This is a genomic window from Vagococcus sp. JNUCC 83 (assembly GCF_053667615.1).
The window spans coordinates 1,787,110-1,844,780 of the sequence record NZ_CM132204.1; the positions used below are offsets into that span (position 1 = coordinate 1,787,110).

A 57,671-nucleotide genomic window follows, 5' to 3' on the forward strand; every position below is an offset into this window, starting at 1 on the left:
ATCATCTTTTAATAAGTCTAAAGATGACGCAATCCCTTCATGAGACATTCGCCACGTTGCTATGCTACCAAATGTCATTTAATCACCTCTTTATTAAAATTTTAACGCTTTCATTATACAATAGTATATACTATTATGTCTATACTGTTTTGTAGTTATTTTAATCTAAAATCAATGACTCTATGGCAGACATATAAATTTCCATATTTAATAATAAATCTTTTTCATCCATATACTCATCACTATTGTGTGCTATTCCTTTTTGGCCAGGAAATGATGGCCCAAAAGCGACAGTATTAGGGAAAAATCGCGCATAAGTAGCACCTGTTGTTGTCACAGGCGTTCCATCTAACCCAGTTATTTTTTCGTAAACGTCACTTAATTTTTTTACATTTTCATTATCTTTTGGAAAAATAGTGCTTTTTAATTGGCGAATAATTTTAATCTCACTTTGACTAGGAATGACTTTTTTTAATTGCTCTGTTACCTCATCTTCTTTTACGGAAACTGGGTAACGAATGGCTATGCTTAACTCAAATGTATTATTCGTCGTTTTCAATTCATAAGGAGTAATCATCAATTTACCACTATCTTTATCTTCAAAATCTAATCCTAATCCCTCACCATAATGCTTTTCAGATAGACTTTCTTTTATCCATGAAAAATAATGGTAGAGTTCATCATCTAAGTTCTTATCACTGGCGATTTTTTCGGCCATCATTGTTATAGCATTTTTACCAAGTTCCGGTGCATTTGATGGTGCTCGTTTCCCTGAAACCTCATACTTTTTCCCATGTATAGTCATACTCAAATAATCTGGAACATGAGCACTTGATTGGTCACCAGTCACACAAATATCTGCTAAGTCAGACTGTGTGAACTTTGTTGTGATAGTATAATTCACAATACCTCTTTCTCCGTATACAACTGGGTATTTACAATCCGGTGTAAAGGCAAACAATGGCGATTTTTCTTTATTTAAATATAATGGCAAATCTGCACTACCACTTTCTTCATCTGTTCCAAAAATAATTCTGATTGGTTTATTCGGCTTAATTGATAACTCTTTCATCAATTTTAAACCAAACAAACAAGCCATAATTGGCCCCTTGTTATCAAGTATTCCTCGTCCATAAAATTTACCATCTTTTTTACTCAAGCTAAAAGGAGGGAATGACCAGCCATCTCCTGCTGGAACGACATCTAAATGCCCGACAATCGCAACATAGTCCTCTCCCTCCCCAAATTGAGCATAGCCAACAGCATCGTTTACGATTTTTGTGTCAAAACCATAGCTTGAAGCAATAGTCATGACTTTTTCTAATGCTTTTTTGGGTCCTATGCCAAAAGGAGCGTTAGCCAAAGGTGCCCCTTTTATACTCTCAATTCTCATCACTTTATCTAGGTCTTGATAGAACTCTTCCTTATGCTGTTCAATTAATTGTTTATAATCCATTGTCATGTTCATCCTCCTTAATTATTACCTCTAATAAGAGTATTTTTAAATGTATATCGATCTGCTCTGTAATATGAAATATCATATAGTATTGGCGTTGCATTAATAGAAAAAGTTATTGAATTAACAAGAAGAAGCGGATTGCCTACTGGTATATCCAATAATGTTGACATTTCTTCATCAACTAAAATCGCTTCTACTTCTTGGTGAGAATAGGCAATCTCAACCTTTTGTTCGATTAATTTAAATAATGATTCTTTAAAGTCTTCTTTTGCCAGTCCATCGACATACTTCTCACTAATATAAATTTTTTCTACCGTCATCGGTTCATTGTCTAAACTCCGACATCTTACTAATTCATAAACAGTATCAGTTTGTTCTAACTCCAACTTTTCACGTATTTTTTTATCTAGTTCATTGACTTTTTCAAAGGATATAACACATGTATCACTTGTTTTTCCGTAAGATTTTGCAGCCTCGGTAAAGCCTTGAAGCCCATCACGACCACTTTGAATTTTTTGCCGAGACATAACATAGCTTCCCTTACCACGTTTTTTTACAATGATATTTTTTTGGATTAGCACATCTATTGCCTTACGGATAGTCAAACGACTGCAAGCAAATTCATCTGATAAATCATACTCTGATGGTAATTTTTGAGAGCTTACATAAACACCTTCTCTAATTCGTCTTTCGATTTCCTCTGCGATACTGATATAAACAGTTTCAGTATTCTTTTTTTCTTTCACAACAATCAAACTCCTATTTTATATTTTTTTCCCACTCTAGTTTTAACGCTTCAGATAAACGAATAATTCTTTTACCAACTTCTTCATATTCCTCTGTCTCCAAATTAGCTAATGAAATTCTGATAGACCACTCATCACTTCCAAAATCATCTGTTTTAAGTAGCAATAATTTTTCGGTTTCAGCTAACTTTGTCAAAATTTTTGTCATTGTCCAATTGGATGACAGATATTTAGAAAATTCTTTACCAAAACGTTTTTCTAACCAATTCTTATAATTAAACTCAAAATAATAAGCCGTATTTAATGACTCCACACTTTCTTTAATTCCTAACGAGTGAAATAGTCTTTTTTCTCGTTCGTGACATAATTTTATAACCGATTTTTTATACGTTTCTTGCGTATCAAGTAAGGCATACAAACTAAACAAGGTCATCATAACTTGTTGAATTGATGACAAACCTGCCGCATGATTTAATGCGATATCTCGACTATCAGCTACCATTCTATCTATAAATCGGATGGTTTCATTTGTTTGATTAATCGATTGATACCTTACGCTTAGTTCTTGTTTTTTTTCAAGTGACAATTGATTGATTAATGTATCAAATATATTATCACGAGCCACAGCAACCGTCCCCACACGCCAACCAGTTGCACCAAAATATTTTGAATAAGAATAAATACACGCACAATTATATGGCATCTCTGAAAATAACGAATGAAAATCTGCGACAAAGGTACCATAAACATCATCTGTTAAAATCATAAGGTTTGGATTATCGTTTAATATAATTTTTTTTATTTGCTGAATGGTCGAATCATTCATTGCATTAGCTGTTGGATTACTTGGGTTTACAACAAATACTGCTTTAATATGATTATCTTTTAATTTATCAATTTCTTCCATAGGATACTGGTAAACTAGCTCATCTTCTACAATTGACTGTTTCGCACAAACTTTTACAACATCAAACTCATACTGTGGCATTTCTGGTATTTCCAAGTAAGGGGCAAAACTAGGGACAAGCAATGCAATTTTATCTCCCTTATTTAAAATGAAATTATTTATTAAAGTATCAAATAAATAACAAATACCAGCTGTTCCACCTTCTACAGGAAATATGTCAAATGACTCACTTTTACTAGAAAATAGTTCTTTATCTAAATAATGTTTAATCGGTGATTCACAAGCTTCTAAACAGCGAACAGGATTAGGATAGTTATCCCCTAGAGAGTAATCTAGCATTTTATCCAACCATTCGTATTGGTGGATTCCAAAAAAATTGGTGCCATTAGTTAAGACATTATGTAAAAAAAGCGCTCCTTCTCCAGATTTTTGTTCTAAAAAAAGTTGAAACCTTTTATAACGAGTATTATCTGACTTTATTCCTCCACGTATCAGAGAATTTTTCATATCCATCGTTTCCATTAGCGCAAATTGACTGAGTAATAAAAAAGCTTCCCTAGGTACAGGTGCGTGCCAATTAGGATTTCCTCTTCCTGCATTCAATACGTATTTTTCTTTAAGTGTATTTTTTTCTAATAATAAATTTAATTCAAACGAACTTAATTGCTCTATCATTTATCTATCCCCTTTTTGGTATATACTAATTAGAATATACTCTTATCAATAGCGTTTTACAATATTTTTTACAAAAAAAAGTATCAATACTGTGTCAAAAAAAAGACACTTACTGATAACTTTTTAATTTGATTTATTCATTTGTAATGGCACTTACATTATGCCTTAATATCTACTGATTTAAACTTGACACTAGCAATAAAATTACCAGAAACGGTTGTATTTATTTCAACCTCCCAGGCATTTTTATCTACTATTTGTTTTACAATATATAAACCTAATCCTGAACCTCCACTGTTTTTATCTCTGCTATAATCTGAACGATAAAATGGTTCATAAAGTTGGTCAATGGATTCATTTTTTAAAGGCTGACAGTTATTTTCTATGGTTAGGACATTCCCTTGAAGTTCTATATATACCCTTTTTCCATGAGGTGTATATCTAAAAGCATTGCTCAATAAATTTGATACCACACGTTCTACCATGAGCGGATTAGACATAATGACGGTATCTTCTTTTAACTGCTTTGAAATAGTGTATTCACCAAAATCTCCTAATAATAAATACGTTTCTAGTTGGTCTTCAACAATTGATTTTATCGAGACTTCTTCAGACACATTTTGTAAATTACTTAATGAATCTAAAGAGGTAACTGATAAAATATTTTGAATCAAATCAGATTGTTCCTTTAATAACGTTTGACAAACTTTCAAATACTTATCACGGTCTTTAAATTTTCCAACATTGTACAACATACCATCGACAATGCCTGTCATCCCTGCTAGTGGTGTTTTAAGTTCATGGGACGCCATCCGCATAAAATTTGATTTGGATTGCTCTGTTTCTTCCACTTTTTTGACTTCTTTTTTTAACATAGAAATTGTTTGCAAATGCGTATCATATAGCCGATTTATATTATTTGACAATTGAGAAATTTCGTCATTTCCTGTTATATCACAGCGTATAGTGGGGTTTAACGATCTCATATTCGTTGTTGTATCCATCAGTGATAACACTCGCTTCGTAGAATATTTACTGTAAAAGAACGCAGCAATCCCCCCTAAAATAAGTGCAACGACCAATAACAAAGGATACAACTTTATCAAAATGGCGCTAGCATCACTAATATGCTGCAGTGAGTACTGTGCCGTAAGAAGTAACTGCTCGCCCTTTTTATTGGTTATATTCCTAGTAAAAACATCACTAACTTCATTTATAAATAGACTATCGATTTCTAAATACATTACATTTTCATCACCTCTATTGGTAAAATAGTTAGGGTAAATCACTTCTCCAGTGCTTTTATTAGTAACATTTAGCATCAAGTTAGTGTTTTCTGATTGAGACTTTAATAATGCTTTCTCTATATCTTCTGATGTTTGACCATTTAAAATTGAGACTATTTTGTCTATTTTTTCCTGCGCATCTATTTCTTGTGAATAAAGATAATATTTTGGCATTAGAAAATACAGTATCAGTAAAATCAACGTAGTGACTGTAAAAATAATTGTCATGGTATAAAGAAAGTTTTTTGTAAATAATTTCATAAGGAGTCCTCTATTATAAAACCACGCCCTTTTATAGTTTTTAAAGGCAGACTAGGAATTTTTTTTCTTATATTTTTTATATGAGTATCTAATATACGGTCATCTGAAAAATACTCATATCCCCATACATTTACTAATAATTGCTCTCTTGATACGACTTTTCCTTGGTATTTACAAAGCTCTGATAGGATGCCGTATTCTTTTCCTGTTAAATTAATTGGTTGATTATGACAGAACACTTCTAAAGAATCTCTCTTAATTAATATATTTTGGTTAATACGCTGTTCATTAGTCTCTTCTTCTAAGATTTTTTTATGCTTCAACGCATTCTCAATCCGTTTCATCAATACTAGTGGGGAAAACGGTTTAACCACATAGTCACTAATTTGCTGATTAAAACTCGCTAGTTGTGTCACATCATCACCTAAAGCAGTTAGCATAATGACAGACACATCCGATGTTTCTCGGATTTTTTTTAGTACGGTTAATCCGTCAATCTCAGGAATCATGATATCTAGTAAGACTAAATCGAATGATTTTTTCTTAAATAAGTCAAGTGCTGTTTTTCCATCCATTACAGAATCAGTATGATAGCCATTTTCTTTTAAAAATTCTGTAATAACTTGATTAATGACGTCATCATCTTCTATTACTAAAATGTCTGTCATTTTCTTTCTCCTTTATTCAAATCTTAGTGCATCAATTGGGTCTAATTTAGATGCCTTCATAGCCGGCAACAAGCCAAATATTACTCCAATTACACAACAAAATAGCAAACTTATCACAATCGCTATATATGAAATGATGTATGGGTAGCTTAATAAGTGCGTTACTATATACCCAATTAGTATCCCAAAAATAATACCTATCATGCCACCTAATATCGTCATCAAAATCGCTTCAAATAAAAACTGGCGTAAAATAATTTTTCGTCTTGCGCCCAATGCTTTTTTTACACCAATTTCTCGGGTTCTTTCTGTGACTGATACCAACATGATATTCATCACACCAATCCCTCCAACAATCAATGAAATACTTGCGATTCCTGCCAATAAAATGAAACTTGATTGGTTAAATTGTTCCAGCTGTTTTTCTAATTCATTAAAATTGATTATACCATACATATAATCAGATTTAGGTAGAGTCTCATTCAATATGTCAGCCACTTTTTGACCGGATTCTTTTAATTGATCCGTATTAGTCGTCTGTATTGTTATTTCAGGAGCTAAATCAATTTCTTCAAACACTTTCATTCTCTCACTTATCGGGATAATAGATGACGATTCCATACCATATTTTTGGGCATTCGGGTCTAGATTTTTATACACACCGACAACTTTGAATGGTACACTATTTATTTCAACGTATTGTCCTATGCCATTATCATTTGGAAATAGTTTATGGTACATAGATTCATGTAGGTATGTAACTTGATTGTTAAATTCACTATCCTTTAGCTTTTCACCTTTGATTATTCCAAATAATTTCAGTGATAATAATTTATTGGTACTTGCATACACAGTCCCCGTAGATTTTTCATTCTGATAATAAATCGCACCTTGCTTACTGTATGACTCGACCGCATCTTTTACACCCGACTGATGACGGATTTTGTTGATTGTGCTTTGACTGATTGAAGGGATATAATTTGGCGTTATTGAATTTTCCTTTGATGCGATAGTTGGATCAAAGTTTGATTTAGTATCATACTTTATATCAATAGTATTATTGTTTCCACCGATTAAATCAGTTTTCATCTTTGCTGTATTGCCTTCAATAATACTAAAAATAGCGATAATGGAAGCAATTCCTATAATGACACCCAACATAGTTAAGATTGTTCTCATTTTATGAGCTAAAATGGATTGCAATGCTGACGATACTTCTTCCAAATTGACACCTCCTCACTTTCTAGTATTTCTTGTAGCACTAACTCACCATCTCTTAATACAATAGTTTTGTCGCATAGTTCAGCTATTTCAGGCTCATGTGTGATTAAGATGATTGTTGTTCCTTGTTGATTTAATTCTTTAAACAAAGACATAATCTGAAATCCTGTCTTCGTATCCAATGCTCCTGTTGGTTCATCCGCTAATATAAACGTTGGATTAGTGACTAACGCTCTAGCAATCGCCACACGTTGTTTTTGTCCTCCAGATAACTCATTTGGTAAATAATGCGCATGCTTTTGTAGCCCAACAGCTTCTAATAATGTAAAAGCTCGCTCGTGTCGTTCTTTTTTTGACACACCAGAATACGTTAAAGGTAGAGCAATATTATCAAGGATTGATAAACGTGGAAGCAAATTAAAATTTTGAAACACAAATCCTATTTTTTGGTTTCTTAAATCAGCTAATTCATTATCATCTAGTTGATTAATACAATCATCTTCAATATAAAATTCCCCAGAAGTCGGTTTATCTAAACAACCAATAATATTCATTAATGTTGATTTTCCTGATCCTGAAGGACCCATAATCGCAAAAAAATCACCTTCTGCTACGTCTAAACTAATATTTTTTAAAACGCATTGCTCATTTTTCCCTTGGAAATAGGATTTTGTAATATTATTAAGTGTTAACATCATTAGTCAACCCTCATTCCTTGAGTCACATCATCATTTGGTTTTATTAAAGTATCTGTCATAAGTAGTCCTGTTTTAATTTCTACTAAGCCACTACTTTTTTCAACAAATTCAACCGATTGTTTAGTAGCTTTATGATTGTTACTTTTCCAAACAGATGCTTTGGTCCCTTTAATGTTAGTTAAATAATTTTTAGGAATCATTATTTTTCCAGCATCTTCGCTATTTGATAACAGTTTTGCATATAAGTGTGTGCCTAAACTAGGCATTTTTTCACCTTTTTCAAGTAAAATTTTATAGGGATATTTTGATAGCGTGCTACTTTCTTCTTCTTTTTTCCCATCACCTTCTGTACTTAAGTTAGCTACTTGCACCACTTTGCCCTTCCAACGTTTTGTTGAATCTTTTCTATCTATTAATTCTACCGCTTGATTTAATGTCACGTTATCCTTGTCAAACTCATTTACATCACCAGTCGCATATAATTCTGATTTATCAATCACTTCCATAAATGTTTCAGATTGTTTTTTTTCATTTGATAGGTAAGGTAATTCCTTGTTTATATAAGTAATAGTCCCGTCACTTTCTGAGGTTACATCATCATATGTTAAACGTTGATCTTCTATTTTTTCCATTTCAGCCGACTTTTCTAACTCAGATTTAGCAGTAGCAACTGCTGAATCAGCCAGAATAGCTTCAGAATATTTTTGATCTGCTTCATCTTGTAAAGTTTTAACTTCTTGCTCTGCTTCTTTTTTAACAGCCTCGTCTGTTGCCTGATTTACTTTTCCTTTAGCAGCATTTAAAGAAGATAATTTTTTATTATAGGAATCCCATTTTAATGAAGAATCTGTTTTGGCTGTTTCAAGATTTCGTTGTTTTTCTAATGTTGTATATCCAGCCTCCTTAGCTTTCAATTGCTGATCAGAATCGTATTCAAACAATTTTTGACCAGACTTGACAGTATCACCTTCTTTAACACTTATTTCTTTGATAGCTCCTTTAGATGGGTCTATTTTAATTTTTTGACTATTTTTAGCAACAATCTTACTAGATAATATTAATTTTGATGGCTGAGAATCATCTACCAAATCTTGTACTTTCTTTACTTCAATAGTTGATTGATTCAGCGTAGTGGCTTCTTTTTTTTTGAAATACACAGTCCCAGCAATTCCTATAATTAATAAACAGGAACAAGATAACATTATCATTCTTTTTTTCTTATGACTCACTTATCATTCACTCCTTTTACTATTGTCCAATACTCATGGATGTTCCACTTTCCATTGCTTCGGGATCCATTTGGATTACTCCACCATCTTCTGTTTTATATTCAATTACTTCTTTGCCATCGACTGTCTTTTTTTCACCTTTTTCTTTGATATCATCCATACTTACATCCGTTATTTTTGCATCACCTGCATCATTCCCCATTTGTGAACAACCCGTTAAAGCAACTCCCGTACACACTAAAATTAACATACTGATTTTTTTCATTATTGACACTCTCCTTAAAATTGATACATAGAGAATATCAAAATAAATTGTAGTTAAAATAAATTGTATCTGTAGTTTATCTGTATTTCATAGAATGACTCATTAAAATAGGTTTTTGACAGACAAAACCTCCTATTTTTTAATTTATAGCTAACTGACTAAATTTATCTACCCCTTAGATTAGTAATACCTTAAAGCCCCTTTTGAAATCATTTACCCGGTAGATTTTTTTAATATATAAAAAAAAGGAGTAGATTTCTCTACTCCAAAAAGTCTAATTTTTAGGGTGCACTACATCTCATGCAAATATATCTTCTTTTAATACTTTTTTACTATTAACAACTTTTATCTCTTTAATTTATCAAATGCTAATTTTTGTATGATTTCTGAATGGCTTGGATGACTAAGTAGTAATTCTTCTTTAGTAAACAATTTAAAATCATCAAAGGTAAATCCCGGTGATACCATACAACTGACTAGTGCATACTCTGTTTCCACAGATGAGCCAAAAATAGACCCTTTTTTTACCGTGTATTGTAATACATCACCTTTTTCGATATTCAATCCTACAGATGTTTGTCTGTATACATCGTCTTCTAGTAACTCATGGACAGTTAATGACGATCCATAATGAAAATACCAAATTTCATCAGAGGTTAGTTGATGGAAATGGGACGGGTTATTGTCTGTTAACAAAAAGTAAATCGTTGTATACAATGGTTTGTTTTTTTCTTCTAACAGATCATCTGAAGATGGTAACTCTTTATAAAAACCACCCTCAGGATGTGGGATTAAGCCTAATGTTTCAATCCAGTATTCTTTTTTAATCATCATACTTCTCCTTATTAAATTTTGTTATTCTATTGCTACATTTAATCAGTCCATAATTTCAAATAAGATAAAGGTAACTCCATTCTAACTGTTTTATTTGGATCAACAATTTGGCAGATTCTCAAATTACCAACTAAAGACAATAAATGGATTGCCTCTCCTTTTGATAGATTGGTGTATTTCTCAACAAAGTAAATCATATTTTTAGTTGCTGTGACACTCGCTTCATCTAAAGATGGTTTTGAGGATAATATACTGATTTTTTCATCTTTAACTAGAAAAGGGAGTGGCCAGTCCTGTTCCTTGATGACTTCCACCTCTACTGTAACTTCACAAGGAACTTCTGCACCACACACTGATACTTCTCCATCACCCATCGCTGCATGACAATCTCCCAGCGCTAACAATCCACCTTTTACATTAACTGGAAGAAATAGATCTGTCCCTTCTGTTATTTCTTTACAGTCCATATTACCTCCATGAGAATCTGGTGTACCACAAGAAACAGAGCCTGATTTTGGTGCAGTACCAATTACTCCTATCATTTTATTGATGGGAATGTTTATTGTGTCAGTAAATTTTAGCTGATTATTTTCAATATCTAAAATGCGAATCGTATTTTCCGTTAATTCATCCCCCAGTACACCAGCATCAGGTCCCGTATACATTGTCGCTTTCCCCTTAAATTTAATTTTTTTAATAGATACTTTCAGTGTGTCTCCAACTTCTGCACCTACTACAAACACTGGACCAGTAGCTGGATTTATCCTATCCCAATCTAATCTGTCAAACAAATAATCTTCACGATCAATTTGATTTGTAAAACAATCAAATGTTTCAAATGTAACTTGTTCACCACTTTTAATCGTTAATACTGGCTTATTTTTCTTATCCATCGCATAGATACTATTTTCTTTACTAATATAATTCATTTTATCTCTCCTTTAATAAATTGATTTTCATTATGTTATCATACACAATTTTGGTTAGCAATGTGACTAAACAAATAGCCAACTTATACAAATTAACAAAAAACCGCATCTTTTATAATGCGGTCCTTGCGAAGCAAATATTCAGATATATTTTAAGCTCAAACATATAGCTTATAATTTTTTCTAATCTTTGTATGTTTGATCCATTATTTTTTGAGTTTCTAAGTAATCTTCTTCAAGTGAGTTATATTTATCGATATCTTTTTCATCAATTTTTTTATTTTGTATATCCAAACTATTTAAATCAGTATCAGATAAAGTATCCAACTTAGGAATCAGTGGATTAGATTGTTGATTCCCCACGAAAACTTCATTGCCAAACTTAAAAGGTTTTGACTCCCTATCAGTCATCATCACTTTAAACGCACTATTCATTAAGTATACTCTTCCTTGGTTTGCGGTATCATGAGGATAAGTAGTTGGTGCATAAGTTGCATCAACATAAGTAGGGCTACCTAGCCAAGTCGCAATTGAAATTTCAGGTGAAGCCATCACAAGAAGCGAATCCGGAGATTTATTTTGACTATTTGGTACAGAACTCTCAAAATTACTTGATCCCGACTTCATCACATAGGTATCTTGACTAAAACCAGTGTATTTAGGTCCAGCATATGGCTCTGACCCGCTTGAACTGGTTGCTTCTTTCAACATATTTACCATGGTTTTTGCCGTGCTGGAGCTCATGGTTCGCTTACTTTCAGAATCAGCAAGATTAATCTTAACAGAGTCTGTTTCAATGCTTTCAATGGTTGTCGGCTCAATCCGAACGCCATCGTTACCGAAAGCACTGAATGCAGACGACAATGCTAAAACATTCGTAGGATAATTAATCGCTTGCTCAGCTGTGTAATTTGAGCCTTTCGGGTTGTATGAGGCTAAGCCGAGTGGTTCCATCATTGTATTTTTTTGTTGATTGTTGGTCATTTGAAAGGCTTCAACAGCAGCTGTATTCAGTGATAAACCTAACGCAAATGATGCAGTAACCCTACCATAATTTTGATTACCGTAATTATTAACTTTCCAATCTCCTACCGTGAAAGAACTTCCATTTTGAATCGTATTTGGTGTTAATCCAGCATACTCAACAGCTGGAGCATAATCAAGTAATGGTTTAATTGTAGATCCCGATGAACGTGTTGCTGTATATGGAATCATTGGGTTATCTGAATTAGTTGCAAGACCTATAATATGCCCTGTTTTAGTATCAACCGCTGAAATAGCAGTCAAACTTTCTTTATGCTCGATATATCCATTAGGTAATCGGTCATCTTTAGGATAGGTTCCTTCTACTATATTATTTAACTCTTTTAATTGATTACTATCTGCATAAGTTTTAACGGTAATTGTCGTATTTTGTGGTAAATTTAAACCGCTCAATTCGTCTTTAACTTTTGAAACGTAAGCTTGATATTCCTTTGGTGTCCCTTGTTGATTATATCTTCTTAGCGTAAATTCTTCCTTTTCATTTTGAACTACTTCAACCGTCTGTTTGTATGTTTTCTGGTTAATTAATTCTTTTTCTTTCATAATTGATAGTACAGTCAACGTTCGTTTCTTCCCACTTTTTTCAAAATCTTGAACGTAAACGGAAGGTGATTGACCTAACCCAGCCATGTAAGCAATCTGAGCTACCTGTTTAGGATCATTCGTGTCTATATCGGACATATCATTACCAAATAGCTCGATTGAGGCTGCTCTAACGCCTACAGTATTAGGAGTTAAACGTAATTCATTTAAATAGGCTTTTAAAATATCATCACGGTCATATTTTAATGACAATTTTCTAGCGTCGATTAATTGGATAATCTTATCAGATAATGAGTTTTTATTATTTGTTCCAAAAACCATAATCTTAACTAATTGCTGTTCAATGGTTGACGCCCCTCTAGAAACGACTTTTTTTCCTAATTGTTTTCTAACTTGCGAAACTACTGCTCCCATCGTGTCTTTAATGGAGAAACCATTAGTTTTTCTGGTGTAAAAAGAGGCATCTTCTACAGCGAGAAGCGTATCTAGATATAATTTATCCACATTCCAAGTTGGCTTGTGTTGCACTGGATCAAATTTTACGACAACATTATTTTTATCTAAAGGTTCACCATTTTTATCCAAAATAATGAAAGATTGTGTGATTTTCTCATCAATATTTTGAATTTCAAGTAAGGAACTATAAGGACTGTAACGTTTGCTGATGACATAGGCTCCAATGGACATTGACAATATCATAAGCATTGCTACCATACCTAGAATGATTAATATTACATAACGTCGATTACGAAATTTAGACCGTTTCTTAGCGCTTTGTTTTTTTGACATGGAAAACCTCCTTTGTGTTTATGCCATCTATTGTTATTGAAATAATATAGTTTTTAATCACTTGAACTTGTTGTCTCATCTGTACTCGATGAAGTCGTTTCACTAGTTGTTGAGGAACTAGTGGTAGACGAACTACTTGATTCTGAAGGGGTCGTCTTTTTCTCAACAGGCTGATTTTCAACAATGATTTGTATCGTAGATCCTTTAACAATAAATTTGTACGCAGGGGACGAAGGTTCTTGTTTTAGAATAGTATCTTGTTCATCACCATCCCATGTTTCTATATCTCGAAGACTTTCAGGAACTCTATCCCTATTTTTATACTTTTCATTTGTGTACCCTTGTATACTTAAATTTAAGTTTAATTGATCCACTGCTTGTTTAGCTTCTCTAACTGTCATACCGACTAAATCTGGAATATTTACTGACCTCTTAATTAGCTTTTCATTGGATTCCAAATTGGATTGAAGTTCACTATATTTTCGTTTAAACTCCGCTACCATTGTCTTCGACTGAAGGTAGCTATTTGCCATATCAACATAGTCACCTAATTCCATTCCAAACTTGGTACTTGGCGTAGGTATAGCCTCGACAAGATTAGTATAAGAGGAAACTCGGTCTTTAATTTTATTTGCTTCAATAATGTTATCGTTTATTTCATCCAATAAGCTAACAGATTGTTTAAAACTTTGCTCATCTGTAACTGCTAACATGCCCTCTTGATTGTATATTTTGTTCAATAAATCTAGTAATTTCTGTGCATCCTTACTCATCTCTTCAGCATTTTTGACAGTTGACTCTTGAAAAGTATTTTGTAGTTCATCGTATTGTTTGGGTAATACTTTTTTATAGTATAAAATATATAATTCTTCAACGTCTACGTCTTCAATAATGTCGATATGTTTCTTTATATTTTCCATAGTAGCATCAATATCTGAAACATCTATGTTACCGTCCATAACATCTAAAAGTAACGTTTCATTTTTTGATAATTGTTTAACCTTCTCATCATTTGCTTCATATAGCCAGGACTCAAATGCGTTATTTTTTAAAGCTCTGATTAATCTCGTATCTGTTTCTTCAATCCTAGTCAGACGATAAATTTCTTCTTGAGTGATATTTTGTGCATCAGGAATATCATTAATATAGTGATATGCTTTAAAAAATAAATATGTACTGACTAAACCAATAATCATGAAAAATGAATAAATCAGTCTTCTCCAAGGTTTGCTTATTTTTTTATATTTTTTTTTTGATATCCTCACACGTCGTTTCTTCTTCATTTTTAATAACCTCATGCATCTTTTATTATTAATGTCGTTATATTATTTTTAATAAATCTGTACTTATTATACACTAAATGACAAAAAAAGGGCTGATATAAATTTTTCTAATTATCTGAGTGTGAAATAAAACGATTAGTTGTAAAACCAAGTTAGTCAAGTTAACCACCCTAAAATAATTAAAAAAACACCATGGTAAAAATTCATATATCATTGACATACTTACTAAACAATGAAAAGAATTTTTATCATGGTGCAAATTAAGAAAAATATACAAAATTCAATTAGTGCAGTGAACCCTAAAAATTAGACTTTTTTAGAGTAGAGACATGCGCTCCTTTCTTTATTACTTTATGCAGTCATTTTAAGACGATAATTCGCAGGACTTAACCCCTCTAATCTCAACTTGATTCGTTTATTATTATTTTGTATCTAACATTCGTTTCATAAACCATTCAACTTGTTGAGGATTATCGTGGTCAAAAAAAGCAGATTCTTTTTTATTTAGTTGAGCAATCTTTTTCATGTCCTCTTTTGACAATTCAAAATCAAAAACATTAAAATTTTCAGCCATACGTTCAAGTTGAACAGATTTTGCTAAAGCAATGATATTTCTTTGCATTAACCACCGCAATACCACTTGTCCCACCGTCTTATTATACTTTTTCCCAATTTCTGCTAATTCTTGATTTTGGAATAATTCATGTCTCCCTTCCGCAAATGGTGCCCATGCTTCTATTTGAACATCATATTTTTCATGCCATTCCTGATCTTCTATCCGTTGATTCCAAGGATTGACCTCTATTTGATTGATTTGAGGTTTTACTTCATTCAACCCAACAAACTCAATCATTTTAGATGATTTAAAATTTGATATGCCAATCGCTCTCAGTTTCCCTTCTTTTTGGGCAGTCACTAAGGCTCTCCAAGCTCCATAAACATCTCCATATGGTTGATGAATAAGATATAAATCTAAATACTCTAATCCCATTATGGAAAGTGAATGATCTATTGTCTTCATTGCTTTTTCTTCTGGTGTTTGTAAAATAAACAATTTAGATGTGATAAACAGTTCTTTACGAGTGACGATACCTTCTTCAATCGCTCGTTTAATCCCTTGTCCTGTTTCTTTTTCATTTCCATAAATGGCAGCAGTATCGATTAACCGATATCCAACTTTTATGGCTTGATACACAGCCTCAGCTGTTTCTTCTAATGGTATTTGATAAACACCAAACCCAAGTTGTGGCATTTCTACTCCATTATTTAATTTAATTGTATTCATATACTCGTCCTCCTAAACATTTATTAGTACACAATTAATCATAAACCTTAGAGTTAACTCTATAGCAAGTAAAAACTTATTTTTTTCTTTCCCATAATTTTTCAATAGTCTCATCTGTCATCTTGCCAGCTTTAAATTTAGCTAGATGATCATCATACGTATCGATTTTATAGACTAATAATTCTCTTACTTCATTCATTTCTGCCAACTTCTTATCTAGTTCACCCAATTGATCTAGTAATAATTGTTTTTGAGCTTCATCAACATCTTGTAATCCCCTTAATTGAGATAATTGTGCAAATTCAATCATCGATTCAATCGATAAGCCTGCACGACGTAGATTTTTAGCCAAGTAAATCCAATTTAAGTCTCTTATTTGATAATCTCTATAGCCACTCTCATTCCGACTGACCGGAGGAATAACTCCCACTCGTTCGTAATAACGCAATGTATCAGTACTCAAGTCAAACATCTCGGCTGCTTTTTTGATATTCATATTTATCCTCTCCTCATTTATTAATATGACATGATTATAAAACTTAGACCTTACTTCATAGCAATCCATTACTTTTATTTTAGCAAAATTAAAAAAGAGGCTGACCCAAAAATCTTAAAATAGAAAAATCCCATGAAATCAGTTTATTAAAACACTGACTTCATGGTATTTCTATTTTGTTAGTTTAGTGATTTTCATTTAAAAACTTACTTTTGGGTCAGCCTCTCTACGTATCACAAATTGATGCGGTTTTTTAACATATTTAATTAACAGAATCTAATTTTCTATATTACCAAAACTATTTAGTTTGTAATCCCAGTTGTACATTGGTACTTTATCAGAATCACTTAATATAGGTTCAATATATACAGTTATATAGTATTTGTTATTAGAAGAAAAATCAGCCAATACTTGATCTGGAGCTTTATGTAAATCCGCAATATCATGATTTGATTTTTCTGTAGAAATTTTGTATCCATAATATTTATACATTTCTGGTAGCACTATATTTATTGAAAATTTATTATTTGTATAATCTGTTGTTAATCTTGCTTTTTTAAAATCAATAGTATTTTCGTCTGTTCCAGATACAACTTTGATATTATATCGATTATTTTCTTTAGTACCATCAGTATTAACAAGCCTTAAATAACCCTCTTTTGGTACAACAATATCTTCAACTTCATTTTTGACAATTTGACGTACATAGATTTCTGCTTGCGTATAATAAATAATAATATCCATTGATTTGATATTCTCATCTGAAGTAACATCAAATACAAGTTTATTATTACTTAAATTTTTATTGCTTCCACTATCAATTGTAAAATACGCAGGCTGTGAATTTTCAACTTTTCCAGGTGTTCTTGTATAAGTCTGAATCTTTTGATTAGTTGATTTTTTTACAGTTTCTTGATTGTTCAAGATAGTTTCATTTCCAGTAAGACCATCCATGGTATAACCACTAATTTCTGAAGTCTTCCCTACATACCTACCCTTATAATTTATAGTTATCCACAATTTATCATTTCTTTCATATTCAAAGGTATGAATAAATCTATTTTTTGATCCATTATCTAAATATTTTGATTCATTTAATATTAAAACTACAGGGTTATCTTGACCAGATATAAAATTATAGTAATTTATATCCTTTGATAAATACTCTGGGTCGGACTCTTTATAGGCTCTTATAGTCACCTCGTCAAAACCAAATATGGGTTCTTTGATTGCATCTCCATTAACGTCTAATGGAACACCATATTTATCTGGACTTTCCCCAGTCAATAAATTAGAAGTTTTTTTAACATAATCACTATTCTCGTCATATACTTGTTCATTAGGTTTATTAATATTAACTCCATTATGATACACAGTAGTATCTGTGTAATAGTTAGTATAGGACTTGGTTGTCACTTTTTCAATGTTTGCATTATAGCCCGTAGTCTTTGTTTTAATCCACAGTATACAATTATCTTTAATTATAATATTCCCACTGTCTTTAAGCTTTTTGGAGCTTGTTTCACTTGTATTAATCAAATCTTCAGATGACCAACCATTTAGATCAATTAAATCTCCAGATTCATAGCCAAATTGCTTAGCATTATCATACGCAGTATCAAAATCTGCACTAGTAGGATCACTATTAAGGATATTGTTATCATTTGGATCATAAGGTATTTTTACATATTTTGCTTCTTTAAGTTCAGGATTTATTGTAATATTTAACTGAGAACTAACTGTTGATGTCCCTAGTATCACATTGACATCACTTATCTGTTCTTGATTAGCATCAGACTTATATATTTTATTTAATGGACTTTTTATATCAACTGTTGTTGGACTTACCCTTGGTGCCCCTCTCATAAACATCAATTCGTAAGAATAACTATCATATAATCCATTATCCCTCGGACTATTATTACTAGAGGAATCATATTGCGGCATGTAATCCCATCCCCATGCTATATTACCTGAGCCATTATAAGATTGTTTATATAGATTACCTGCCGTATCTATCACAGATATACTTGATTCATATGGAACCATGTCCATAACATACGGAACTTCTTTAATTCCAGTCCCAGTAAAATCATTTGGTGTTTCAGTTAGAGATAATTCTGTCCAATCTTTTTCATCATCTTTTACTGCTGGCACACTTGTTTTTTCAGTTATGCCACTAGGAAGATCATATTTTGTATGTTGATCAACAAACCATCCACCATCATATGAACTTTCAGCAATATAAAAATTTCCACTAATTGTTGATGCATTGTTTTCCTTTCTTACAACATAAACAAGTCTATTACCATCCTTATCAATTAAATAAACTTGCTTATGAGCAACAGCTTGACTTCCAATAGTTGCACCATCATTTAAAGGTTTTAAATCTCCAACTGTTTGGTAATACTTTTTATCATAGATAGTAGGATGCTTTTTAGCCGCCATATCATCTATATCAGACCACACTCCTGCATATTCATAGCCATATAAAGTCATATTTATTCTCGAACTATAAGTTACGCCACTAAAAACGGGAGCTTTTGGAACAGTCGTATTATATTGAGTATCTCCATCGCCAAGAGACTTTGGTACTTGGGTTAAGTCAGGTAACCATGTATCTAATTTTCCATATAATGGATTTGTCCAATCGTATTTTACCGTAGTTCCCTTTGTACCGTATAGAGGACCATCTTGCATAAATGAATAGAAAACATTTCCTCCTGATGACCAGATACGACCATGTTGATCTATAATAGAACTGTTGTATGTAGAAGCTATAACTTTTTTAGGAACGGGACTATACTTAGCTGAACTAAAATCATAACTAACAAGAGCGGGGGAAGTAAAATTGGCTGATGCTGTGCTTCTACTACCATAAACTTGACCCCATCTAAAAACTTTTCCATCCTCTGTTAAAGCCATAGACTGATTATAATTCAGTGATATCTGTGTTACCTTAGCACCTCCAAAAGATGTCAACTCTTTTGGACTACTAGTACTACTAGTATTTCCTATACCAACACTACCATAATTATTTCCACCCCAGCCAAAAACCTTGCCATTTTTGGCAAGTAAAATAACTTGGCTATTTCCAACTTGAATATCTTCAATTCCTCCATTATCTTTGCCTAATGTGCTAATATCAGTGAGCTCTATAGGTGTAGTATTAGATGTACCAGTATATCCAGGGATTAAATTAGAACCACCATACCCCCAAGCAAATACCCGTCCTTCACTAGTAACTGCATAAACCGTTGTTTGTAATCCACCTGCATTTTCTCGAGGATCAACAATTATAACCTTTTCATCACTATGTAGTGGTATAGGAATTTTTTTTGGAGTAGAGATTGGGTTTGCCTCTGTACCAGTAAAACCTTGTCCTATTTCCCCATTATTATTTTGTCCCCAACCATATAGCAACCCATCTGTTGTTATTGCAAAACTTTGTCGATAACCAGATTTAATCGTTTTTACGGTAATGTTATTATCAACAAAAAAAGGAATACGTTTCATTCCTCCCAAATAACCAGAAGTTGTACCAATACCTGTTCTACCAGCTCCATTGAAGCCCCACACCCAAACATAGCCTGATGCATCAATTGCAGTTCCTCCTAATTCAAAGTTACTAACACTAGTAAACTTGACAGCGGATATAAGATTTGGTTTATAAGCATCTGTATCTTCAGTAGGACTAGTATTATACAAACTATCTGTAGCTAACTTGGGAGCGATTAATTCATTTTTTGATTTTTCGGCATAACTAACATTATGTTCCACATTTGAACATAATAAAATAGTAACTAAAACTAGAAAATACGAAAACATTAATTTGCGAAAATTATTTTTATTCAAATTTCATCCCTCCTCACTTCTTCACTAAACTACTTAAATAATTGTCTATGTTCCTTAGATTATTATCTATTGGTACATCCGTTTTTGTACCATTCCACCATACAACTCGATAGACGTATGTAGCATTAGTAATTGTTTCAGCTTTTACTTGCATTGAAAGATGCGAGCCTATATAGTTATCATCTAAATCACTGGACAATTTTACTTTTTCAAATAAATTCGTTGACATATTACCAGGTTTAACTATTTTCTTATAATAATAGTACCCATCTTTCCCATCTATCCAGTCTGTACCAAGATCTACTAAAACTTCCTTGCCGATATTACTTGCCAATAAATTTTCTGAATCTGTCATGATTTCAGGAAATACCATCACTCTTACAAATAAGTTTGTGTTACCATCATTATTAATATTAATCTCTTTTGCCTGACTCTCTCCACCAATTACAATCGGTTTATTAGGCTCAAACACTTCATTAATTTTTCCATGTACAGACGGAACATATAAAGAGTTATCTTTGACATCAATAGATTTATGCGAACCTCGAACTATCATGCCACCAATAATAAGTACGCCAAATAAGAGTAATACACCGATCTTTTTTTTAGCCTTATTCATACCAGCAACTTTTCTATGTCTCTTTTTCAATTAGTTCACCCCTCTTACTTAAACCTCGCATCTTCTTTATACATATCTAAAAAGTTAGATCCTAAATTCCAACTTTCTACACCTTTTTCTGATGATTCTACGCCCTCAGCCTCAATGTGTATATCATATAACGCACTCTTATACTTATTTGGGATATCAATAGAGTCTACCAACTGTACAGACTGTAATAAATCTATATAAGTTGTTTCTCCACCCTCCAATACTTTGGAATAGTAAAAATACTGACCATCGAAAACCCAAAATGGTGTTACCTTATTTGTCTGAGGAGAATTAAATAATGATGGGTTAAATGTCCATTTGAAATATGACAATTCCTTTGGTCTTGAAGAATCAGAGCGATATTCTTCACCTTTATAAGGTTCTTTAACAATTAAAGGGCTGGATGCAATGTAATAACCATTATTTTTATCATCCATACTTAATAAACTACCTGTTTTCCATGTTTCAATATTATCAATATCTATCAACTCTTCATTATTAATCCTTTTAACTACCTTTAAACCACCATTCCCTTGATTTTCTCCATCTGACATATCCATTTGGAATGGTAGAAAAGACTCACTAAACTTAACACGAATAATAGCATTTCTATCAGACATATTTCGAACTTTAACTGATTTTTCTATTCCATCGCTAAATGATAAAACACTATTTTGCTTAAATTTTTCTATAATTTTTACAGTCACTGTTTCAGCATCAGACTGCACATGATTATCTACCCATTCAGAGTAGCTTGACCAAGCTAAAGTAGCACTAATAATTATAAGTATTGAAAAAATTGATGCAAATATACCAAAAAACCGTTTATTCTTACCAATATCTAACTTATTATTTTTAATTTCTTTCATAATTTTTTTTAACTTCTTCCGCATGTTATCACTCCTTTTTTGAACTAATTTCAAGGGGGAGTAAACAATTATACTTTATGTTTACTCCCCTCTTGAAATTAGTTCAAAAGTTGTACACTAACTCAACGACTAAGCCTTTTTTTCCTAAAAATTAAAATTACTAAAAGTAATATAATTACCCCTAATAGAATACATATTTTTAAAATTAATTCACCTGTTTGTGGTAACTTTCCAGCTGGTTTTTCTTTTTGTTTATCTTCATTAGATGGATCTTCTTTATCAGCTCTATTGGCATAAAACAACCAATAAAAGGTGGTTGAATTAACCTTTTTCCAGTCGTCTTCATTTGTTTGATTACTAACTTCAAAATCAGCATTGATAACTTCAGCTTGCCCTACTTCTAAAACTCCTAAATCAATAGGATGACCTTTTTCATTTGCTACAGGAATTCCATTACCATCGATAGTTCCTTCGTATATTGTTTTCCCGCGATACGTCATCTTCACGTTAATATTCTTTAACAGATCAACTTTTCCTAATGTTTCTGCCTTTTTTTCATTGTCTTCAGGATTCATAACTAACTTTAAAGCGTAAGAACCACTAACATTAGAATAATTACTAACACTTATTTTTCTAGAAAACTTTTTCCCAGGAAATATATCTTGATCTGAGAGGAAGTATTCACCATCATTCCCGGCTTTAAAACCCGTATCATCACCTACTAAAAAGCCAGGAGGAAGAGTTTCTGCCTTGACAGAAACTCCATATATTATAAACATCATTAAGTTTACTAAAACAATTAATAATATGTTTTTTTTCCATCTCACTATGTCTTCCTCCATAACTTTTAAGCTCTATTATTCAACAATAGTTGCTAAAGATTCAAAGTGTTTATAAACTTCATCGTTATCAGCTAAGCCCCAACCAAAACCATTAGATTCCCATGATTTATTACCTTCAACAGTCGGAGTACCACTAAATTTACCGCCATTACTTGCAGCCTTTAATGTACTCTTAGCAGCTGGAATAGCTTCTAAACCTACATATAAATCGTAACTTGCTACTTTATATGTTTGGTCTGTTTTAGCATCTGGGAAAGTAATACTCTTTAACACTGCAGAACTTGTCGTTTCGCCTGCTTTTAATACTTTTGTATAATAGAAATAGCCATTAGTTGTATCATAGTACCAATCTTTAGACCAATCGGTAGAAGATACTTCATCTTGTAAGAATTTAATTCCTGTATCAACAGAAGATGTACCTGGAGTTCCTGGAGTTTGAGTCGCTGTTACATTAACATTATTTCCGGCCCAGTCTGCTTCTTTTGGTGCATCAACTGAGACACCATATCCCCATATTTTAAAGTTATCTTCGTCATTAGCATATTTATCTGTGTAAGCAACGTATGTTCCATCCACTTGTTTTTCAACTTTACCTGTTACTTTTTGAGCAACTACAGCATCATCATTAGCAAAAGAGCCGCTAACTACAGGAACCGTTGCATCATTAACTAAGAAATCAAAATTCTTTGGAAAGTCTGCTTTTTTAAGCTGATTTTCAATAAAGAATCCGGCAGTTTTGTCATCAGCAGAAATATAAAATTTTAACCCACTAGGAGTAGCAACTGTTTTGCCAGTTGAATCTTTAATTACAAATTTACTATTATCCACCAAAGTATAACCAGTTTGTGCATCAGTATACGTTTTTGGATTAACAATTACTGGGAATTTTGCATCTGCAGCATTGCTATAACCTTTTGCTACTGCTCCTGAAGCTAATTTATTCAGCATTTCTTCAAAAGAAATTCGAACAAATGAATCTGAACTTGATGTGTTAATTACTTTTACGTCTTTTGTTATTGTTGGATTTTCATCAATTGGTAATGGTTTAAAGTTTTCAACAATTGTTACCTTTCCTTCTTCATATCCTCTCGATTGCATATGGTTCTTCACCCACTCAGTATACGATTGCCATGCAAAAGTTCCGGCAAATAAAGCTAATACTGCTAATAATCCTGTGGTTGCTGCTATTCTCTTTTTCTTGCTTTTTTCGTTTCTTCCTTTCATTTGGAAAAAACCTCCTTTTTTATTTTTTTTATATTAATCTTGTTTTGACAAGAGTAACATCTAAAACAAATTACTAAAATTTTATTTTAAAATCACCTCCTTAAATAAACTTACAAGTAAAAGAAATTCGCAATATCATCTCTTTTTTAAATGTTTGCGCTTCTTTCTTCCTCTACTTTTGGCAGATGTCATAGACCTATTTTTTTGAGTTGGTTTCATTGAAACATAGTACTTTAACATTAATATAAATCCGAATAACAATGATACAAATATCACTACCACTACGATATTTGATCTTATAAAGTCAAGTACTGACCCTACTAAAGGAATGGATACCATTACTTTCCCAACTACTTGATCTGAATCAATAGGTATGTCAGAACCAGTATTAGCGTCACCTTGTGTAACAAAATACGTACCTTTTTCTCCATCCAATTCGTTGCGCTTTTCAATAATTCTATGTGTTAAATAGGCTTCCGTTTTTCCTTTTACTGGATAAAAGGTTATGATATCACCCTTTTTTAATTCTTTTGGATTTACTTGCTTAATAACAATAATAGATCCACTAACAAACCCATCTTTTAATTCTGGTTTTTCTGGATTAGGTGCCATAGAATTTGTCAATACAGTCATAAACCTGTAACCAAAAAATGATTTGTCCGGACTATCATTAAAATTAAAAACTACAGCCCCAATAATTAATATAAAGAAAAATAGATAAAATAGAATATCTCCAAATATTATTATTACTTTTGCTTTTAATCCTCTATTAGGAATGTTTTTCTTACTTTGCCTACTTCTAGGATTGTTATGATTTGATGATTTTTTTTTTTTCAATTTATTCACCTTTTTAATATCTTAGTATTGTTCAAATCATTTTAGATGAGACATCCTCTTACACTTAAAAAATATAGTGAAAACGTAGTTAACTCATTTCAATTATCTTGCAATAATTTCATCTTTTTCTATATCACTTTATTGCTAATTCTCACAAGAAATTTAATTAGTACATTTTTTATATAATTGACACCGTTATTACACATAAGGGGCTAAATATTAATATTGTACTAAAATTGTTTTTTCTTTTTATTAATCAATCGTCATCTGATTGACATACTTATGAACGGTGGATATCGATACACCACATATCTCAGAAATTTCACGTAAAGTTGCATATTCTTTTCTCAGCTGAATTATTCGATCAATCGTTTCCTGGTCAACTGTTGGTCTTCCTAATTGTTGTCCCGATACTTTCAATTCATCTAATTTCCGCTTGATTTTGTCACTAGTAATTTGGCTATGAAGCCTATTAATAGCTGACAAAATATCTTGAAATAAATAACGATCCGTTGTATTTATATTGTCATGAATACTCCTCAACTCTGCTTCTTTTACTGTAATACGTTGAATTATCTCCGCCAGTTCACTAAGTCCCTTTCCAAGCGACAAAAGACTGACAACCATTACTGTATCGCCTTTAACTAGCTGGTCTAATAACCTATCCAGTTCAGCATTTGATGCCAAACCTGTTTGTTCGATAAACAATGTGTCACAACCACAAGTCATTAACAAGGTGAACTGAGAAATAGTCTCTTCCGGATAACCTTTGCGTACATACCCAAATACAGTCATATCATCTTACAGTCCCATCTTCTTATAAAATAAACCAATTAAACAAACACGGTGTCCTTTTCCAACTTAACCAAATTATGATAGACTTAAAAAAGGAGTTACCTAGTTAAATGACGACTAGCGACAATAAGAATGTCTAAGAGAGAAATAAACTTATGTCACAAAAAAATAGTATTAACGAACAAATAGTGATAAAAAATTTTTCTTAGTATTTATAATACTGAGATAGTCCTATAATCTATTGTAAATAAACTATTTTTTAAATTAATTTGACTAAACTGACGGCTTAAAAAAAAAGAAGATGATGAAATTAAACTGTCAAATACCTTTTTTCTTCTGGTTATTTTTTTAATCTCTGATCTACTTCATTCACAAAACGAAAAAAGGGTCATTTTACAGATAGCGCTTTCATTTTTATTCATTAGTAGTGTATCTTTCCATATTTTCAAAAAAAATAGGGAGAAATATAGCTACTTGCTTCGGTCCATTTGTTGAATCACTCGTTGACGTTCTTCTATAAATGAATCTGTGTACACTTCTAGTGTCGTTTTTGATGAAGAATGCCCTAATAGTTGACTTACTGATGCCACATCTGCACTTGCTTCAATACATCGCGTCGCAAATGTATGCCTTAAATGATGAAAATGTGTTTTAATTAAGTCACATTTTTGTCGAATGCGAGAAAAATAATAATTAATTAGTCGAGGTTCCGTAGGTCCTTGCCTCTTGGAGCACACATAGGCTCCACTTGACTGTTTCTTCCAACGTTTCAAGTATTTGTATACAGTGAAGCTCATGGGAACCGTCCGAATGGAATGATCTGTCTTTGGGTAATCAATCGACAACTGTGTTTTAGTTTTATCAGTTTGTTGTTGAATCCGTTGGAGGGTTCGCCGAACATGAATCGTTCGTGATTCTAAATCAACGTCTTCCCATCGGAGCGCTGAAATCTCACCAATCCGTAAACCTGAATTTAAAGCCAGTAATACTGGTAAACCTTGATACAAAGGGACCGATTTAGCCGTGTCTTCCAATTTTTTTTGAGCGGATTTAGCTAAAGAATGCGGCTGCTTTCTTTTTTTCTTTGGGAGAATAATTCCCTGACAGGGAATTTGAGTCATTAGAGTTCGGTCACAAGCATCTTTCAACGATTTTTTTAGAATTTGATACAGCACGTGAATTGTAGAAGCCTCTAATGACTGACTTTTCCACTGATAAATTATAGACTGAATATGAGTTGAAGTTAATTGATTAAGTGGCATATGTCCCAGTATTGGGAAAACGTATTGTTTCAATTTATACTTGTAGGTACAATAAGTTGAAGGCTTTAATCTTTTCTTACATGCCAATAGCCACTTCTCGGCCCACTCTATATAGCTGATAACACACTCACCTTGTGTGTCGATAATATCTTGATAATATAAGGCATGACGGTGCAATTGGTCTTTGACTTCTTTGTATCGCTTGCCATAAATATAGCCGTACTTTAAAGAACCATTGGCTTTTCTACCTTTTTTATATCGTCCTTCCCAACGACCATCTTTTCTTTTGTAAATATTTTCACCTTTTTTCACCATTCTAAATTCCTTTCTTTTTTGACGGCTTTACCGACGGTTTTTACGAATTACATAAAGCCGTCTAAAACTACACAGTTATTAGTCAATAATTCCAATATGAACTATTATCAGTAGCTACTAAAAAAAATAATAAATAAGGGTTGTTTTTTTTATACACTTTATATATAATAATTGTATTGAAATACATCAATTTCTTGGTATTATAAATACCAAGAAATTGACTGTCTTTTATTTTTATATATTACCTCAAGCATTTAAAAATTAAATGCTTTTTTTATATTCTCAAAATAATGACCTGGATAAGGTCATCATTTTGAGCTGAGCATAATAAAAATAACCAACTAATAATGAGCAATCTATCAGTCGCCAGAAAAGATTTTTCTGACAACAATCGTTTCATTTTTTATAATACCAACCTCATTCTACACAGATGTACAAAAATAGCCATATCTCCACGAGATATGGCTTCTTGATAGATGGTATTCAGTTGATTGACGATGGCTTCATCAAAGTAAAGGTGTAACTTAAAGTGGTCCTTCGTCTCTTTGTTAAACGTGATTTCTTTGATGAAAGATTGATAGACTTGTTTAATTTCATTCTTTGAACTTTTGTTTATAAATTGTTGAATCGCTTCTAATATCAGACTAATATCTGTGACTTGAATCGGTTGATTCTTTGTTTAAGACGTTCTAACTCTCGTTGACGTTGTTGAATCATAATGGAGTCACTCTCTAGCCGTTCTAAGCGTTCTTTCAATTCTGAATACAGCTCAGGTGTATCATCCAACACTTGCTGCCATTTTGCTTGTTTCGTTTGAATTTCAACAAGTTGCTGCTGTAATATTTGTGATTCTTGATTAGCTTGACGAACCTGTTGGTTGATTTCCTTATTCAACGCATCAACTAATCCTTTCAGTATCTCAGGTACTTGTATGACTTCTTGGAGTCTATCCGCCACAAACTGTTCAGCCTTATCAGCTCTCACAGAGTTCGCATGACAGATACTTGCTCCCTTATTTCGAAAGTTAGCACAAGAGTAGTATCGTATCCGCTTCTTCGTTCCATCCTTTAAGGTATTGGTTGTGTTGCTTGCTGCCATTGGTCCACCACACTCTGGACATCTGAGTAAACCTGTCAAAAGATTTTCTCCTCGCTCGTTCCACTGCGGCTGTTTCTTGGCTACTTTCATGCGTGTCTGGACACTCTCAAATAGGTCTTTGTCAACAATTGGCTCATGATTCCCCTCAACCACTATCGGTTGAGGATTCTTTCCTTTTCGTCTCTTCTCTTCCCAATTGACGTACTTCGCATATTCTAAATAACCACCATACGTTTTATTCATCAAAATATCTTTAACGGCCACAGTTGAAAATGAATTACCTTTCACTGTTTGATAACCTAAACGGTTTAAATCATTCGCTATCGCTCGATAGCCTTTTCCATTTGCGTAGTCTTGATAGATTTTTCTCACAATCACAGCTTCCTCTTCTTGAATCGCTAATTGTTTTCGACCTTCATCATCTACAGTACTCACATACCCCAACATACGACCGCCCGCAAATCGTTTTTGATCTCGCACCAATGACCGCATTGCCAGTTGAACATTCTCACTGATTTGATTTCGCTCGAATTCACCAAACGACCCCAATAGTTGAAGCATTAATCGTCCTGTACTCGTACTAATATCAAACTGTTCACTAATCGAGTAAAAGCTCACATTATGTTTATAGAGTTCTTCTGTGGTATTTAAGATATCTCGATTATTACGACCTAAACGAGAGAGTTTCCACACAATCACCATATCAAATAAGTTTTCTCTTGCATCTGTCATCATACGCTGAAAAGCTGGACGATTCTCTGTCCGTTTTCCACTAATTCCTTCATCCGCATAAACGTCATACACATCATACCCTCGTTGTAAACAAAATTGACGAATGACTTGTTCTTGTGCAGCTAATGAATACCCATGAACCGCTTGTTCTGTCGTTGATACTCTTAGATAGAGTGCTGCCTTTGGTTGGTCTAATGAATCAGACAACGTCTGATTGAATCCGAATGCCATATAAAAGAACCTCCTTTATTTGTTTATCTGGTGTGACTTGTACGTGATCAATATAAGACCACATGACGTCTTGAATAGTATTGTCAGATAGATGGAGTAATTGAGTTACTCTCTCTTCTAATTGTTCTTCAGTCAATGTGATAGAGATCACACTCTCTAATTGTCTTGTCATCAAGTCTAATTGTTGAACCATTTCTTCTTTGGATAGTGCTCCTTGTTCATATTGATTAAGTACGTGAGACTTCTGTTTCCTCAAATCACTCACGGTTGCCTCTTTTTGATTCGCTACTTGTGATAGCTGTTTCTGTAGTTCATCCAGTGCCGTGAGATTATCTGTCTCTGTCAGATACGTTTTAATAGAGTTTAGTACCTCTAGTTCTATCTTTGATGCATCCAATCGATAGCCTGTACAGTCTTCATGACCACACGCATAATAATGATAAGTATGTTGGTAGATACTATCACTTTGCATTTTTGGACTTAGCTTTCTATCACAATACGGGCAGGAAATTTTCTTTCTTAGAGGATACTCTCGTGTATCTCTCTTCTTTGGTCGACGACGTGTTCGTTTTTCTGTGGCTTGTTGAAAGATATCTGGGTGAATGATCGGTATCACATCATGTGACAGGTATGGTGTTAGATTCTTACTGTTGTGTCCTATTTGTCCAATATAAATGGGATGGCGTAAAATAGCGGCAATATGATGTTTCTTGAATGGTTTACCTCGAAAGGTCTTTCCTTCCTTTTGAAGTTGTTGGACAATTTTTTGATAACCCATTGAAGTGGACGTGTAGAGAGAAAAAATGTGTCGGACAACCGTCGTTTCAGATGGATGAGGAACAATCTTTCCTTCTTGATAGCGATACCCAAAGGGGACTTTTGCACTCAATACTTTCTTTTCTAACTTCTTCTGTGCTAATCCTTGATTGATATTTTCTATCGTGACACTCCGTGTGAACTCAGCTAATGAAAAAAGAATTTGAACAAACAACAATTGAGCGGCTTGTTTGTCACCTAAAGAAGAAGGTATCGGCTCTAACACCGATACCACTTCAACATGATATGTCTGACATAATTCAAGGAAATCAAGCGCATTGGAAACATTTCGGGAAAGTCGATCATATCGTGTGACATAGAGCGTTCTTGATTGTGTCGAAGACGTTATCCAGTCAGTCAATCTAGCAAAATCTGGACGATTGATCGTACTTCCTGAAAGACCATCGTCAATGAACCACTTGGATATATCGTGTTTGACATGTTGTTGAATGACTTCCTTTTGCATCTCAATCGATACCTTATAGTCTCTTCGAACCGAGGTTCGACAATAGGCTACATTCATCATCCATGCCTCCTCTACCTAATACTGCCCCACTTTCCCACCAAAATGGAAATCACATACTATTTTTCACTATATCTATTCGACTATCTATCTATTTTTAGATAGATCTTTTTCAAAAAGGTGGGGTAGGTGGGGCTACAAACTAATCCATTAAGTTTTTTGATTTTTCTTCAATAGTAATTAAAAATGGCAATAACTTATGAGCCATTTCTTCTAGAAATTGTTCTTCTATCATTGTCTTTCTGATCCCCTTCTAGCTAATTTTTTTGCATGAGAAAAATGATGATTTGTTTGTCCTTGTAATGCTGAAAATGTCACTGTCACGTCTTCTTTCAATTTATAAAACATATAGTGGTAAACTTTGGAGACCTCACTATTTAGTTGAATTTCTCCAGATATCCATTTTTCTATTCCTTCATACGAATAATGCAAAATAATATGAGAATAGTCGTTCTTGTTAGCATAGCCTAAGGCTTGGAGTACAGCAGCAACCTCTCCTCCCATTTGTCTGCTCGCAATATACTTTTCGTTCGTTCCTTTTCCATATCGTGTATAAATGGCCTGCCCATCTTCCACAACAACATAGGACCAACCATATTGAGTCAGTGATTCGTTCCAAGATCCCGCTACATAAATATCTATATTTTTCATTTTTGTCCCTCCTATTAATTTCCTCCAAAAGATTGGAGGAAATATATTATTTTAGTGTAAATCGATGTTTACTTTAATAATGTAAAAACGACGTGTTCCTACTTTTTTTGATAAGTGCTTTTGATCATTATCAGTTAAAAGTAGTTTTCTCACTTTTAACTCCTTCAAAAAAGATTGCATGTCAGGCAACTCTAACTGATTAGTAATTTCTTTTAGCATCTCTCTGGTCAAATAAACGAATAAATTGCTATTCTCACTTTTAATTTGACCAAATGTTTTATTCGAGTTTTTAGCAGCTTTTTCATCAATTGAAAAACTGTCTTGATTTACCTCGACCCAGTTACAGAACTTTTCGTAGGCCACTAAAGAGTAGTCTAATTTTTCTCTTGCTGCATTTAAGTTTTCCGCTACTAACTCATTGATACCATCTACGTCAAAATTAAAGTCAAAAATTTCATTTACCAAGAGTGCTGTTTGTGGGATACATTTCAGTACTTTGAGGTATCGATTGAGCTTATTTGATAAGTTCTTTGGTTCTAATTCTGTAGGAAAGCCATTCTGGTAAAATGATTTTAAAGCATCGTTATCTATCTGCAAAAGCTCGGTTGCAAAAGAAGTTGCAATATGTCCGTAATTTTCACTAACAGCGCATTTTAATTCATCAGAATGTTCCGAACTTTTTGTAAACGTTAGATTACTCCACTCAATGCAGCGTAACTGAGCACCGCCACTTGATGTCAATTTATCAAGTATTGAAATTTCACCTGTTCCAATTGCACAACAGCTAAATGAATCTCCAATGATTACATTGCCTTCGCTCGTTCCCCTTGACTTGCTCTGCCCATTAGCCAATGTATAAATCAAGGACGTTTTTTTAATACTAGTTGTGCTGCCCAGGTCATCTAATCCCAGTACAAATCCATTCATCTTAGTTGCTAAGGATATCGTTGCATTATCCGTTGTTAAAAACGGTTGAATAAAGGATTTTGTCATTCTAGGATTAGGACACCCAAAAGGGGACACTGCTGCCATCAATGCTGTTGTTTTGCCAGAACTTGAATCATTCAGCAGGTAATAGATAGGCGTGTATAAATCAAGTCCTAGTTTTTCTTGATCCATTTTAATGGTAATCGCTGTTAAGCCAAGAATATACGCTAACTGAAGAGGGACATGTGGTTGGATCAATCTCTTAACCATGGACAATTCCTCTTCTAAAGTCCCTTTGGTCCCTATCAAAAATTTGTCTTTAATCGCCGTAGACAGCACATCGCCATCCTCTACTCCAACAAATTGAAGCTTATTATTTAAATAATTAAACCCTAGCTGTGAGACGATTTTTTTGGCAGTGAGCTCACTAGCAATTAATTGCAATGCATTGCTTAATGCTTTAGCTGTTTCATGATTGACAGGTACTCCTTTGGCAGCTAGCATGCCAATTTTTTGAGGGAGAATGGCTTCAAACGGGACTCTAATAGACTTAATATGACTTTCAAATTTGTACGAAAGCAATAATTCTAAACTATCATCCTCACCTATATACTTCTCTTCAATGGTTAAGAAATCTAATGACAATTTTTTTACTCCTTTGTCTCCCCTAACATTGCCCCAAATTGCATTCTGATTAATTGAATAATCAGAATTGCCAATGGGCAAGAAATTTTCTTTTTCAAGTGTTTTTAATTCACTATATGTGTACGGATTAGTGTTAGACATGATCTACGCCTCCTACCTCAGTGGGATAATTAAACAGTTGCAGTTGATTAAGTAACACCAAACAATGAAAATTTAGAAAGTTTTCATAACGACCCATTGATGATTTATAAATCACCATAACTCGTTCACCAAGTAACTTACTGAAATCTAGAACGTTTTTCTCCCAGCAAAACGAACCAACACTTGCTATAAGATTGCTATAGACGTATTGATTGCTCAAATCAAAAGTAAGCCAATCAGTATTTCTACTAAGATTCAGTTCATACTCAAACTTAACCACAATCGTCAATTGCGTCCCAACCAATTCAATTGACGTAACTGTACCCGACAACACCTCAACATATGCATTTGGACATTCAAACAATGGAATCATAAATAGAATTACCTCCTAATTTTTATTTGTAATAGCTACTACTTTGCTCTCTTAAGATATATCAAGTATAAATCATTATAGAGAGGCAAGAAATTGCACATTTCTGGGATTTTGATTATTCTTAATAAAAAAGGAGGTAAATTTATGCAACAATTTGAATCATTGTCTAAAGGTTTTTCTTCAAATTACTTTCAAAATGGAGGGTTTGGTTCTATAAGTGGAAAGTTAAATCAGATGGAGGATTTCAGGTAAAAATTAATGGAAGAACACGGAGATATATTTAAACGCGTTGAAGAATGTTTACCTAGAATGATGGGTAAATCAATCGCTGAAAATTACTATACTGAATTAGACTTCATATCAGCATTACAGTTTGTTTCGAAAAAGCTTTTTGTAACGTATGAAGAGAAAGTAAAATTTAAAAAAATATTAAATGATTTAAATCAATCTGTTGGTGATGGTATGCCCTTTGTTACAACCGATATCGGCATTAATACTTATATTAATCTATTTAGACAACTCAAGAAGAGTGTCGGTAACAATGGAAAACACATGACAGATGATTTAAAAAATATTAACATTACTGAATTTAATGAATTAATGGCTATCTGTGAATTATATATAAATACTAGAGACTCTCCAGAAATTAAAAAAACAAGAAAAGCCTACAAAGCATACCTAAAGAAAAATAAAAATACTTCAAAAAATTCAAGAATCAATTTTAAATCTTTTAAACTTTTATACAACTATTTCGAAAATAAAATAAATAAAACACCTTATGAGAGTACAGAATTATACAAATTAGAACGCGAAATGAATTTTTATCAGAAAAAAACAATTTATGCCGCTGCTGCTCTAATTCCAATACTCTTTGAAAAAAGGAAGCACTATAATTCTGTAACAAATGTCTCAGAAATTGAAATCGAAGAATGTCAAAAATTTCTAATAACCTTATCTAATATCCTTATTATGTTCAGCCCACTAATAATTTTTAATCAATACTTTATTATGTATTATCTGTTGCCTTGCAGTTTAGATTATTTAAGAATCCTAACCTACGTCTCAGAAAGCAATACAACTGAAAACCTTCTAGAATCTAATGTAGAAAAGATTCTTAGACAATTTTCTGATGCATATCAATCAGATGGTATTACTGCTGTAGATTATATTTCGGACATGACACTAATTACCTTTAAATTTATAGTAAACATTATTCAATATAGAAAAGATATACAAGAACGATTTATTAATCTAAAAAACATTGATTACGAAACATATTATAATAACAATTTAAAATGTTATAATTTTAGAAACTCTTTTAAATTTAGAAATGATTTTTCAAAAAATATTTTTGAGTTTGATTCATTAAGCAATTTTCAAAACATTAATGGTGGTATGGCGGAAATCATCGCAGATATTGCTAATGAATATGAATTTTCTCAAAATATATTCATATATGAAAATAAACTCATTATTCATAAAAACTTCAACATGTCTAAAAAAGACATAATTAAAGCTTTATACAACAATAATTAAAATAACAAAAATACTGACTTATAAATCAAAAAATAGAAAAACCTCATAAAACCAATAAATTAAAATATTGATTTCATGAGGTTTTGTAAAAATAAGATTTTTAAGATAAAATAATTTTTCATCTCTCACTTCCATATACATCATCCGTTGATTTTACACTATCAGATGATTTCCACTGACTAACATCTTCTCCACCCTCAATATAGTTACCATTACTATCAAAGTCTTCGTTACCATCATATCTCGGGGTATTTCTCTCACTATGACGTTTTTCTCCGACTTCTTTTGATATAGTATTAAATACATCATCTGTTCTTTTTTCATAATACTTAATTTGATTGATTATTTCTTTAGTATCGATAGACATGCTATTCAATTCTTCTAACTTAGGTAGAATTTCAACCTCATAATATAACTCCTTTTTCTCTTCAGCCATATTAAGTCTGTCTTCTATTTCTGATAAAAGTATCAATGCATTATGATTATTATGATAAGTGTTGACTTCTTCTGATGTTAGTCCATTTCTATCTTGGTATTCCCACAACCATTCTTCTGTTGTAATGGCATTTATAAAGTCACCCTTCTTTATCTGTTTAAGATAATCTTTTTTTGCTTGATCAACTTCTTTAAACGAATGGAAGACATCATTATAATCTACAAACCCATTTTCTTGATTTTGAGAGTCTATACGATTTTCTGAGTAATCTTTGTTCTCTGATTTAGTACCACATCCAACTAAACTAGTCATCATAATGATATAGAGTATCAAACGTTTCACTATTTACCCTCCTCTTCTTTCTTTTTCTCACCTAGTCCAGATAAGTTTTTTTCTTTGATGGCTTGTTTGACACTCTCTTCTGTGACATTAAGATGAAAATAATCTATCACTCCTAAAGACAACACCACAATATTACTGATGAGATATAGCCAACCACTTAGTCCGTAACTTGATTTAAAGGACACTGCATACGATGCCACTGCCGCATTCCCTAATCCTACGGTATCTTTCACATTCAAGCGAATAACGATAAGAACTAATAGAGATGCAATTGGTAAGACAAATCGCCACAACGATTCTTTCTCTTTTAACTTATCAAATTGAGTCATCAATAGTAAAAGAACTGGTACTACCAACAAAACTAAACTATAAATAGTCGAGCCATTAAACAGTATATGATAACCTGAGATACCATAGGTATCTGTATACTTTCCATATGATTCTCCGTAAGTAATCAAACTGCCCACAAACAGTGTCACAATCATCACCACGCTGCATATCGTCCCAATTGTTTTCTTAGATAGATTTTGTTTCATATTTTAATACTCTCCCTTATCCCTATTATTTATGCCACATTGTTTTACGCCTTTGAATACGTTCTTCTAATATAATTCTAGCTGACCGTTTTTCATCTAGGCTATTCCCGTTATACATGATGTACTCTAATTCACTATCACTTAGTTTTCGATACTGATTGTGTCGATTAGCGATATCACGATTAATACCTCGATCTCTTTTCATAACTAATGCATACAAGCTGATTAATCCGACTAGTAAAGCAATCGGAACTTGCCACCACTTAAATTCCGTATCTAATTGGTCATTCACCCATGGTAAAATATACTTCACGATGATGTAGCCTATGGCTACTAAAAATAAGATGCCCATTCTCTTTCACTCCTATGTATCTTTACGTCTATTTATGAACTAAAATAGACTTAGTCATTCTCTTCTCCCTTTTCTGATCGTCTCTCTTCCAACCATTTTGTAATATAAACTAACTCCTCTTCCTCTACTCGATTAGATGTATTATCTTGTCGAATGTCACGCAAAAACCGTCGCATTTGGCGTTCTGAATAATCAAATTTTCTAGCTAACTGTTGAAGTTCTCGACTCGATAGTCGATGCCCTTTTTGTGTTTCTTTTTTAAGATACTGTTTCACATAATCCGCACTAATTAATTTGGTTGGAAATGTGATAGTCAAGCCTTTAAACTCCTGATATAGTCGTAACGCATCATCTAATGACGTGACCTTCGCAATTGTTTGATACACCTCATTCAAACTACTTAGTTCTTTCGTCACATAAAGTCACCCTCCTTCCCATCAATTAGTATCAGTGTATCGGGTTTCTTTGGCCATTGCCTGTTCGCTTGTCCACCCTATTGTCACTGACATTGACAACCTATTTGTCAGACAGTCATTCCATTAGCTTTTACTATCGATTAACCGAATCACCTCACAAATAATCGTTGTCCCTACAGTCAGACAAAGCTTTACCCATTGATTCATTTGCTGTCCTCCTTTTCAGTTAATGTCGCGATGACTTGTTTCAAACACGCTATAATCACTTGTCGATAGTTAGTCATTCCTATCACACTCCACGATAGTAGCTGCCACTAATTTAGGCCCTTGTAATAATCCATATAACACCTGAGATGAGTCTTTTAGCGGCATCACATACACGACATCTTCTACCCCATAACCATAAAAAGAGACCGTTAGGGTCTCTAATAATCTATCTAGACAATCGGTTGGTATTAACTCAGGCGATAGCTCGTCTTTTCCCAACTCAACGGTTTCTTCTGACCACTCCTCTTGCTTCGTTTGTTTCCCTGTTTCCTGTTCAAACCATTCTTTCCAATCCATTTTTCTGCCCCTTTCTTCACTTTCAATATATGACGGCTATTCAACCTAATTTTTGATGTTCACGAAATGAGTAGTAACACTTTTCTCCAATAATCAAATGGTCGAGTAATTCAATTCCCAATAACTCACTCGCTTTATAGAGTTTTTCCGTTAAACGTTCATCCGCTACAGACGGTGTTGGGTCACCACTCGGATGATTGTGTCCAATCATCAAACGAGTGGCATTTGATAATAAAACTGACTTTAATATATCTCGAGGTACTGCGATACTTTGATTTGCGGTACCAATATGAACCAAATGAACCACCGTTGGTTCATTTTTACTGTTTAAACCAATGCTCACTAAATGTTCTCTGTCCTTATTTTCTATGAATGGTCGAATCAATTCATACGCATCATCTGATGTTTGACAACGTCTTGGACCATACAACAGACTGGATTCTTTCACTAATGATAGGCTCACAATTGATACACGTTTACTTGGTAATAGAGTCATTCTTTTCTCTCCTTATAGTTTGATTTTTTTCAATGTCCATGGTTGATTTCGGATACTTGGAACAAGTGGATGAATAGGCCGATTATCGTCATCCACAATCGCCACCACTTTATGTTGGTTTGTTTTAGTTAATAAAGATAGAATCTCTTTCAACCGTTCCTGCGCAAATCCTTTTTGTGTCACCGCTGACCCACAGCCGATGATGATTTGTTGGACCTCTTTTTTGTTTAATACTTCTTTCAACAATTCATCTTCTGTTTCTCTATCCAATAATGTTTCAGATAGTTTCTTTGACGAATCAATTCCTGAGACAAGGTTCGCTACTAAATAGCCTTGATATCCCATCTCAACTACATGGTTTTGAATCAACATGGTAGTTAAGTCATTTTCTACCCCGCTCACTGAAACTGGCTTCAAGGTAATCACTGCGACAATCGCTTGATTTTCTGATCCCCATGTCCGTTGTAATAAGTATCGATTTTGTCTGTCATCACTCAAAAAAACTTCATTTTTTATCGTATGTGTTTCTACTTTCATCCTGTTTCCTCCTTAGTATTCTTCTGGTAGCAACATGGTTTGTACTTGTCCATCATCGATTGACCATATCTTTTTCACACTGAGTGAGCGGTACTCTTCAAACAAGTGAAGATGATATAGCTGTTTCACCTCAGGGTATTTCTTGGCGATGAACAATCGTTAATAGCTCGTGTTCAGTATCCACATCGAATTCAATGATTTATAGGTAATCCATTGTTGGATCATTATCTTTTGCCCGTTGTAAGATCAATTGCCAACAAAAGTATTGAAGTTGATAAGGTACCGCTTCTTGAACGCCTTTTGTCACGTAATACTCATTCTGTCTATCAAACATCTCTTTTCCTCCTTCTAATTTTGTGTACACCAAAAAGCCCAACAACCTAATAGATTGTTGGGCTCATAGTTATAATATATAATTGAAAACAAATTTATTACACCATGCGTCGACTCTACTCCTTGATATCAGAGAATACCAAAAATAAGAAAAAACCGCATCATTTATGATACGGTTCTCCATTATTTATTCTAAAGCATCGATAGATTTGTTCTGTTAAAACTAATTTCATGAGTTGATGTGGATAAGTTAAGCGTCCAAATGAGAGTTTTTCATCACTTCTTTTTAATACATCTGTGAATAACCCTAAAGAGCCACCGATAATAAACACAAATTGACTTTTTCCTCGGGTTGTTAATTTGTCTAATTCAGATGCGAATTCCTCAGAGGATAATTGCTTACCCTCTATAGCTAAGGCAAAGACATAATCTTGGTCACTTACCTTACTTAAAATACGTTGTCCTTCCTTTTCTTTTACTTGCTCCATCTCTATTTGACTAAGGGTTTCTGGTGCTTTCTCATCCGGAACTTCAATCATCTCTAATTTGCAGTATCTACTTAATCGCTTGCTATATTCTTCTATTCCCTGTTTTAAATATTTCTCTTTTAATTTACCTACAGTGATAATTTTTATTTTCATTTTTTATCATCCATTCTTGTCATTTTTTCATCTGAAAAGTTATCCACATCTATCCACAGTTTTACACACATAGAAAAAATTATTTTGATGTGTTTTTTGCCACTTATACACATTTACGTGGATAAACATTGTTGATAACTATCGACTTATGCACAAATTCATAATTTTTCCTTACATTCACCTTTTCTTCATAGTTTAAAAAAATATCTTAAGATTTTCAAGTATTGTTCAATAATAGTCACTAAAATTAGACTAATGACTCAATCTTATCTTATAATAAGTTAAAGTTAAACATAAACTAGAAGGAGGATGACATCTATGAGAAAAGACGTCACACCAAACGAAGAACAAAAAAGAGAAACTCTACATAAAAAAAATAATCAACCTGGAACAAACCAATCATTATTTAAACGATTTGGCATCTCTTTAGCTGCAGGGGCATTGGGAGGATTACTTGTTGTTGGAGGATATACTGTTGCAACAAATCAAGGTTCCTCTAGCTCAACATCTAATTCAACTAATACTACCCAAGTACAAAAAGGCAAAACAACAGTAAGTAATGTCAACGTCAACGTGGAATCTGAAGTCACAAAAGCAGTTGAAAAAGTATCAGATGCAGTTGTTTCAGTTACGACTTTACAAAAAAGTAGCTCTGAAATGTCAGAAATAGAAAAAATATTTGGTCGTTCTTCCAATACACAAGAATCTGAAGGAGAGCTACAAGAATCCGGTGAAGGAAGTGGCGTTATCTACCGCAAAGATAATGGAAAAGCCTACATTGTAACCAATAACCATGTTGTCACTGGAGCTGATGCGGTAAGCGTCATGCTAAACAGTGGTAAAAAAGTGGATGCTAAAATTGTTGGAACAGATACATATAGTGATTTAGCTGTTTTAGAAATTTCTGATAAAGATGTTACCACTGTTGCTGAATTTGGTAACTCAAATAACATTAAAGTAGGAGAAACTGTGTTGGCTATTGGTTCTCCTCTAGGTTCAACTTTTGCAAACTCAGTATCTCAAGGGATTATCTCTGCAAAAGACCGTATGATTAGTAACCAAACATCTGATGGACAAATCATTAATAGTAAAGCCATTCAAACAGATGCTGCAATCAACCCTGGTAACTCAGGTGGGGCATTAATCAACACAGCTGGACAAGTCATCGGTATTAACTCAAGCAAAATCGCCTCAGCTGCTTCTGGTGTGAGCGCCGAAGGAATGGGATTTGCTATTCCGAGCAATGAAGTAGTGAATATCATTAACCAACTTGAACAAGGCAAGTCTGTTGTCCGACCAATGCTTGGTATTAAAATGGTCAACTTAAACTTACTAAGTAGTGAAGACAGAAAAAATGTCTTGAAATTAGATGATAAAATTGTCAATGGTGTCGTTGTCGCTTCAGTTGAAAAAGACACACCTGCTGCCAAAGCTGGATTAAAACAATATGATGTTATTACGCAAATTGATGGCAAAGATATCTCTAGTACTGCTGAATTACAATCCATTCTATACTCTAAAAATATTGGCGATAAAATGGAATTAACCTTATACCGTAACGGAAAAGAGGAAAAAGCAACAGTCAACTTAACAGAGGATTCAAGCAAACTAGAAGCACAACAACAAAAAGAACAAGAACAGAAAACAGAACAAAGTTCTAATACTAATTCATTTAATTAAAAGAAAACTCCTGACAAGATGATAACATAATCGTCTTGTCAGGAGTTTATTTATATTGCAAATAAATCACAGGCTTTTTCTGGATCGGTATCCATAATTTTTATTTGACCTCCAGCATCAATGTCATGTTGCTGTAGTATGCCGGTGACTGTCATATTTGCTAACTCTTTCATGTTGTTTTCTTTACTTAAATGACCTAGATATATATGCTTCGTTCTATCACCAATAATTTCAGCCGCTGTCAATGCCCCATCTTCATTAGATAAATGCCCCATGTCACCTAAAATACGTTGTTTCGTGTTCCAAGGGTATCTTCCCATACGTAACATATTTGGATCATGGTTACTCTCCAATAAATAAGCATCGGCATTTTTTATCACACCTTTAACGTGTTCACTACAATACCCAGTATCTGTTAAAACCACAAATGATTTTCCATCTTTATAAAAACGATAAAACTGTGGGGCAATCGCGTCATGAGACACACCAAAACTTTCAATATCCATGTCACCTAATGTCATCACTTTTCCCATGTCAAAAATATTACGTTGTTCAAATGGAACATCTCCTATCGATTTTTCCATTGCTTGCCACGTCAACTCGTTCGCATAAATATCTAGATGGTACTTTCTGGCTAACACACCCACGCCATGAATGTGGTCCCGATGCTCATGTGTCACAAGTATCGCATCCAAATCATTTGGCGTACGATCGATGGATGCTAATAAATTAGTTATTTTTTTTCCGCTAAGTCCAGCATCAACCAAAATTTTTCGTTGCGCTGTTTCAATGTACAATGAATTTCCCGTGCTTCCACTTGCAAGCACACTAATATTAAAACTTGATTCTGACAATCTAACATGCATCCTTCCTACTAACTACTTATTAATTACCTCAGACACAGACGAAGAGATGACGGCATTAGTAAATGCATTTATACGTTCTGTTTGTGTCACATTCTTACTACTTTCTACAGAAATAAACCAAGCTGGAATATAAACATTTTTCCCGCGCACAGTAAATATGCGTGTATAACCTAAATGAATCCATTTAATTTTATCTCCAGATTGTATCCGGTTATTTGTATACAAACTAATGACAGCATCTCTTTCGCTAATCACACTCTGTATTTCACGCAAAGGTTCGATGCGACTGATATGTGTCTGTTTATAGCTTGATATTTGATCCGTTTCATACTTATCTTGCGACACGATAACGGATAATTGAGCTGTTTCATCATAAAAAGGAATTCCTTCATATGTTTGATTATAAATATAATTTTTTAAAGAAATCGTCTCTTCTTCATTTAACTCATAATCTTTACCATATAAAACATTAGCAGGATTTTTAATGAATTGATTCACCGATTCGACATCTTTCGACTTTTTAATCATCGCGTCAGAGTGTGACATCACTTGACTAGTTAGTTGATTATTAGTCACTTGCCAAGATTGATCTTTTAATTGCTCACGCGCATCCGCAACAAGCTCATCCTCTTCAGCTGATAAGTAATACCCCTCTTTTTTTGCTCTTGACAACTTGTCTGGAACGTCAATTCGATCAGCCTTTAATCTCTCTTCTAAATTTTCTGAGATACTACCTGATGAAATATAGTCTTGTGCTTCTTTTCCTTCTTGATAAATATAATATAAGAACATATTTAGAAATAGAAATACGATAAAAAAGATGCCTTCCACTCGTCTAAAATCCATTAAGTTCGGCCCCCTTTAATCAACGTTTCCTCTAACTTTTCTTGCGTCATCCACATATTATCATATTTAATATACCAAGAAGGCACTAGATCAATGGCCTGTTGTGTTTCTTTATTTTGCTCCCACTTATAGCCTATCTGAATATCAGTAATTTTTGACATGTCTGCCCCGTGTTCTTTGAGACTATCCACCAATTCCTGAGTGGGAACGAGTGTCACAGAATCATCAGATGGAAGTGGTATTTGCAACGTGTCTTGATTTGCCTTAATAAAGACATTTTTATTTTGAATTGTTGTAGCCATACTTCCTTTCATGTTTTCGCCAAACACTGGAAATCCTTCCACATAATTACGGTAAATAACTTCATTGCCTGAATCAGAAAAATAGCGTAAATTACCTAAAGAAGTTCCCATGTCCTCAACATACTGAAATGTTTCATAATACAGTTGATTGACATCATTTGAAAAATCTTCTTTTAATTTACCAAAATAGTTGACTTCACCAGTATTACTATCAATTGTCAACGACTCACCTTCACTATTAGACAGGCTTAAATTATCTCCTTCATTAGAAAACAAATCATTTGGCTGGTTAAAAAATCCACGTGAAAAGGTCGTAAACGATTGCGTCGCGATAATGTAACTATAAGTTTTTAATTTGGCACTATCAGCTAAGTAATAGATACCTGCCACATTTAGTTCATCTGTTGGTAAAAAGGCATTAACATAATTATTACTATCAGCATCCAAGATTGAAGTAATGCTGGCCATATTACCTTTCACATCCACTTCAACTCCTGTTTTATTATGATAATCAACAAAATAGAGCTTGTTGTCATTAAGTGATACCACTAGCCAACTAAACATTAAGTTTTTACTATCCTGAGGTAGTTTAGCTGATAAGTTGTTCATTGTAATAAATAACGATGCTGGAATTGGACTAGGATAGACTAAGTTAAATAAATTACTTTGACTAGTAACATTGTCAACTTGTATCTTATCCATTGTTCTTGCAGAACCAAACTCTAAAGACACTATTTTCTCATGCAGACTCGTCATCGTAGACTCTTTATTTGTGTATAGAAAATGATCGCCATTACCATGATGATAAAATAATTTGGTTGGCATATACACATCCGTCATATCTTTTTTTTGTACGATTGCTTTGACTTTATCTGTTCGATCTTGAATGCCTCGATTGGCTGGATTCGTCCATATTTTCCAAGACAAAAACAAACTTAGTAATACCATTGCTATGGTACCTATTTTTAAAAAATGCTCTCCCATTTTGCTCATTCCCATAGATCCTCCTCGTAAGGTTCATAAGGTAGTGAAATAAAGAATGTTGAGCCTTTATTTTCCTCACTTTCAGCCCAAATATTACCACCATGAGCCAGTATTGATTCTTTTGAAATAGCTAAACCAAGACCTGAACCACCCATTGCACGAGAACGGGCTTTATCCACTCGGAAGAAACGATCAAATACACGGCCTAAGTTCTGCTTTGGAATACCTAATCCCTCATCAGAAATGCTTAAAACCACATTTTTATGTGTTTCTAGTAATCGACAGGTAATTGTTCCACCATCTGGTGAGTATTTCATGGCATTATTTAGGATATTATCCAATACTTGAATGATGCGATCAGTATCAATATCAACCCAAATAGCTCGCTGAGTGAACTCTCTTTTTATCACATAATTTTTATCGCTATCTTTAATAAGCATATCAAAACGATCTAACACATAGTTAAACATCTCATTCAAGTTGACTAACTCTTTTTGTAGTTCAATTTTATTTGAATCCATACGAGACAACTGAAGTAGGTCATTAATCATACGAATCATACGGTTAGTTTCTTCTTGAGTAACTTTTAAAAATTCAGGAGCGACTTCTGGGTCTTGCCAAGCACCATCTGCCAAGGCTTCAATATAACTTTTCATACTTGTTAGAGGTGTTCTTAGCTCATGAGACACATTAGAGACAAACTGGCGCCGCTCTTCCTCATCTTTTTCTTTTTTCGTCACATCGTGTAGCACACATACCAATCCACTAATAAAACCAGACTCACGACGAATCATTGAAAATTCCGCACGAATCAATACTGTCTCGCTAAATTCTTCACTAAAATCAAGTAAGATATCTTCCTGAACTTCAAGCAAATCTCTAAAACCATACTCATCTTCCAATTTTAATAATTCTAAAATGGACTGATTAATCACATCTTCTGTACCAATACGGAGTAAGTTAAGAGCTGTGTCGTTGATTAAGATAATATTACCACGTCTATCCGTCCCAATAACCCCATCAGACATGTGTGTTAATACGCTATCTAATCGACGTCGCTCAGCATCCATCGTTTCTTGTGTCTCTTTGACACGATAAGACAACTCATTAAACGTTTCTCCCAACTGCCCTAACTCATCTTTTCCATATACTTCAACTTGACCAGAATAATCACCGTTTGCAATACGATCAGCTTGTTCTTTCATCTCTCCAATTGGTTTAGTAATGGTTCTTGACACCAGTAGAGCTATAAGAAGTGTAAACATCAAAGCAATCATCGACGCATAAAAAAATATTAATGTGATGTCGCTAACTTGCTGATACTTGCTTTCAATATTACTTTTGACATATAACGAACCAATCACTGTATCCCCTGTAGGAGAATAGATTTGCTCGATATTTATAAATACTCGCTGTCCTGTTTGGGGATCTGTTCGTTCTTCTTTTTTCTGATTAAATGAATTAAATAATTCATAATCATTTTTCTTCCCTACATCCCCTTGAAGATTAGGGTCACTTGTTGCGATGACAATCCCTTTATCATCCACCAAACGGACTTCTAAAATATCATTTTTTGAAAATTCATCTAATATTCGTTTTAAATTTGATTCTTGTTGCGAGTCATCTTTTTTACTAATTTCAGAACTAAGATTTGTCGCAAGTGTCTCCACTTGATTTGTTATATTGTATTCAAAAGTTTGAATAGTAGATGTTTCTAGTACTCTAATAAAAATAGCCCCTATAATTTCAATCGAAATCATCAACAGCAACACGAAAACGAGTGCTATTTTAAAATGAACAGATGAAAAAAAGGAGATTCTCTTTTTTTTCATGATATGACTCACCTAATCTTGTTCTGGATTTCTAAGATAGTAGCCTACACCACGACGAGTAATCAACCAGTTTGGATGACTAGCGTTATCTTCAATTTTTTCTCTTAAACGTCTCACTGTGACATCAACAGTACGCACATCACCAAAGTAATCATATCCCCAAACAGTTTGAAGAAGATGCTCACGTGTCATGACTTGACCAATATGTTTTGCTAAATAGTGCAATAATTCAAATTCACGGTGAGTCAACTCAATCGTTTCTCCGCGTTTTGAGACAACATAAGCATCTGGATGAATGGTTAATGCACCAATTGTCAACTCATTACTTGGTGCTTCTTCTATTTTAGCAGTCGTATTATCATGACGACGTAAATTAGCTTTCACACGTGCTACCAACTCCCGGTTAGAAAATGGTTTAGTAACATAATCATCTGCCCCTAATTCTAAACCTAACACTTTATCAATTTCAGAGTCTTTTGCTGTAACCATAATAATTGGTGTATCGTATTTTTTACGTACATCTCGGCACACTTCCAGGCCATCTTTTTTTGGTAACATCAAATCGAGAATAATCAAATCAGGTGTTACCTCATCAACCATTCCTACGGCTTCCTCACCATCAAAGGCAGTAAATACTTCGTAACCTTCTTTGGTTAAATTAAACTTTACTATATCTGAAATTGGCTTCTCATCATCTACAACTAATATTTTTTTCACTATCCGTCACCGTCCTTATACGTTCTATTTTTCTTTGTCATAAAAGTCGTCTTTTCTATTATACAACATTTTAGATACTTAAAAAACATTTCAGATTTTCATACACCTTTCATTTTTTAATAATGCTTTTCAGTGATTTTTACTTATTTTATTTTTGTAATTTGCGTATGTATGAGAAAAAAATGATAACTTGAAATCAGTTGATTTATCAATGTTTATAAACATTATAATCTGTGTTATTTAATTAAGTTGATCTTTTCCATTGTTACTTTCTGATATATCACTTAAACTTAATATATAAATTAATTCATTTAATTTATTCGGCTAATACTTGAAGTAAGACTAGGTTTCCCCTTCCCTTACAAAGTCTAGTCTTATGGAAGCAAAAAAAGTTGAGAGAAATCTCAACTTTTTTTGTATTTTTTGTTATTTTAATCAAATCACCACTATTTAGTATGTGTTTTAATTGCATCGATTTTTGATTTTAAATACGATTCAATATGACGATCTGTAGGTTCTGTTTCTAAACGTTCAAATACGCTAACCATCGTCTTTAACTCTTCATCATCTAAATCATTCACAATACCTAATAAGTTTTGGTTATCTTGTAGTTTATCTTTAACCAATAATTTATACTTCAAGCGATTCACAGATTCTGATGTTTTTTCAATTCCTTTTTTGGTCAGTTTGGTTACCATGACTACACCAATGACACCTGTTGCTGCAATGGCATATTTTGTTGATTTTTTCATCACGTATCATCCTCCATCTCTTTAGACACCATTATACCATCAAATGTTTTTTAATCGTATTAAAAACCCTTTGCATTATCTCATATTTACTCTTAATACAATAGCATTTAATAAATTTAAAAAAAACGCTGATATACAAGCACCTTAACAAATGCTTACATATCAACGTTCCTACTTATATGGGCTGTAGGGGGTTCGAACCCATGACCCACGGATTAAGAGTCCGTTGCTCTACCAACTGAGCTAACAGCCCCAAGAAATGAACAAGTCTATTATATCACTTGTAGATTTTCTCTGCAAGGTGTTATCTAGATTTCTTGCGTTTTTATTGGCACAATATGTTGTGTTTTAGTCTCACTTTTTTGTACCTTTTCAGCTAAACGATACAAACAATCAATATCATCCAAACTGCTAATATCTAGACCTAACTCCTCTCCTAAAGACAACAAATCTTGTTCTGTTGTATCACGTAATATCGCTTCAACTTCCACTAACACAATATCACCTATCTCTGTCGCTTTGTTTGATAGTTTAACTCCCTGTTTCACTTCTTCATGATAATATAAAAACTCAAAGAATTTTTTCAAAACGTTGATTGCTTTTTCAAAAAAATTGGGACCGGCTACAATTTTATGAGGAAAAATATCCAATAATACATCTTGTAAAGCGACTTCATCCCATTCGTTTAATGTTTGAAAATGATAGTCAAACATATACTCGCTAAAATACAAAATAATTTGTCGTGACATCATTTGTTCAGAATAATTCAGTTGTCTATACCAAAGTGTCTTCTCAAATATATTTATTTTTTCTGTCGCAATATAGATTGCTTGATCAAATAATTGATTTGCCTCTTCTACGTACCTATTCGTCATTATCCCACCATCTTTTATCATTTTCATTCACTCCTCTTTATAAATAGTAAGAGGATAAACATCTTATCTATTAAATATAACGTATGTATTTTAAAATGTCCATCATTTATAGAAAGCGTTTATACTATCTAATATTATATAGATAATTTAATATGACTTTATGAAGAGTTTCGTCCGACCACGCGACAAAATTGTCATTTTTTTGAAGTTTTCTCTATTTACTTTTATCCTTTCTATGTCTATACTAGAGACTGTTGTTCACAATAAAGTAGAAATAGATGAAATATTTATTTCCCTCTAAAAACACAATAACTAGTAGGTTTCAGCAACCAAGGACACTATATCTAGTGTTTCGTTGTTGACTTTTTTTTATTTCAAGCTATACTTATAAATATATTATTTAGTACAAATTAGGAGGAAATAGCCATGGATACTATCACACTTTATACAAAAAATAACTGCCCTCAATGTTTAATGACAAAGAAATTTTTAGCACAAAAAAATGTCGAATTTAACGAAATTAATATAGATAATGAACCACAATATATCGATTCATTAAAAGAACAAGGCTTCCAAAGCGTCCCTGTCTTAAAAACAATGGATGAAACGGTCACAATCGTTGGGTTTAGACCTGACCAATTAAGAACGTTGGCTGTTTAGACATGAAATTAGTCTTTTTTTCTTTAACCGGACAGACAAGACGTTTTATTAATAAACTAAATTTTCCGTTCTATGAGATTGATACAACAAATCCTTTTCATGAAATGAATGAAGATTTCCTATTGATCGTTCCTACTTATGACAAAGAAGTCACCGAAGTAGTGAACGATTTTATTGAGTACAAAACCAATCAAGGCCACTTATTAGGTGTTGCTGGTAGTGGCAACCTTAATTTTGGGGACTTATTTGTTTTTACAGCAAAAGATATTGCTAAAGATTACAATATTCCTCTTATATTTTCTTTTGAATTTAGTGGAACAGATGAGGATGTAAAAAACTTTAAGAAAGTAGTGAATGAATTTGAGTCTAAAAGACCTGACTGATGTAACGTATTTCGAACTTAACAACGAAATTAACCGCCCCGTAAATGATCAAATTCCCTTATATAAAGATAAAGAAGCACTTGATGCGTTTTTTAAAGAAAATGTGGAACCTAACACAAAGCAGTTTTCTTCTATAGAAGAAAAACTTGCTTTTTTAACTGAACATGATTATTTAGAAGAAGACTTTTTAAAAAACTATTCACTAGAATTTATTGAATCATTATACGCTTACTTAGAATCACAACACTTTACGTTTAAATCATTTATGGCTGCCTATAAGTTTTATTCTCAATATGCCTTAAAAACAAACGACGGCACACAATACTTAGAGCGTTATGAAGATCGTGTAGCATTTAATGCTTTGTATTTTGCTGATGGCAATGAAGAACTAGCTTTAAATTTAGCAGATGAAATGATTCATCAGCGTTACCAACCAGCAACACCCTCATTTTTAAATGCTGGGCGTAAACGCCGTGGTGAGTTAGTTTCTTGCTTCTTAGTCCAAGTGACAGATGATATGAATAGTATCGGACGCTCTATCAATAGCGCGCTGCAATTATCTCGTATTGGTGGTGGTGTTGGTATTACACTATCAAACTTACGTGAAGCTGGCGCTCCGATTAAAGGGTTTGAGGGTGCTGCTAGTGGTGTGGTACCTGTAATGAAACTATTTGAAGATAGTTTTAGTTATAGTAACCAACTTGGCCAACGTCAAGGAGCTGGTGTGGTTTACTTAAACGTCTTCCATCCAGACATTGAAATGTTTTTATCAACCAAAAAAGAAAATGCTGATGAAAAAATCCGTGTTAAAACACTCTCTCTTGGGTTATTAGTACCAGATAAATTTTACGAATTAGCTCGCAATAATGAGGACATGTATTTATTTAGTCCGTATAGTGTCGAAAAAGAGTACGGCGTTCCATTTTCTTATATCGATATCACGGAAGAATATGATAACTTAGTTGCGAATCCTCGCATTAGAAAACAAAAAATTGATGCGCGTTACTTAGAAAATGAAATTAGTAAATTACAACAAGAATCAGGTTACCCTTATATCATCAATATCGATACTGCCAACCGTGCAAACCCTATTGATGGCAAAATTATTATGAGTAACTTGTGTTCTGAAATCTTACAGGTCCAAAAACCATCTGTCATTAATGATCGTCAAGAATATGACGTCCTTGGAACAGATATTTCTTGTAACTTAGGCTCTACAAATATTGTTAACCTAATGGATAGTCCAGACTTTGGAAAATCTGTTAAAACAATGACACGAGCACTCACTTATATCACAGACGCTTCTGATATTGAAGTGGTTCCATCAATCCAAAACGGTAACCGACTAAATCACACAATTGGTTTAGGGGCTATGGGATTACATACTTACTTTGCTAAAAATCAAATGGAGTATGGTTCAAAAGAGTCATTAGAATTTACTGATGTGTACTTTATGTTATTAAACTACTGGACACTCGTTGAAAGTAACAATATTGCAAAAGAACGTAATGAATCGTTCGATAACTTTGAAAACTCAAAATATGCTACGGGAGAGTACTTTGACATGTATATCAATGATGACATCAAACCGTCATCTGATAAAGTCAAAGAGTTATTTGATGGTATTTTTATTCCAACAGCAAACGACTGGGAAGCATTAAAACAATCGATTAAAGAGTTCGGTTTGTATCATCAAAACCGTTTAGCCGTTGCACCAAATGGTTCAATTTCTTATATCAATGATACAAGTGCTAGCATTCACCCCATCACTCGTTTGATTGAAGAACGTCAAGAAAAGAAAATCGGTAAAATCTATTACCCAGCACCTTTCTTATCAAATGACACCATGCCTTATTACACATCTGCTTATGATATGGACATGCGTAAAGTCATTGACGTCTATGCGACAGCTCAAAAACATATCGACCAAGGAATGAGCTTGACTCTATTTATGCGCTCAGATATACCTGAAGGCTTGTATGAATGGAAAACTAATACAACAAAACAAACAACGCGTGACTTAAATATTTTACGTCACTACGCTTTCCATAAAGGTGTTAAATCAATTTACTACGTTCGTACGTATACAGACGACGATGAAGAAATTGGAAGTAATCAATGTGAAAGCTGTGTTATTTAAGGAGGAGCAATAAATGACTGCGTTAGACAATAGTTATTACCAAGCAATTAATTGGAATGCTGTTGAAGACATTATTGATAAGTCAACTTGGGAAAAATTGACTGAACAATTTTGGTTAGATACACGTATTCCATTATCAAATGATTTAGATGATTGGCGTAATTTTAATGACAACCAAAAAGAAAACATTGGCTTAGTTTTTGGTGGGTTAACACTACTGGATACCATTCAATCAGAAAGTGCAATTGAAGCTTTGCGTCAAGATAGCCGTACGCCCCACGAGGAAGCGGTCTTGAATAATATTCAATTTATGGAGTCTGTTCACGCGAAAAGTTACTCATCTATCTTTAGTACATTAAATACCAAAGCTGAGATTGAAGACATTTTTGAGTGGACAAATACAAATCCACAACTACAAAAAAAAGCAGAAATTATTAATGAAATTTATTTAAACGGCTCGCCATTGCAGAAAAAAGTAGCCAACGTTTATGCTGAAACATTCTTGTTTTACTCTGGATTTTATGCACCTTTGTATTATCTAGGAAACAACAAATTAGCAAACGTCGCTGAAATCATTAAATTAATCATTCGTGACGAATCTGTTCACGGTACTTACATTGGTTATAAATTCCAATTAGGTTTCAATGAATTAAGCAATGATGAACAAGAAAAAATGAAAGAATGGATGTATGACTTACTTTTCACTCTTTATGAAAATGAAGAAGTATACACTGAATTGTTGTATGACAAATTAGGTTGGACGGAAGAAGTAAAAACATTCTTGCGTTACAACGCAAACAAAGCGTTGATGAATTTAGGTATGGACCCACTATTCCCAGATACAGCAAGTGACGTGAATCCAATCGTCATGAATGGTCTATCAACTGGGACAAGCAACCATGACTTCTTCTCACAAGTGGGTAATGGTTACTTACTTGGTACCGTTGAAGCAATGGATGACAATGATTATTTAATTGGTATGTAAAAAGACCCAACGATAGCCATATAGATATGTCGATAAATTTAACAGTGAAAACAAACTAGTTGCTCAGTTAAGAGTAATTGGTTTGTTTTTTTGTCTATCCCCCCTATTCTGTTTCAAAAACAAATAAATAACAAAAAGACCTAGAAAAAATTCATTTTCTAGATCCTAAATCATAAAAATATTTTAATTTTTACAACTAACAAACAATACTTATTGTACACTTTGTTTTCATTATGACTTTTTGCCCATCATTTCATAAATTCTATCTTAAGTCATAATTTGTCATTCATGTTTTTTCTTAGTATATTTGTACACCGTACCCAATGATAATCCTGTTATATCACTAATTTCTCGATAGGTAAGATGCCTGTTTTCTCGATATTCAATGAGCTTATCAATTTTATTTTGATTCACTTTAGGTCTTCCTACCGTTTTACGATGCTGTAATTTTTCCAGTATCTTGTTGCTATTCAGATAAATCGTATTATCCTTATATACTAAATAAACATGTTTTTTTTCCTGTAAGACTCTAACTTTTATCTCTTTACTTAAAATCGTTTTAATAATTTTTTCATTAAAAAATTTATCTAGATATATCTTAGATAGATTAGGAATTACTAAACAATCTTCGGTTGTCATAATAGATAGCAACCTTTTCAATTCAGTAGAACGTTTTGTGTTAGGTAGACTATTTTCCACAAAAATATCTTCACAGGATAGACCTAATAACTGCTCTAACTCTAATAAAAACTGACTTAGTTCACTCGTTTTAATAACATAGCCATAATAACTCATTCATCCACTCCTCTAAGATAAATAAATTTTTATTCACTATCCCTTTTCAAAGAAATTCCACCTTCAGCAAATGAACCATTTATTAAACTTAGTGTATTACCCTGCAGTTTCCAATTAAAGTCTTTTAACGTATATTTAAAAAGATTATTCACATTACTCTCATTTGGGAAAAGACTTTCAATCCCTTTTTTAGTGTATTTTAATCTATATTTAGTAGCTGTATCAAAAGATTTAGTAGTTATCGTTTGATCACCAATCATTTGATTAACTGCTTCAGATGTAAAGTTGTCTTTATTTAACTCCAGAAATACTTGTGTATCCTTAACAACATATTGATTTTCATCTTTTGGTACAATTTCACTTTGAAAAACTAAATCCATCCCTGTTGTATTATTTAGATTTTTTATTTTGAAAGTACTCATTTTACTAGAATTTTCAAGTACATAAGTTCCATTCGTCGTACTACCCGTCCAATTCCCATCAATTTTAGATGCTAATGGATAAAATCTATAAAATAATCCGAACAATAAAAAAATAACTACTATAAAAATTAACCATAGTGAATAATCTTTTAATTTTTCAAATACAGATTCTTCATATACCTCAGTCCCACCAGTTAAATCTTCCATTACTTCTTCTGTATTAAGCATTTCATTTTCTATTTCATATTGATTTTCTTGAGTTGATTCATCTTTATTTATCATATTCATTTCCTATCTACTTCTTATTTTTTGAACTTTTTTTTTGACTATTTTTTGAAGAAGAAGTTTTAGAAGAATGTTTTTTGGATTTATTAGCTTTTTTCTTATTACCACGTTTTTTACGTTTCTTTTTATTTCTTAATACTATCAACAAAATAATAATTAATAAAAGTAAAATCAAACCAATACCTATCATGATATATAGTTTGGTATTATCTTTTTCTAAACCGACAGCCTTCTCATTTAATTTTTTGGCTGTTTCTGCGTCTATGTGAAACTCTTGATTATCCCATTTCCATTCTTGATCATAGTCTTTCGAGTATGCTCTTACAGACGCAACATAATCTCCACCTTGTAATTCTTTATTCTCCCAATCTACACCAAAATTAAAATTAGAGTTAGGGGACATTTTTAACCCTGTTTTCTTTGTTTCATGTAAGACTTCTTTGCTTCCTTTTTTGTATATTTTTGCTTCAACTTCTAAGTCTCTAATATAAATTGGCTGAGTATTTTGTAAATTTATACCGACGACATTACGAAAATTTACTTGTTTTGGTAAAATTTTCTTTTTATCTAAAACTAAGTCTGGTTTTATGCCATCCAATGACTCTTTTGTTCGTAATTGTAACCCAATCGTGTAAACAAATTTATTATTAATTTGTACTCCAGCTTTTTCATCCTCATCTTTCTTACTCTCTGAGTCTCCTTTTTCAGAAACTCTTATTCCACCGACAATTACACCATCGTAAGCCTCGCTAGGCATTTTTATTTTAATAATAGATTTTACTTCAGATTTTTTAGGTATAACCACTTCTTTTTCGTATTCCACAATATCAGAAATGGGTACTTTTAAACTACTATCTTTATTTTTTGATGTCACTTTTGTGTTATATTCTGCTACCCCATTATCATTCGTTGTACCAGGATTAATAGATATATTGACGGTCTTATCCTCATCAGAGCTGTTACTCAATTTAATTTCGACATCTTGTTCTTGCCCTGGCTTCATTAATAAATCAAAATAAGTTTGACCTTTATCAACCTGATTATCCGGTATTACAGCACTTACTCCAACAGACATTGAATCAGCTGCCTCTGATGTAGTGGAAAAAAATAATAAAATGAACATTAACATAAATGAACAACGTAATAAACTAAAAAGTTTTTTCATATTTGTATAAGATCCTTTCAAATAAATACCAGAACCAGGCTCATAAAAACTTGGTTCTGGGTATTTTATTTTTAATATGTATTTTTAAGGTGTTGTCGAAATATTCCAAGTTAACGTAGCAGTGTATGTTTTATCGGCCAATCGATTAGATGTACCAGGTACATTTAATTGAATAGCTGAAAAAGTAGCATTTTGGTCATAAAAATCTCCTTTAGCTGCTGTAACTTTATTGTAATTATCTCTAGTATCTGGTACAAAAGTCGTTTGCCCTGCACCTTTACCATTACTTGATGACATTAAAGTCGTTTCAGAACTATTAATCGTCATTGGTGCTTTCAAACTAAAGTTAGAATCAGCGGTAACATCTTGATCAGTTAGATCAATAACTCCTCCTGAAACAAGTTTAGTATTGTTAAATAATAGACCAGAATTTATCTTAATATTAGCACCTTGCAAAATTTGTGGATTGGAAACAGTTGATGTATCTGTCGCAAAGTCCCCATCAATTTTTACACCAACACTCCACTTGCCATCGCTTAACCCACGTTGATCTTTTACCGCAACCATTGGTGGTAAATAATATTTTTTATTTGTATCACTTTTGGCTGTATATTCTACCGCTTTAACAGAATATGACTCATCTACTAATTTAATTTCATGAATACCAAAATCTAATGGCGGTACAATCAATCCGTACCCTTCACCAGTATCCACAAATCCACCGTTACTTGGTGGGGTTATTTCAACAATTGGAGCCACTTCTGGAATCGTAAAATCATTATCAATAGATGATGATTTTGTAAAACCAACAGTTCCATCTGCAGTAGTAGTATTTGCTGCTAAACTTGTAGGTGCTAGCCCTACACATGCAAGAACAAATCCGGCATTAATAGCTAAAAATTTCTTCATCTTCTATCCTCTTTTCATAACATACATTAAAAAATTTTTTATGGAGTTGTATTTGGTTCTGTTGCAGAAGGATCATCCGATAGATACCATGTTAAAGTTGTCGTATATGTTTCATTTTCATGCATTGTTGCCCCTTGTGGAACTGATAATGTTACAGCATCAGATGCAACTGGAGTATCTGTTGTATTTTTCTTAGGTTTACCTTGTTCACCTGTAGATGAATCATAATAACTGATTCCCCAAGAAGCTGTACCAGTTCCTGCAGCTGCTTGTGCAAAAATTTGAGGTGTTTCATTTAAAGATATTCCTGTCGAAACTGTCGGTAGTGCAGTTGTTACACCAGAATAACTAGAAGCTACCCCTTTATTTAACTTAAGAGTGTATCCAGTAATTTCCGGTGTTCCAGATGTTCCACTAACTAATTTTCCATCAGTTTTAACAAAAGCTGTCCAACCAGCTGCAGTACCACGTACGTCTGTAATTTCTACTGTGGGTGCTGAATAGAACTCTTCTTTTGGATCAGAACCTTTTATAGCAAACTTCTCTTCTAAAACATTTGCTGTTTGATCAACAGACCCAATTTGAATGTTTTCAAAGTTAAAATTAGGCACACGATCAAATCTTAACGTACCAGTAGTACCCTTACCACTACCATCTGGGTTCTCGTCAACTTCTTTAGGTGGAACTGTTGGATCAGAAGGATCGAACGGTTTAGGGTTCGTAGATGCTGCAGAAAACCCTACAGATCCTTTTGATGTTGTTGATGGGTCAGCTGCTAACACAACGCCTGAAACTGCTGTTAGTGTGATAACTGATAATAAAGAACTAGTTATAATTTTTTTCATTTATATTCATCTCCAAATTTCTATTTTATTTTTATAATGGTGTATCCTCAAGTGCCCATTCTAATGTTGCTGTGTATGTTGCAGTTGTATCGATTTTATTACCACCAGGTAAATGTAATTTAACTTTATCATTTTCTACTGATGCATCCGGTTGTGTTGCACTATCTACATTATTACCGAAAAATACAGTCCAAGACCCTGCACCTTCTCCTGCATTTGCTCCAAAGATTGGTTGAGCCTCAACACCTTCACCGACTACTACATTTGTATTAAATGTAGTTGGTGCTTTACGATAAGAAGTCGTTTGATCTGTTGCTGCGTTAGTTGCAGTTAAATCAAGTTTTGCACCTTTAAGAGTATCCGTATTCTTTACGCTACTTGTAAACTGTTGAGTCATTTTAACACTAACACTATACCCAGGCATTGTTCCTCTATCATCTTTAACAGTAACACTTGGAGCGGCAAATTGAGGAGCACTTGCTCCATCTGGAGTAAAAGTATCTCCAGAATATATTGCTTTATAAGTCTTGTCATTTCCTTCAATAGCTACTTCACCAAATTGAATATTAGTCGCTTTATTACCTGCAAAACTAAGTGGTGTCTCTGATACTTTAAACTTAACTGCTGCTTTAGATT

56 protein-coding genes, 1 tRNA gene and 1 pseudogene (2 of these 58 only partly in view) are annotated in these 57,671 nt (G+C 33.2%); 6 read left to right on the forward strand and 52 right to left on the reverse strand.

Features of this window, described 5'->3' with window-relative positions:
* The 29 genes and pseudogenes from JNUCC83_RS08670 to JNUCC83_RS08810 form a co-directional block, all read right to left on the reverse strand.
* Nucleotides 1–78, reverse strand: partial view of a glycosylasparaginase gene (locus JNUCC83_RS08670; protein WP_454459644.1) — the beginning only. 876 nt of this gene lie to the left of the window's left edge; only the first 78 of its 954 coding nucleotides appear in the window; its start codon is at nt 76–78; the stop codon falls past the left edge of the window.
* Between the two features lie 82 nt (nt 79–160).
* On the reverse strand, nt 161–1,456 hold the full coding sequence (locus tag JNUCC83_RS08675) for a Sapep family Mn(2+)-dependent dipeptidase (protein WP_454461353.1): 1,296 nt from the start codon (nt 1,454–1,456) through the stop codon (nt 161–163).
* A 17-nt stretch (nt 1,457–1,473) separates the two neighbouring features.
* Nucleotides 1,474–2,205: a GntR family transcriptional regulator, LSA1692 subfamily gene (locus JNUCC83_RS08680; protein ID WP_454459645.1), complete on the reverse strand. Its 732-nt coding sequence runs from the start codon at nt 2,203–2,205 to the stop codon at nt 1,474–1,476.
* A 13-nt stretch (nt 2,206–2,218) separates the two neighbouring features.
* Nucleotides 2,219–3,787, reverse strand: coding sequence for an aspartate 4-decarboxylase (gene aspD, locus JNUCC83_RS08685; RefSeq protein ID WP_454459646.1), 1,569 nt, complete (start codon nt 3,785–3,787; stop codon nt 2,219–2,221).
* A gap of 158 nt (nt 3,788–3,945) precedes the next feature.
* Nucleotides 3,946–5,334 (reverse strand): sensor histidine kinase, encoded by a 1,389-nt coding sequence (locus tag JNUCC83_RS08690; RefSeq protein ID WP_454459647.1) that lies wholly within the window; start codon nt 5,332–5,334, stop codon nt 3,946–3,948.
* The gene (locus JNUCC83_RS08695) at nt 5,331–6,002 is read right to left on the reverse strand and encodes a response regulator transcription factor (RefSeq protein WP_454459648.1); all 672 of its coding nucleotides are present in this window, start codon (nt 6,000–6,002) and stop codon (nt 5,331–5,333) included. Before JNUCC83_RS08695 ends, JNUCC83_RS08690 begins: the two co-directional genes overlap by 4 nt.
* 12 nt (nt 6,003–6,014) lie before the next feature.
* Complete coding sequence (locus JNUCC83_RS08700) at nt 6,015–7,226, reverse strand: ABC transporter permease (RefSeq protein ID WP_454459649.1); 1,212 nt, start codon at nt 7,224–7,226, stop codon at nt 6,015–6,017.
* Nucleotides 7,190–7,918, reverse strand: coding sequence for an ABC transporter ATP-binding protein (locus tag JNUCC83_RS08705; RefSeq protein ID WP_454461354.1), 729 nt, complete (start codon nt 7,916–7,918; stop codon nt 7,190–7,192). Before JNUCC83_RS08705 ends, JNUCC83_RS08700 begins: the two co-directional genes overlap by 37 nt.
* Nucleotides 7,919–7,920: 2 nt before the next feature.
* Entirely contained in the window at nt 7,921–9,150 is a 1,230-nt protein-coding gene (locus JNUCC83_RS08710) for an efflux RND transporter periplasmic adaptor subunit (protein ID WP_454459650.1), read from the reverse strand.
* Between the two features lie 19 nt (nt 9,151–9,169).
* A complete protein-coding gene (locus JNUCC83_RS08715; RefSeq protein ID WP_454459651.1) occupies nt 9,170–9,415 on the reverse strand; it encodes a hypothetical protein in 246 nt (81 codons plus the stop codon).
* A 345-nt stretch (nt 9,416–9,760) separates the two neighbouring features.
* Nucleotides 9,761–10,249 (reverse strand): cupin domain-containing protein, encoded by a 489-nt coding sequence (locus JNUCC83_RS08720; protein WP_454459652.1) that lies wholly within the window; start codon nt 10,247–10,249, stop codon nt 9,761–9,763.
* A 38-nt stretch (nt 10,250–10,287) separates the two neighbouring features.
* The gene (locus JNUCC83_RS08725; protein ID WP_454459653.1) at nt 10,288–11,178 is read right to left on the reverse strand and encodes an acetamidase/formamidase family protein; all 891 of its coding nucleotides are present in this window, start codon (nt 11,176–11,178) and stop codon (nt 10,288–10,290) included.
* A gap of 183 nt (nt 11,179–11,361) precedes the next feature.
* Nucleotides 11,362–13,554 carry a transglycosylase domain-containing protein gene (locus tag JNUCC83_RS08730; protein WP_454459654.1) on the reverse strand — a complete coding sequence of 731 codons (2,193 nt, stop codon included), beginning with the start codon at nt 13,552–13,554 and terminating at the stop codon, nt 11,362–11,364.
* A 53-nt stretch (nt 13,555–13,607) separates the two neighbouring features.
* The gene (locus JNUCC83_RS08735; RefSeq protein WP_454459655.1) at nt 13,608–14,837 is read right to left on the reverse strand and encodes a PASTA domain-containing protein; all 1,230 of its coding nucleotides are present in this window, start codon (nt 14,835–14,837) and stop codon (nt 13,608–13,610) included.
* Between the two features lie 421 nt (nt 14,838–15,258).
* Entirely contained in the window at nt 15,259–16,122 is an 864-nt protein-coding gene (locus tag JNUCC83_RS08740; RefSeq protein WP_454459656.1) for an aldo/keto reductase, read from the reverse strand.
* Nucleotides 16,123–16,198: 76 nt separating this feature from the next.
* The gene (locus tag JNUCC83_RS08745; RefSeq protein ID WP_454459657.1) at nt 16,199–16,618 is read right to left on the reverse strand and encodes a MerR family transcriptional regulator; all 420 of its coding nucleotides are present in this window, start codon (nt 16,616–16,618) and stop codon (nt 16,199–16,201) included.
* 276 nt (nt 16,619–16,894) lie between these two features.
* The gene (locus JNUCC83_RS08750; protein WP_454459658.1) at nt 16,895–20,473 is read right to left on the reverse strand and encodes an RCC1 domain-containing protein; all 3,579 of its coding nucleotides are present in this window, start codon (nt 20,471–20,473) and stop codon (nt 16,895–16,897) included.
* A gap of 13 nt (nt 20,474–20,486) precedes the next feature.
* Nucleotides 20,487–21,122 carry a hypothetical protein gene (locus JNUCC83_RS08755; RefSeq protein ID WP_454459659.1) on the reverse strand — a complete coding sequence of 212 codons (636 nt, stop codon included), beginning with the start codon at nt 21,120–21,122 and terminating at the stop codon, nt 20,487–20,489.
* 14 nt (nt 21,123–21,136) lie between these two features.
* Nucleotides 21,137–22,015, reverse strand: a complete 879-nt coding sequence (locus tag JNUCC83_RS08760) for a hypothetical protein (protein ID WP_454459660.1) — start codon at nt 22,013–22,015, stop codon at nt 21,137–21,139.
* 98 nt (nt 22,016–22,113) lie between these two features.
* Nucleotides 22,114–22,818 (reverse strand): LPXTG cell wall anchor domain-containing protein, encoded by a 705-nt coding sequence (locus JNUCC83_RS08765; RefSeq protein ID WP_454459661.1) that lies wholly within the window; start codon nt 22,816–22,818, stop codon nt 22,114–22,116.
* A 30-nt stretch (nt 22,819–22,848) separates the two neighbouring features.
* Nucleotides 22,849–24,057, reverse strand: coding sequence for a hypothetical protein (locus tag JNUCC83_RS08770; RefSeq protein ID WP_454459662.1), 1,209 nt, complete (start codon nt 24,055–24,057; stop codon nt 22,849–22,851).
* Between the two features lie 135 nt (nt 24,058–24,192).
* On the reverse strand, nt 24,193–24,894 hold the full coding sequence (locus JNUCC83_RS08775; RefSeq protein WP_454459663.1) for a signal peptidase I: 702 nt from the start codon (nt 24,892–24,894) through the stop codon (nt 24,193–24,195).
* A gap of 252 nt (nt 24,895–25,146) precedes the next feature.
* Complete coding sequence (locus JNUCC83_RS08780) at nt 25,147–25,689, reverse strand: recombinase family protein (protein ID WP_454459664.1); 543 nt, start codon at nt 25,687–25,689, stop codon at nt 25,147–25,149.
* 470 nt (nt 25,690–26,159) lie between these two features.
* Nucleotides 26,160–27,266 (reverse strand): tyrosine-type recombinase/integrase, encoded by a 1,107-nt coding sequence (locus tag JNUCC83_RS08785; protein ID WP_454459665.1) that lies wholly within the window; start codon nt 27,264–27,266, stop codon nt 26,160–26,162.
* A 403-nt stretch (nt 27,267–27,669) separates the two neighbouring features.
* Nucleotides 27,670–29,327: pseudogene (locus JNUCC83_RS08790) on the reverse strand (recombinase family protein).
* A complete protein-coding gene (locus JNUCC83_RS08795) occupies nt 29,296–30,669 on the reverse strand; it encodes a recombinase family protein (protein ID WP_454459666.1) in 1,374 nt (457 codons plus the stop codon). Before JNUCC83_RS08795 ends, JNUCC83_RS08790 begins: the two are co-directional and overlap by 32 nt.
* A 228-nt stretch (nt 30,670–30,897) precedes the next feature.
* On the reverse strand, nt 30,898–31,317 hold the full coding sequence (locus JNUCC83_RS08800) for a ribonuclease H family protein (protein ID WP_454459667.1): 420 nt from the start codon (nt 31,315–31,317) through the stop codon (nt 30,898–30,900).
* 51 nt (nt 31,318–31,368) lie between these two features.
* Complete coding sequence (locus JNUCC83_RS08805) at nt 31,369–33,030, reverse strand: DUF927 domain-containing protein (RefSeq protein WP_454459668.1); 1,662 nt, start codon at nt 33,028–33,030, stop codon at nt 31,369–31,371.
* Nucleotides 33,023–33,403, reverse strand: coding sequence for a hypothetical protein (locus JNUCC83_RS08810; protein WP_454459669.1), 381 nt, complete (start codon nt 33,401–33,403; stop codon nt 33,023–33,025). Before JNUCC83_RS08810 ends, JNUCC83_RS08805 begins: the two co-directional genes overlap by 8 nt.
* 258 nt (nt 33,404–33,661) lie before the next feature.
* Between JNUCC83_RS08810 and JNUCC83_RS08815 the strand changes: the two genes are divergently transcribed.
* Entirely contained in the window at nt 33,662–34,939 is a 1,278-nt protein-coding gene (locus JNUCC83_RS08815) for a hypothetical protein (protein WP_454459670.1), read from the forward strand.
* Nucleotides 34,940–35,057: 118 nt separating this feature from the next.
* On the opposite strand, the gene JNUCC83_RS08820 is transcribed toward JNUCC83_RS08815, so the two are convergent.
* The 9 genes from JNUCC83_RS08820 to rlmH all read right to left on the reverse strand — a co-directional run bounded on the left by JNUCC83_RS08820 (nt 35,058) and on the right by rlmH (nt 39,592).
* Nucleotides 35,058–35,717, reverse strand: coding sequence for a hypothetical protein (locus JNUCC83_RS08820; RefSeq protein WP_454459671.1), 660 nt, complete (start codon nt 35,715–35,717; stop codon nt 35,058–35,060).
* Nucleotides 35,717–36,253, reverse strand: a complete 537-nt coding sequence (locus tag JNUCC83_RS08825; protein WP_454459672.1) for a hypothetical protein — start codon at nt 36,251–36,253, stop codon at nt 35,717–35,719. Before JNUCC83_RS08825 ends, JNUCC83_RS08820 begins: the two co-directional genes overlap by 1 nt.
* A gap of 25 nt (nt 36,254–36,278) precedes the next feature.
* Complete coding sequence (locus tag JNUCC83_RS08830) at nt 36,279–36,605, reverse strand: hypothetical protein (RefSeq protein ID WP_454459673.1); 327 nt, start codon at nt 36,603–36,605, stop codon at nt 36,279–36,281.
* A 50-nt stretch (nt 36,606–36,655) separates the two neighbouring features.
* Nucleotides 36,656–37,021, reverse strand: a complete 366-nt coding sequence (locus JNUCC83_RS08835) for a hypothetical protein (protein ID WP_454459674.1) — start codon at nt 37,019–37,021, stop codon at nt 36,656–36,658.
* A 276-nt stretch (nt 37,022–37,297) separates the two neighbouring features.
* Entirely contained in the window at nt 37,298–37,585 is a 288-nt protein-coding gene (locus JNUCC83_RS08840; RefSeq protein WP_454459675.1) for a hypothetical protein, read from the reverse strand.
* Between the two features lie 40 nt (nt 37,586–37,625).
* Nucleotides 37,626–38,081, reverse strand: a complete 456-nt coding sequence (locus tag JNUCC83_RS08845; RefSeq protein ID WP_454459676.1) for a JAB domain-containing protein — start codon at nt 38,079–38,081, stop codon at nt 37,626–37,628.
* Nucleotides 38,082–38,093: 12 nt separating this feature from the next.
* Nucleotides 38,094–38,618: a DUF1643 domain-containing protein gene (locus JNUCC83_RS08850; RefSeq protein WP_454459677.1), complete on the reverse strand. Its 525-nt coding sequence runs from the start codon at nt 38,616–38,618 to the stop codon at nt 38,094–38,096.
* Between the two features lie 199 nt (nt 38,619–38,817).
* On the reverse strand, nt 38,818–38,952 hold the full coding sequence (locus JNUCC83_RS08855; protein ID WP_454459678.1) for a DUF960 domain-containing protein: 135 nt from the start codon (nt 38,950–38,952) through the stop codon (nt 38,818–38,820).
* Between the two features lie 160 nt (nt 38,953–39,112).
* Complete coding sequence (rlmH, locus tag JNUCC83_RS08860) at nt 39,113–39,592, reverse strand: 23S rRNA (pseudouridine(1915)-N(3))-methyltransferase RlmH (RefSeq protein ID WP_454459679.1); 480 nt, start codon at nt 39,590–39,592, stop codon at nt 39,113–39,115.
* Between the two features lie 318 nt (nt 39,593–39,910).
* On the opposite strand from rlmH, the gene JNUCC83_RS08865 reads away from it, so the two are divergent.
* Complete coding sequence (locus tag JNUCC83_RS08865) at nt 39,911–41,272, forward strand: S1C family serine protease (RefSeq protein WP_454459680.1); 1,362 nt, start codon at nt 39,911–39,913, stop codon at nt 41,270–41,272.
* Nucleotides 41,273–41,322: 50 nt separating this feature from the next.
* On the opposite strand, the gene JNUCC83_RS08870 is transcribed toward JNUCC83_RS08865, so the two are convergent.
* From JNUCC83_RS08870 to JNUCC83_RS08905, 8 genes are all read right to left on the reverse strand, one after another.
* The gene (locus JNUCC83_RS08870; RefSeq protein ID WP_454459681.1) at nt 41,323–42,126 is read right to left on the reverse strand and encodes an MBL fold metallo-hydrolase; all 804 of its coding nucleotides are present in this window, start codon (nt 42,124–42,126) and stop codon (nt 41,323–41,325) included.
* A gap of 24 nt (nt 42,127–42,150) precedes the next feature.
* Nucleotides 42,151–42,984, reverse strand: coding sequence for a two-component system regulatory protein YycI (locus tag JNUCC83_RS08875; protein WP_454459682.1), 834 nt, complete (start codon nt 42,982–42,984; stop codon nt 42,151–42,153).
* On the reverse strand, nt 42,984–44,279 hold the full coding sequence (locus JNUCC83_RS08880) for a YycH family regulatory protein (protein WP_454459683.1): 1,296 nt from the start codon (nt 44,277–44,279) through the stop codon (nt 42,984–42,986). Before JNUCC83_RS08880 ends, JNUCC83_RS08875 begins: the two co-directional genes overlap by 1 nt.
* Nucleotides 44,276–46,102 carry a cell wall metabolism sensor histidine kinase WalK gene (walK, locus tag JNUCC83_RS08885; RefSeq protein WP_454459684.1) on the reverse strand — a complete coding sequence of 609 codons (1,827 nt, stop codon included), beginning with the start codon at nt 46,100–46,102 and terminating at the stop codon, nt 44,276–44,278. Before walK ends, JNUCC83_RS08880 begins: the two co-directional genes overlap by 4 nt.
* A gap of 12 nt (nt 46,103–46,114) precedes the next feature.
* Nucleotides 46,115–46,819, reverse strand: a complete 705-nt coding sequence (gene yycF / locus JNUCC83_RS08890; protein WP_454459685.1) for a response regulator YycF — start codon at nt 46,817–46,819, stop codon at nt 46,115–46,117.
* A gap of 446 nt (nt 46,820–47,265) precedes the next feature.
* Nucleotides 47,266–47,571: a hypothetical protein gene (locus JNUCC83_RS08895; protein ID WP_454459686.1), complete on the reverse strand. Its 306-nt coding sequence runs from the start codon at nt 47,569–47,571 to the stop codon at nt 47,266–47,268.
* Between the two features lie 180 nt (nt 47,572–47,751).
* A tRNA-Lys gene (locus JNUCC83_RS08900) sits at nt 47,752–47,824 on the reverse strand.
* Between the two features lie 55 nt (nt 47,825–47,879).
* Nucleotides 47,880–48,473: a hypothetical protein gene (locus tag JNUCC83_RS08905; RefSeq protein ID WP_454459687.1), complete on the reverse strand. Its 594-nt coding sequence runs from the start codon at nt 48,471–48,473 to the stop codon at nt 47,880–47,882.
* A gap of 399 nt (nt 48,474–48,872) precedes the next feature.
* Here JNUCC83_RS08905 and nrdH point away from each other — a divergent pair, with 399 nt between their 5' ends.
* Genes nrdH through nrdF form a run of 4 tightly spaced genes read left to right on the forward strand, consistent with a single transcriptional unit; the run spans nt 48,873 to nt 52,614 of the window.
* Nucleotides 48,873–49,106 (forward strand): glutaredoxin-like protein NrdH, encoded by a 234-nt coding sequence (gene nrdH / locus JNUCC83_RS08910; protein WP_454459688.1) that lies wholly within the window; start codon nt 48,873–48,875, stop codon nt 49,104–49,106.
* A 2-nt stretch (nt 49,107–49,108) separates the two neighbouring features.
* Nucleotides 49,109–49,489 (forward strand): class Ib ribonucleoside-diphosphate reductase assembly flavoprotein NrdI, encoded by a 381-nt coding sequence (gene nrdI / locus JNUCC83_RS08915; protein ID WP_454459689.1) that lies wholly within the window; start codon nt 49,109–49,111, stop codon nt 49,487–49,489.
* A complete protein-coding gene (gene nrdE / locus JNUCC83_RS08920) occupies nt 49,467–51,629 on the forward strand; it encodes a class 1b ribonucleoside-diphosphate reductase subunit alpha (protein WP_454459690.1) in 2,163 nt (720 codons plus the stop codon). Before nrdI ends, nrdE begins: the two co-directional genes overlap by 23 nt.
* A 13-nt stretch (nt 51,630–51,642) precedes the next feature.
* Nucleotides 51,643–52,614, forward strand: a complete 972-nt coding sequence (gene nrdF, locus JNUCC83_RS08925; protein ID WP_454459691.1) for a class 1b ribonucleoside-diphosphate reductase subunit beta — start codon at nt 51,643–51,645, stop codon at nt 52,612–52,614.
* 282 nt (nt 52,615–52,896) lie between these two features.
* On the opposite strand, the gene JNUCC83_RS08930 is transcribed toward nrdF, so the two are convergent.
* The 6 genes from JNUCC83_RS08930 to JNUCC83_RS08955 form a co-directional block, all read right to left on the reverse strand.
* A complete protein-coding gene (locus tag JNUCC83_RS08930; protein ID WP_454459692.1) occupies nt 52,897–53,409 on the reverse strand; it encodes a winged helix-turn-helix transcriptional regulator in 513 nt (170 codons plus the stop codon).
* Between the two features lie 29 nt (nt 53,410–53,438).
* Complete coding sequence (locus JNUCC83_RS08935) at nt 53,439–54,119, reverse strand: hypothetical protein (RefSeq protein WP_454459693.1); 681 nt, start codon at nt 54,117–54,119, stop codon at nt 53,439–53,441.
* Between the two features lie 7 nt (nt 54,120–54,126).
* A complete protein-coding gene (locus JNUCC83_RS08940; RefSeq protein WP_454459694.1) occupies nt 54,127–55,281 on the reverse strand; it encodes a WxLIP family cell surface protein in 1,155 nt (384 codons plus the stop codon).
* Between the two features lie 84 nt (nt 55,282–55,365).
* Nucleotides 55,366–56,190 carry a WxL domain-containing protein gene (locus JNUCC83_RS08945; RefSeq protein ID WP_454459695.1) on the reverse strand — a complete coding sequence of 275 codons (825 nt, stop codon included), beginning with the start codon at nt 56,188–56,190 and terminating at the stop codon, nt 55,366–55,368.
* 38 nt (nt 56,191–56,228) lie between these two features.
* Complete coding sequence (locus JNUCC83_RS08950; RefSeq protein WP_454459696.1) at nt 56,229–57,035, reverse strand: WxL domain-containing protein; 807 nt, start codon at nt 57,033–57,035, stop codon at nt 56,229–56,231.
* Nucleotides 57,036–57,066: 31 nt separating this feature from the next.
* Nucleotides 57,067–57,671 carry the 3' portion of a WxL domain-containing protein gene (locus tag JNUCC83_RS08955; protein WP_454459697.1) on the reverse strand. It continues 97 nt past the right edge of the window, so 605 of the gene's 702 nt are visible here — the last part of the coding sequence; the start codon falls outside the window, past its right edge; the stop codon is at nt 57,067–57,069.

Bases quoted from the DNA above. Each gene is read 5' to 3' on its own strand.
- JNUCC83_RS08945 (WP_454459695.1), bottom strand. From the start codon at position 56,190: ATGAAGAAATTTTTAGCTATTAATGCCGGATTTGTTCTTGCATGTGTA.
- JNUCC83_RS08905 (WP_454459687.1), bottom strand. From the start codon at position 48,473: ATGAAAATGATAAAAGATGGTGGGATAATGACGAATAGGTACGTAGAA.
- JNUCC83_RS08730 (WP_454459654.1), bottom strand. From the start codon at position 13,554: ATGTCAAAAAAACAAAGCGCTAAGAAACGGTCTAAATTTCGTAATCGA.
- JNUCC83_RS08725 (WP_454459653.1), bottom strand. From the start codon at position 11,178: ATGAATTATATTAGTAAAGAAAATAGTATCTATGCGATGGATAAGAAA.
- JNUCC83_RS08740 (WP_454459656.1), bottom strand. From the start codon at position 16,122: ATGAATACAATTAAATTAAATAATGGAGTAGAAATGCCACAACTTGGG.
- JNUCC83_RS08935 (WP_454459693.1), bottom strand. From the start codon at position 54,119: ATGAATATGATAAATAAAGATGAATCAACTCAAGAAAATCAATATGAA.
- JNUCC83_RS08720 (WP_454459652.1), bottom strand. From the start codon at position 10,249: ATGATGATTAAAAAAGAATACTGGATTGAAACATTAGGCTTAATCCCA.
- JNUCC83_RS08760 (WP_454459660.1), bottom strand. From the start codon at position 22,015: ATGCGGAAGAAGTTAAAAAAAATTATGAAAGAAATTAAAAATAATAAG.
- rlmH (WP_454459679.1), bottom strand. From the start codon at position 39,592: ATGAAAATAAAAATTATCACTGTAGGTAAATTAAAAGAGAAATATTTA.
- JNUCC83_RS08770 (WP_454459662.1), bottom strand. From the start codon at position 24,057: ATGAAAGGAAGAAACGAAAAAAGCAAGAAAAAGAGAATAGCAGCAACC.
- JNUCC83_RS08810 (WP_454459669.1), bottom strand. From the start codon at position 33,403: ATGATTCCATTGTTTGAATGTCCAAATGCATATGTTGAGGTGTTGTCG.
- JNUCC83_RS08805 (WP_454459668.1), bottom strand. From the start codon at position 33,030: ATGTCTAACACTAATCCGTACACATATAGTGAATTAAAAACACTTGAA.
- nrdH (WP_454459688.1), top strand. From the start codon at position 48,873: ATGGATACTATCACACTTTATACAAAAAATAACTGCCCTCAATGTTTA.
- JNUCC83_RS08795 (WP_454459666.1), bottom strand. From the start codon at position 30,669: ATGATGAATGTAGCCTATTGTCGAACCTCGGTTCGAAGAGACTATAAG.
- JNUCC83_RS08865 (WP_454459680.1), top strand. From the start codon at position 39,911: ATGAGAAAAGACGTCACACCAAACGAAGAACAAAAAAGAGAAACTCTA.
- JNUCC83_RS08895 (WP_454459686.1), bottom strand. From the start codon at position 47,571: ATGAAAAAATCAACAAAATATGCCATTGCAGCAACAGGTGTCATTGGT.
- JNUCC83_RS08705 (WP_454461354.1), bottom strand. From the start codon at position 7,918: ATGTTAACACTTAATAATATTACAAAATCCTATTTCCAAGGGAAAAAT.
- JNUCC83_RS08690 (WP_454459647.1), bottom strand. From the start codon at position 5,334: ATGAAATTATTTACAAAAAACTTTCTTTATACCATGACAATTATTTTT.
- JNUCC83_RS08940 (WP_454459694.1), bottom strand. From the start codon at position 55,281: ATGAAAAAACTTTTTAGTTTATTACGTTGTTCATTTATGTTAATGTTC.
- JNUCC83_RS08715 (WP_454459651.1), bottom strand. From the start codon at position 9,415: ATGAAAAAAATCAGTATGTTAATTTTAGTGTGTACGGGAGTTGCTTTA.
- JNUCC83_RS08785 (WP_454459665.1), bottom strand. From the start codon at position 27,266: ATGGTGAAAAAAGGTGAAAATATTTACAAAAGAAAAGATGGTCGTTGG.
- walK (WP_454459684.1), bottom strand. From the start codon at position 46,102: ATGAAAAAAAAGAGAATCTCCTTTTTTTCATCTGTTCATTTTAAAATA.
- nrdI (WP_454459689.1), top strand. From the start codon at position 49,109: ATGAAATTAGTCTTTTTTTCTTTAACCGGACAGACAAGACGTTTTATT.
- JNUCC83_RS08745 (WP_454459657.1), bottom strand. From the start codon at position 16,618: ATGAATATCAAAAAAGCAGCCGAGATGTTTGACTTGAGTACTGATACA.
- JNUCC83_RS08880 (WP_454459683.1), bottom strand. From the start codon at position 44,279: ATGAGCAAAATGGGAGAGCATTTTTTAAAAATAGGTACCATAGCAATG.
- JNUCC83_RS08950 (WP_454459696.1), bottom strand. From the start codon at position 57,035: ATGAAAAAAATTATAACTAGTTCTTTATTATCAGTTATCACACTAACA.
- JNUCC83_RS08845 (WP_454459676.1), bottom strand. From the start codon at position 38,081: ATGACTCTATTACCAAGTAAACGTGTATCAATTGTGAGCCTATCATTA.
- JNUCC83_RS08855 (WP_454459678.1), bottom strand. From the start codon at position 38,952: ATGTTTGATAGACAGAATGAGTATTACGTGACAAAAGGCGTTCAAGAA.
- JNUCC83_RS08800 (WP_454459667.1), bottom strand. From the start codon at position 31,317: ATGAAAAATATAGATATTTATGTAGCGGGATCTTGGAACGAATCACTG.
- JNUCC83_RS08850 (WP_454459677.1), bottom strand. From the start codon at position 38,618: ATGAAAGTAGAAACACATACGATAAAAAATGAAGTTTTTTTGAGTGAT.
- JNUCC83_RS08830 (WP_454459673.1), bottom strand. From the start codon at position 36,605: ATGGGCATCTTATTTTTAGTAGCCATAGGCTACATCATCGTGAAGTAT.
- JNUCC83_RS08840 (WP_454459675.1), bottom strand. From the start codon at position 37,585: ATGGATTGGAAAGAATGGTTTGAACAGGAAACAGGGAAACAAACGAAG.
- JNUCC83_RS08780 (WP_454459664.1), bottom strand. From the start codon at position 25,689: ATGACTGTATTTGGGTATGTACGCAAAGGTTATCCGGAAGAGACTATT.
- nrdF (WP_454459691.1), top strand. From the start codon at position 51,643: ATGACTGCGTTAGACAATAGTTATTACCAAGCAATTAATTGGAATGCT.
- JNUCC83_RS08825 (WP_454459672.1), bottom strand. From the start codon at position 36,253: ATGAAACAAAATCTATCTAAGAAAACAATTGGGACGATATGCAGCGTG.
- JNUCC83_RS08875 (WP_454459682.1), bottom strand. From the start codon at position 42,984: ATGGATTTTAGACGAGTGGAAGGCATCTTTTTTATCGTATTTCTATTT.
- JNUCC83_RS08815 (WP_454459670.1), top strand. From the start codon at position 33,662: ATGGAAGAACACGGAGATATATTTAAACGCGTTGAAGAATGTTTACCT.
- JNUCC83_RS08695 (WP_454459648.1), bottom strand. From the start codon at position 6,002: ATGACAGACATTTTAGTAATAGAAGATGATGACGTCATTAATCAAGTT.
- JNUCC83_RS08735 (WP_454459655.1), bottom strand. From the start codon at position 14,837: ATGAAGAAGAAACGACGTGTGAGGATATCAAAAAAAAAATATAAAAAA.
- JNUCC83_RS08675 (WP_454461353.1), bottom strand. From the start codon at position 1,456: ATGGATTATAAACAATTAATTGAACAGCATAAGGAAGAGTTCTATCAA.
- JNUCC83_RS08930 (WP_454459692.1), bottom strand. From the start codon at position 53,409: ATGAGTTATTATGGCTATGTTATTAAAACGAGTGAACTAAGTCAGTTT.
- aspD (WP_454459646.1), bottom strand. From the start codon at position 3,787: ATGATAGAGCAATTAAGTTCGTTTGAATTAAATTTATTATTAGAAAAA.